A 57,671-nucleotide genomic window follows, 5' to 3' on the forward strand; every position below is an offset into this window, starting at 1 on the left:
CTGACCGAGGACGGCGCGCTGAGACCCGACCCGCACGGCCGGGTGGCGGACCACGTGTGGGCCGCGGGCGACTGCTGCGAGGTGCGGCGCCGGATCGACGACGAGTGGGTCTTCCGGCCCCTCGGCACCCACGCGGCCAAGCATGCGCGGGCGCTGGGCGACAGCCTGGCCGGCGGCGACCTGTCGTTCGACGGGATGGTCGACACCTCGATCACGCGCTTCTCGTCCAGCGGGGTCCACCTCGAGATCGCCCGCACGGGCCTGTCCCGCACGGATGCCGAGGCCGCCGGCCTCGACCCGCTGGCGCTGGTCACCGAGGGCACGACCGCGGCCGGCTACATGCCGGAGGCCGAGCCCATCGCGATCTGGGTGATGGCCGACCGCACGACGCGACGACTGCTCGGGGTGCAGGTCGTCGGCGGCCGCGGCGCGGGCAAGCGCATCGACACCGCCGCGGCCGTGCTGTGGGCGGGTGGCTCGGTCGACGACCTCGCCTGGATGGACCTGTCCTACGCTCCGCCCTTCGCGACCACGTGGGAGGTCCTGCAGATCGCGGCCCGGCGGGTCGCGGACCGCCTCTAAGGGGTGGTCCGGACCGGGCGATCGGCGCTTAGGTTGGAGGACCGCCCTCATCCGGACGGAGCACACCAGCACGCACCTCCCAAGGAGAACCCCTGTGAGCAGACACCTCCGGTGGCCCCTGGCGCTCGGCGCCGCGGTCCTCCTCCCGCTCGGATTCCTCGCCCCGGCCGCCACCGCGACCGGCGCCCCGGCCCCGAGCGCAGCACCGACGCAGTCCCGGCACACCCTCGTCGACGTGCCCGCAGAGGCGGCCCTGCGCGAGGCGGTCGCCCCCAGCGAGTGCGGCACGACGCTGCTCGACGACTACGTCGACGGCCTGTTCGCCGAGATGAGCGACGAGCAGTTCAGCTTCCTCGTCCAGCACCAGGACGCCCTGCTGTCCGTGCCGACCTACGACGCCCTCTTCTTCGGCACGGCCGGTGACCCCGCCTACGCCCTCGACTCGCACGCCCGGCAGCTGCAGAACACCTACCGCGACCTGCGGCGGTTCTGGGACATCGAGTCCGGCGACATCCAGCTGATGGCGATGCACAGCGACTCGCTGCTCGACGCCGCTCGTATCGCCCGCACCCTCGAGGCGATGGTCGACACCGGCGAGCTGGCCCCGATGACCGACGCCGCGATCGCGGCGGAGGCCCAGACGGTCGCCACGTACATGCAGGCGCAGGACGAGGCGTTCCAGGACAACCCGCTCTGGACGTTCAACGCCTTCGCGTTCTCCGGCGAGGGCGAGAGCGACCCGTTCATCGCCAGCCTGCCGGACAAGCTGATCATGGGTGACGGCATCCTCGAGGCGTACGACGCGATCGGCCTCGGCGACGTCGGGCCGCGGGCGATCCTGGCCCACGAGTTCGCCCACCACGTCCAGTACGAGCTAGGCACCTTCGACACCGGGCCGACCGACCCCGCAGCCGCCACGCGCCGCACCGAGCTGATGGCCGACGCGATGGCGTCGTACTTCGCCACCCACAAGAAGGGGCTGGCGCTGAACCGGAAGCGCGTCAGCGACGCCCTGCTGAGCTTCTACACGGTCGGCGACTGCTCCTTCGCCAGCCCCGGCCACCACGGGACGCCGTTGCAGCGCCAGCGCGCGGCGGACTGGGGCGCCGACCTCGCCGCCGCGGCCCAGCCGCGCAGCGCCGTGCTTCCGGCGGCGACCGTGATCGAGCTGTTCGACGCGGCCCTCCCGGGCATCATCTCGGGCAGCTAGCTAGCCCGCGCGGCACTCATCCACCATCACGCACCGCCCCCGGCCGACCAGGCCGGGGGCGGTGCTGCGTGGCTCGGGGCACCCGAAAATCCCGGGCGCAGGGGGTGCGGCTCGGACAGGATGGCGGCATGCACCTCGAGCTGGTCACCCTCGCCGAGCGCCCCGAGCTCATGGACACCTTCTGGGACATGGAGACGTCGTGGCCCGAGTTCATGAAGCACGACCCCATCGGCAACGGCTACTACGCCTCGCTCGACCACTTCCGGGAGTTCGTCCTCGTCGCCCTTGACGAGTCGGGGCGGATGGTCGCCAAGGCGCACTCGGTGCCGTTCCAGCTGCCCGAGGGCGAGCTGCCCGACGCCGGCTGGGACTTCGCCATCCGCAGCGGTCTGCTGACCGAGCTGTGGGGCGAGGAGCCGGACGCCGTGACCGCGGTCGAGATCGCGATCGAGCCGCGACTGCAGGGCTCCGGCCTGTCCGGGCGCCTCGTCGCCGCCCTGCGCGACAACGCGGCGCGCCTCGGCTTCCCCGAGCTGCTCGCACCCGTACGGCCCAACGGCAAGACCGACGTGCACGAGCCGATGGCCGACTACGCCTTCCGCACCCGCGACGACGGCCTGCCCGTCGACCCCTGGCTGCGCGTCCACGTCCGGGCCGGCGGGCGCATCGACCGGGTGGCGCCGCGGTCCATGGTCATCCCGGGCACGGTCGAGGAGTGGCGCGAGTGGACCGGGCTGCCGTTCGACACGACCGGCCCCGTCGTCGTACCGGGGGCCCTCGCTCCCGTCATGTGCGACGCCGAGCACGGCACGGCGACGTACGTCGAGCCCAACGTCTGGGTCAGGCACCCCACCGGCGGGTGAGGGTCAGGCGCCCGCGACCGCCTTGCGGACCTCATTGACGCACAGGGCGACGAAGGCGAGGGCGCACAGAGCCATCAGCACGTTGGAGTGCAGCTTGTTGCGCCACTCGGCCGGGGTGCGGTCGTCACGGCCGTGCGCGCGGCGGGGATCCCGCGCGCGCGTGTTGCTGGGCCACGGCCCGCCCCGGACGGCGTAGAAAGATCGGTATGTCTTCTCGGGGAACGAGGTCCTGATGCCGGCGACCGACTACGACGACTTCGCCCAGGCCTATGCGGTGAGCAACGAGTCCAACCTCTTCAACGCCTACTACGCGCGGCCGGAGATGCTGCGCCTCGCGGGCGACGTCTCGGGCCGTCGGGTCCTGGACGCGGGATGCGGGTCCGGCCCGATGGCGGCGGAGCTGCGCGCCAGCGGGGCCGACGTCGCGGGGTTCGACGCCAGCGCCGCGATGGTCGACCTGGCGCGGCGACGGCTGGGTGACGACGTGGACCTGCGCGTGGCGGACCTCCGTGAGCCGCTGCCCTACGACGACGCGGAGTTCGACGACGTCGTGGCGTCCCTCGTCCTGCACTACCTGGAGGACTGGTCGGGTCCGCTCGGCGAGCTGCGCCGGGTGCTCAAGCCGGGCGGTCGCCTGCTCGTGGCGGTGAACCATCCTGCGGCCTACGCGATCGTGTACCCCGACGCGGACTACTTCGCGCGCACCGAGTACACCGAGGACTACGTCTTCGACGGACAGACGGTGTGGCTGACGTTCTGGCACCGCCCGCTCCACGCGATGGCGGACTCCTTCGCAGCGGCCGGCTTCCGCATCGCCACCATCAGCGAGCCGCCTCCGGCCCAGGACACCCCGGCGGACGTCCTTCCTCCCGGGCTCGAGCCCGGGCAGTCGTTCATGTGCTTCCTCTTCTTCGTCCTCGAGGCCACCTGACGCGTCGGACCCCGGGGCCCGTCGAGGGCCCCGGGGTCCGATGTGGTGCGCGCCTGCAGGTCAGCCGTTGTAGGACGGCTGGGACTGCGGGTTGAAGACGTCCATCGGGTTCTTCGACGCGCGGTCGATGACCTTGTCATCGACCTTGATCACGTCGAAGCCCTTCTGGATGTCGTTGGAGTAGATGTAGCCGTTGTAGTAGTACGCCGACCACGAGCCGCCGATCTGGCCCGCGGGGAGGGGACCCCGGTCGAACCAGGCGATCTCCCGCGGCTTCTTGGAGTTGGTGAAGTCGAACACCGAGATGCCGCCCTGGTACCAGGCCTGCACCATGATGTCCTTGCCGTTCACCGGGATCAGCGAACCGTTGTGAGCCACGCAGTTCTCGGTGGACTGCTGGGTGCGCGAGATCTTGTAGTAGCTCTTGAACGCCAGCTGGCCGTCCTCGATGTCGTAGATCCCGTCGGCGCCGCGGTTGGGGCCGACCTCGGGGTTGCACGTCGCCGCACCGCCACCGCCGAGCTCGTCGGTGAACAGCACCTTGGTGCCGTGGTTGTTGAACGTGGCGGAGTGCCAGAAGGCGAAGTTGGTGGTGTCGCGCACCTGTTCGGTCACCACCGGGTTCTCCCGGTCGGCGATGTCGAGCAGGATGCCGTCACCCATGCAGGCGCCCGCCGCGATGTCCTTCGACGGGTACGCCGTGATGTCGTGGCAGCCGCTGGTCGTGCTGGACCCGTTGCCACCGGGGTTGCCTCCGTCGGCGAAGAGCACCGGCTCCGAGACCACCGCGGCGGTCTCCGGCGCGGCCACCGGGATCTTCACGACCGAGATGAAGTCGTGCGGCGGCTGGCAGTCGGGGAACGCCGCGTTGGGGCTGTAGGACGAGACGTAGGCGTAGAGGTTCGCGCCGTCCTTGCTCGGGGCGAGCGTGTGCGTGTGCGATCCGCAGTCGGTCTCGACCGCCGCGACGTACGTCGGGTTGGCCGGGTCGCTGATGTCGAAGACCCGGATGCCCTCCCACGACTCCTTGATCGTCGCGGACTGCGCGACGTTGTCGCAGGTGTTGTTGCTGCGGCTGGAGTCGACGCTCAGCACCAGCAGGTTGCCGGAGACCGAGATGTCGTTCTGCGAGCCGGGGCAGACGACCTGGCTGACGACCTTCGGCGCCTCGGGCGTCGAGATGTCGTAGACCATGAAGCCTTCGTAGTTGCCGGCGTAGGCGTAGTCGCCCTGGAACGCCAGGTCGCTGTTCAGCGCACTGGTCGTGGCGAAAGCGCCCTGCTTGGGCAGGTTGGCGACCAGCCTGGTGTTGGGACTCGAGGCGATCTCGCCGGCGGCGAGGTCGGACTCGAAGCTCTCCGTCTGCGCGAGGTCCTGGCCGGGAAGGCAGGCCTTCGCGAAGTTGTCGTCCGCCGCGTCGAGGCGGTCCTCACGGGCGTCGGTGCAGGGATCCTTGGGGCCGGCCTTCTCCTGGGTGCCGGTCGAGCTGCTGTCGTGGGTGCCGTGCGCGAGCACGGGCGCTGCGGACAGGGTGAGTCCGAGGGCGATGGCGCCGGCGGCGGCGACACCTGCCCCTCGGTGGATGGACGTGCGTCTCCGAGATGAGTGCATGAAGCCCGAGACCTTTCATGTCGACGAGCGCTCCGGGGTTTCCGAAACGGTCGACACCGTCGTACCGTGCGCAGGACGCACAAGTAAAGACTTTTCCATCGAAATGACGCGAGTGACCGGCGGAATCATCCGTGGTCACCTGAAGGAGAACCGTGCTCGGACGACTCTCCCGCCCACTGGCCGCTGTGGTCACGGGGCTGGCCCTCACCCTGTCCATGTCCGCGTGCACGTCGGACCAGCCTGACGCCGGAGCCCCCGCGAGCGCGGGCGACGACGGGTCGCCCGACGTGCTCCAGCCCGGCGGTCCCGGCGAGGAGAACGCGACGATCTCGCCCGAGGACGCCGAGAAGGCCGTGGAGCCGGAGTTCAACGAGGCCGACGTGGCCTTCATGCAGATGATGGTCCCGCACCACGCGCAGGCGATCGTGATGGCCGAGCTGGCCGACAAGCACGCCCGCAGCGACCGGGTCCGCGAGCTGGCCGCGCGCATCCGTGCGGCGCAGGGCCCGGAGATCCTGATGATGGCCGCCTGGCTCGAGGAGCGCGACATGGCCGTGCCGACCGCCGCGGAGGACCCGAGCGAGTGGGACCACAGCCAGCACGGTCACAACGGGATGGTCGGCATGCTCACCGATGCGCAGATGGAGAAGCTCGAGCGGGCTCGCGGCGCTGCGTTCGACCGGCTGTTCCTCCGCTACATGATCCAGCACCACTACGGTGCCATCGACATGGCCGACGACGTCGCCGTCGACGGCATCGACATCATGGTCAGCGAGGTCGCGGCCGACGTGGCAGTCACTCAGACGGCCGAGATCGACCGCCTGCAGGAGACGCTCGACCGCGTCTGAGCCGGCGGTCGGTCGGCTGCACGCCGACGCAGGTGACCGAGGCCCGGAGTGCTCTCCCACGAGCTGCGAGACGATCTCGGCGGAGAGTCACCCCACCCGGTTGTCGGCGAGCAAGGCAACGTTGCCGACGCGTCGCGCGGTCTTGCGCAGGAGGCCGCGCACCTCGTAGCGCTGGGCCAGGACCACGTCGGCACCGGTGTGATCGACGGCTCGCACCAGCACGGCGTCGGTGCGTCGGCCCTCGACGGTGATGTAGCCGTCCCAGGCTCCGCAGGCGCCGTCCACCTCAGGGTCCACCTCGGGGGTCCGGTCCTCGTCGTCCCCGGCCACGACGGCCTCCAGTCGCCGCTCGACCTCGGCCACGCCGTCCTCCAAGCGTTCGGCGACGAACCGGTGCAGGCTCAACCGGTCACCAGCGCGTTCGAAGCAGAACGGGATCAGTGGACCGCCGCTCACCTCGACGCTGTCGATGGCGTGGTCCAGGCCGGTGAAGGCCAGGTTCAGCAGCGGGTCGGCGTCGGGGTCGACGCTCACGGATTCCGGTGGGGCCATGCCGGTGATCCTCGCAGCGCGGCCATGGCTGCATAGCGATTCTCCGAACGCCTGATCGCGGCTACTAGGAGACTTTCCGCAGGATCGGTGTCTGGCCAGACTCTGATCTAGGTGATCGGCGGGACGCTCTCATTCGCGGCTGCCCACCCGCTCTTAGGTGTGGCTCTCATCTGGAATGCGACCCGTGGGTCACCGTGACGAGGCGTGGCTCAAGAGGGGTCTGCCCAGCTCGTAGTAGCACTGCCCACCTCGCCGTCCGAGTGGATGCCAGAACACAGATGAGGTGAGTAGATGAGCAAGACGAAGGGCGTGATCATCGGGGTCGACCCCCACAAGATGTCGGTGACGATCGAGGTCGTGGACACCCACGAACGGCTCCTCGGCAGCGGACGGTTTGAGACCACCAACGCCGGGTACGCCGCGATGCAGCGGTACGTGAAGCAGTGGCCCGACCGACTCTGGGCCGTCGAGGGAGCCAACGGCGCGGGCCGTCCACTGGCCCAACGTCTCGTCGCCGGCGGTGAGCAGGTCGTCGACGTGCCGGCCAAGCTTGCGGCCCGGGTGCGGCTGTTCGACACCGGCCACAACCGCAAGACCGACGCCCTGGACGCCCACTCGATCGCGGTCGTCGCGGTCCGCACCGAGGGCCTGCGGGTGGTGGTCGAGGACGGTGAGCTCGAGGCGTTGCGGATGCTCACCGGCCGCCGCGACGAGCTCGCCCACCAGCGAGTCCAGACGGTCAACCGGCTGCAGCGCCTCCTCAGCGAACTACTGCCTGGCCAGCGCAAACGTGACCTGTCCGCCGCCCAGGCCAAGGCGATGCTCGCGACCGTGCGGCCCCGTGACATCGCCGGCAAGACCCGCCGCCGGATGGCGGCCGAGGAGATCGCGGACCTGGTCGCAGTCGACGCCAAGCTCAAGCGAATCAAGGCCGAACTGAAGGCCGCGGTCACCGCCCGCGGGTCGCACCTGATGGACATCTACGGCGTCGGACCAGCTGGCGCGGCCCGCGTGCTGGCCGACGTCGGCGACGTGGCCCGGTTCGTCGACCGCAACCGGTTCGCGTCGTGGACCGGCACCGCGCCCCTGGACGCCTCATCCGGCGAGCAGACCCGCCACCGGTTGTCGCGGGCCGGGAACCGGCGGATGAACCACCTGCTGCACGTCGCGGCGATCGTGCAGATCCGCCACGACACCGAAGGCCGCGCCTACTACCGGCGCAAGCTCGCCGACGGCAAGACACCGGTGGAAGCACTGCGGTGTCTGAAGCGACGCCTGTCCGACGTCGTCTACCGCCAGCTCATCGCGGACGCTGGACGTGGTCAGCACGACGATGAGGCGGATCCGGGAGGGCACTGCGGGGCGACTCTTCAATCCAGCGCGGCCGACTTGCACCCGCTCATCGACACTTCGGATCAGCCACTTCCCGGACCCGCACAGCCGACGCTACGCCGAGCAGCAGTCGGCAGGAAGACCCTCGTCAGAAGCGCTCCTTGACACAGAGGGGAGCCAGATCCGGGCGAGCGTAGCCGCCCTCAACGCGGCAGATCCGGATGTCGAAAGTGCATAGGGTGGCCCCGGCCATCCCGGCAGGTAAGAGGGAGAGACGGGTTCCACCGAGAGGTGGAAGAAGTGCTGGGAAGTAGACCTCGCCTCCCCGCCAGCCATGGACTCATGGACGCTGACCTCGGTGTGGCAACGCTTCCGTAACGACCGCGGACAGACGACCACGCGACGCGGCACACTTCACCCACCACGACGCGAGGGGCTGGCGATTTGATGCGGATTCACGCAGCGGTGACGTTGCCCTCAGCACTTGCCTCTCTGGCGCTGACGCTCAGCGCGTGGGGAACCGCGACGGGAACCACCTCTGGCACCGACACCGACGAAGGTTCGCCGGTCATAGCCATGCCCGAAGAAGCCCATGACTACCCGTTGGCGCAGGTCTCGGGGCTGCTCGAACTCCGCGAAGGCTGCCTAGTTCTGGGTGGCGCCGTTGTGTTCTGGCCGTACGGAGCCGCGTGGGACGCGGAGAACAAGGCAGTGTCGTTTGAGGACTCACCGCAGTTCGAGGACGCAGCCGCAGCGCCGATAGGCGCAGTTTTCACCGGTGGCGGCGGCTGGTACCCGACCGATACTGCCTCCTTCAGGTCGTGGCGTGGAGATGAGCTCGCGGATTCCATCGAGAAGTGCCAGGAAGCGACAGGCATTAGCGGAGACGTGGTCTACGCCTATCCGTGAGGTGGCCGACGTCCGCTCATCGGCATGAGCGTGCACTCGCGTTGCGGCAGACTCGGTCTCGGTGCCCCCTACGATGCGTCCCGTGACCAGCCCGATCCAGCGCGTCGTTGGCCAAGTCTTCATCCCGGTGCGCGACATGGCTTCAGCCATCGAGTGGTACGCCGACCTGCTCGGCTTCGATCCCGGCACGAGTTCGCACGGGGGAACCATCTACGACATCCCCAGCGACGGCGAGACCAGGCTCGCCCTGGACGCCAACCGTCCCGACTTCCATGCGTCGGGGCCGCCGAGGTTCTTCCTGTGGACGCAAGACATGGCCGCCACGGTGCGGCACCTGGAAGACCTGGGAGTCAGGATCACGTCGGACATCGAGGACATCGGCAGCGTCTACTTCGTCCAGTTCGAGGATCCGGACGGCAACCCGCTGATGGTGTGTCAACGCCGCTGACGAGTGGCACCCTCGCCACGGAAGTCCGCCTGCGAGCGTCCGGATCTCGCCAGATCCGCGCGCTGACCGAGATCCGCGCGCTGACCGCGGCATGGGCGGATCCCTACGCGAACTCGGCTCCCGGGCCGTAGACGTGGTCGCGCACCACGGCGTCGTGGACAAGCACGTGATCCACGAGGGCCCAGAACTCGCCGAGAAGTGGGTGCTTCAACCCCTCCTCGCGGGACAACTTGCGCCCGAAAAAGGGCCTATCGGTGAACGCAGCCGCACCGGCGACGAGAGTCGCTCCGGGATCGGACTGCCCGGCGACGGGGCCGACCCGGCACCCGAACGTGAGGCGGTCATCCTCATCGTCGTCCCAGGTGGGGCTGAACACGCAGTCGATGAACACCTCGTGCCCGTCGTGGTGATAGCACGAGGCGATGTACACCGCGTACGCATGGCCTTCCCGATAGACGTATCCCTGGACGCGGCGGAAAGGCTGGGAGCAGTGGTCACAGGTGTGCTCCGAGATTGGCGGGCTGGCCTCGATCGCGAGCGCAGGGTCGGACACCCAAGGACCGTATCTCGTGGCAATCTGGTCGGTCGCACATCGGCACATCCGGTCGTCTTCCTTCGCAAACCCGCACCCGCCATCGTGGATGTATCCGTGCAGTCCGGCGGCTGACGTGCCTGTGGCCCCGCTACCTGGTGGGTGGCGGGGTGTGGGGCGGGGTCATGGTCTGCGCGGGCGTGGGATGCCGGGCGGGTCGGGTGGCTCGGCAGGATCGATCGGGCTGGTGCCGGTCTGGTCGCGTCGGTAGGTGTGGCCGTGGGGGCTGGTCCACTCGAACACCCCGGGCTCGGCCATCCGGTAGGTCCAGGCGGTGTGGGTCTTGAGCCGGTGGTGGAACCGGCACAGGCAGGCGAGGTTCCAGGTGGCGGTGGGTCCGGGTTGTGGTCGTCCGTCGGCTGCGGCGTCGTGGTCGTGCTCGGTGACGTGGTCGACGTCGCAACCGCGGGCGGGACGGGTGCACCACGGGAACACGCAGGTGCGGTCCCGGAGAACCACCTGCTCCCGGATCCGGTCGGGGACCTCGTAGGCCGGGGTGAACTGCTGGGCGTTGAGGTCGATGACCGGTTTGATGGTGACCTTGGTCCGCGAGTCGGCGCACCAGTCCCTGACCTGCTGCAGCAGGACCAGCCGCTGGCCCTCCTCCATCCACCCCGTCGGACCGAACACGGTCGCCTCGCCCGAGAAACCGGCGTCGAAGTGCGCGTGCAGCACGACCTCCCGTGCGGCAGGCAGGTGCTCGCGGTCCGCATCGGGGCCAGCGAGATCGAGGGCGGTCTGGGTGCGGGCCAGGGCGCCGAGGGCTGCGGAGCGGCGGGCCCCGAGCGGCGCCTGGGAGCCGAGGGCCTTCAGGGTGGCGGCGCCGTGGGCGAGTGCTCGGTCGAGGTCGACGGCGTCGGCGATGTCGAGCTCGGCCTCCAGCCGGATCGTCCCGGCGAAGTGCACGTCCTCGTCGTGGATCGTCACGTGGCGGGGGTCGACCGACAGGTAGCCGTCCTCCGGGTCCGCGGCCGGATCCGCTTCGGCGAGGTCGAAGCGTTTGATCGCCTCGGCGACGAGCCGGTCGAGCTGCGTCGGCCCGACCTTCCCGGCCACGGCGGCGACCTGTGCGTCCACGAACCCGGCCGCGTCCGGGGTCAGGGCGGGCGTCGCGTGGATGGTCCTCTCGGCCACCAGGCGGGCCCGCCAGGCAGGCACCCGCCCGGCCTGGACCAGCGCCCACAGCCGCGGGAGCCGGTGGCGCAGCTCGAGGGCGTGGCCGACGAGCTTCTTCGCCGCCGTCGTCGACACGCCCAGCACGCCACCGAGCTCGGCGAGGCAGAACTCCGCCACCAGTGGCGCACCCTCACCCGCGATGGGCTCCTCGTGCTCGGACCCTGGCACCGTGAAGGCCGCCGCGGAGTGGATCGACTCCGGGGGGTGCAGGTCCGCCCACCGAGCGGCGGTCACCAGGAGCTGCGCCGCAGCCATGTCCTCGGCGATCCTCTGGTCCCTGGCGAGCGCGAGCAGGGCCGAGGCGGTGAGGTCCTCGACCCCACCCGTCTCCAGCACTGCCGTCGCATCGATCATGTGTTCGATTGTATCCGGGACCACCGACAGTGACGGTGGTAGCGCACGGTGTGCCGGCTGACCTTCTCCGCCGGGTTTCGTGACGGGACTGCGTCCTCCTCGACCAGCGACGGCGCCCGCCTCGACCCTCACGGAGCGAGGCTGAGATAACCACGCGACGCCGGGCCGGGTGGCTTGCGAGAATCGCCTCGTGGGACACGTGGACGTCGCTGGAGTCAGGTACGAGCTGCCGGACGGGCGGGTGCTGCTCGACGACGTCAGCTTCCGGGTGGGCGACGGGCAGAAGGTCGCGCTGGTCGGCGCCAACGGTGCGGGCAAGACGACGCTGCTGCGGATCGTGACCGGGGACCTCAAGCCGCACGCCGGCGTCGTCACGCGCTCGGGGGGACTCGGGGTGATGCGCCAGTTCGTCGGCCACGGAGGAGCCGACGAGACCGTGGCCGACCTGCTGCTGTCGGTGGCACCGGCCGACGTGCGCCGGTGGTCGGAGGAGGTGGCGGCCCAGGAGCTGCGGCTCATGGACGACGACAGCGAGCCGGTGCAGATGGCGTACGCCGAGGCGCTGGGGCACTACGGCGACGTCGGCGGCTACGACCTCGAGGTGGTCTGGGACAAGGTCACCACCGCGGCGATGGGGATGCCCTACGACCGCGCCCGCTACCGCGCCCTCACCACGCTGTCGGGCGGCGAGCAGAAGCGCCTCGTGCTGGAGTACCTGCTGCAGGGACCCGACCAGGTGCTGCTGCTCGACGAGCCGGACAACTACCTCGACGTGCCGGGCAAGATGTGGCTCGAGGAGCGGATACGCGAGTCGCCCAAGACGATCCTCTTCATCAGCCACGACCGCGAGCTGCTCAACAACACCGCCACGCGGATCGTGACCGTCGAGCTCGGCAGCGCGGGCAACCTCGTGTGGACCCACCCCGGTGGCTTCGCGAGCTACCACCAGGCACGCGCCGAGCGCTTCGAGCGCTTCGAGGAGCTGCGCCGTCGCTGGGACGAGGAGTACGCCAAGCTGCGCGCGCAGATGCTGATGTACAAGCAGAAGGCCGCCTACAACTCCGACATGGCCAGCCGCTACCAGGCCGCGCAGACCCGGCTGAAGAAGTTCGAGGACGCCGGGCCGCCCACGGAGCAGCCGCGCGAGCAGCAGGTGAAGATGCGGCTCAAGGGCGGGCGCACCGGCAAGCGCGCCGTCGTGTGCACCGACCTCGAGCTGACCAACCTGATGAAGCCGTTCGACCTCGAGGTCTGGTACGGCGAGCGGGTGGCGGTGCTGGGCTCCAACGGGTCCGGCAAGTCGCACTTCCTGCGGCTCCTCGCCGCCGGCGGCAGCGACCCCGACATCGAGCACCAGCCCGTCGGCGTACCTCCGGCCCCGGTCGAGCACACCGGCAGCGCCAAGCTGGGGGCGCGGGTGCGGCCGGGGTGGTTCGTGCAGACGCACGAGCACCCCGAGCTCGTGGGCCGCACCCTGCTGGAGATCCTGCACCGTGGTGACGACCACCGCGACGGGATGGGTCGCGAGGCGGCCAGCCGGGTGCTGGACCGCTACGAGCTGGCGCACGCCGGCGAGCAGAGGTTCGAGTCCCTCAGCGGCGGGCAGCAGGCACGGTTCCAGATCCTGCTGCTCGAGCTCTCGGGCGCGACGCTGCTGCTCCTCGACGAGCCCACCGACAACCTCGACGTGCAGTCCGCCGAGGCCCTGGAGGCCGGGCTCGAGGCCTTCGACGGCACGGTGCTCGCGGTGACCCACGACCGGTGGTTCGCCCGCGGCTTCGACCGGTTCCTGGTCTACGGCGCCGACGGCGAGGTCTACGAGTCGGACGGCCCGGTCTGGGACGAGGGCCGGGTGACGCGCGCCCGATGAGTCCCGAGATCGCGCCGGTGGACCCGGCAGACGACGCCGCCTTCGCTGCCTGGCACCACGTGTACGGCGTCTCGGCGCGCCACGAGCTGGGCGAGGTGGCGAGCCCGTGGCAGCTCGAGGAGCTGCGGGCGATGATGCAGGGCGGCGGGACGCACAGCTGGTCCGGCGCGTGGTCGGCCGTCGCGGACGGGGTCACGGTGGGGGCGGGCTGGCTGCGGACGCCGCTGCTCGACAACCTCGAGCTCGCCGAGCTCGACGTCCACGTCCTGCCCGCGCACCGCCGTCGCGGCACCGGCTCTGCCGTGCTGGCCCACCTGGAGGACGAGGCCCGCTCGCGCGGGCGTCGCGTGCTGACCGGGCTCTCGGCGTGGCCGTACGACGCGGGGCCCGACGGCGAGGGCGCCGCGGGTCCCGGGTTCGCCCGCGCGCGGGGCTATGAGCTGGCCCTGCCGGAGGTGCAGCGCGAGCTCCGTCTGCCGGTGGCCGACGACCTGCTCACGGCGCTTGCCGCCGACGCGGCCGGCGCCCATCCGGCGTACACGCTGCGCTCCTGGAGCGGACCCGTGCCCGACGACCTGCTTCAGGGGTGGGCCGAGATCACCTCGACCCTCGTGACCGAGGCGCCCACCGGTGAGCTCGAGCTCGAGCCGGAGGCGGTCAGCACCGACGCGGTCCGCGAGCGCGAGGACACCCTGGCCCGGCAGGGGCGGACGAAGTACAACACCGTCGCGCTGTCGTCCTCCGGTGAGGTGGTGGCCTACTCCGACCTCGCCACGACCGTCCACGAGGCCGGACGCGCCTACCAGTGGGGCACGCTCGTGCGCCGCGAGCACCGTGGCCACCGGCTCGGCGTGGCGGTGAAGGTCGCCAACCTGCGGCTCCTGCAGGGCGAGCGTCCGGACGTGACCCGGCTGACCACGTACAACGCCGAGGTCAACAGCCACATGATCGCCGTCAACGAGGCGCTCGGATTCCAGCCCGTCGCCCGGCTGGGGGACTTCCAGAAGAAGCTGGACCCCTGACCGGACCCACGCTTTGGGGGGAGCACCGGTGTGTCCGACCTCGGCAGGATGAGCGCGTGCTCAGGCCGGCATCCCACCTCCGCGACACGCACCCCGCCGCGCCCCACCACCTCCTGCTGGGGCCGGACACGCACGGGGTGACCCGCTACGCCGGCGAGGTCGCCGGTGCTGCCCGGGCGCCCGTCGTCCGCGACGTCGCCGAGCTCGTGCCGGGCGCTGCGGTGCACCTGCACCTGACCGACCGGCTCCTGGGCCGCGAACCGCGCGACGCGGCAGCGGTGGTCGAGCAGCTCGCCCGGCGCGTGCGCCTGACGGTCACGCTGCACGACGTCCCCCAGCCGACCGACGGGCCCGTGTTCGCGGCCCGCGCGGAGGCGTACGGCCGCATCGTCCGCGCGAGCCACGCGTGGGCCACCAACTCGTGGCACGAGCACGCCCTCGTCGACCGCTGGAGCGCGTCGGGTGCCCGCGGGACCGTCATCCCGCTCCCGGTGCCCGTCCCGGAGAGCCTCGACACCCACCCCGGCCGGGCGGCGGTGGGCTCCGTCCCCACGGACCCGGTGGTCGGCGTCTTCGGCTTCGTCTACCCCGGCAAGGGCCACCGCCAGGTGGTGCGCGCGGTGGCCGCGCTGCGCCGGGCCGGGACGATGGCGTCCGTGCGGGTCCTCGGCGACGCCGCGCCCGGCCACGCCGACGAGGTCGAGACGCTGGTGCGGACGAGCCGGGCCCGCGGCGTCCCGGTGGAGGTCACCGGACGGGTGCCGGAGGGCGACCTCGTCGCCGCGCTGCGCGACGTCGCCGTCGGGGTGACGGCGCACCGCAACGTGTCCGCGTCCGGCAGCCTGAACTCCTGGATCGCCGCGGGCCGGCGCCCCCTCGTGCGCGACGGTTCGTACGCCCGGGAGATGGCCGCGCTCCGCCCCGGCACCCTCACCCTCTTCGACGACGCCACGCTGGTGCCGTGCCTCGATGCCGCGCTGCGCAGCCCCACCTCGACGTGGACCTCGCCCGCCGCCGACCTGGGGCCGCGGCTGGAGGACACGGCAGCCGCCTACCGCGCGTGGTGGGCGTCGGTCGGATGACCGCCCCGCCCTACGGCACCTCGGTGCCGGGCAACCGGTGGGACCTCGCGCCCGCAGCCGCGGAGCGACGACGCGTGTCGGTGGTCGTCACGCACTTCGAGCAGCAGGCCGAGCTCGACCGCACGCTCGCGGCGCTGCGCCGCCAGACCCGCCCGCCGGACGAGGTCGTCGTCGCCGACGACGGGTCCCGGCACGCCCCCGACGTGCCCGCCGGCGTGCGGCTGGTCCGGCAGGCCGACGACGGCTTCCGCGCCGCCGCCGCGCGCAACCTCGGCGTGGCGGCCAGCACCGGTGAGGTGCTGGTGCTGCTCGACGCCGACACCTCGCCCGAGCCGCACTTCCTGGAGCGCATGGTGGCCCTCCCCGAGGCCCTCCCGGAGGCGCTGGTGGTGGGGCGCCGACGGCACGCCGACCTCGCCGGCACCTCACCGGACGACCCGGTCGAGGACGTCGCGCCACCGCGCGAGCTGACCGAGCCCGCCTGGCTGAGCGAGGCGTACGCCGGCAGCCGGGACCTGCTCGACGCCGACGACACCAGCCACCGCTTCGTCATCAGCGCCGTCCTCGCGTGCAGCCGGTGGTGGTACGACGAGGTCGGTGGCTTCGACGAGACCTTCCGCAGCTACGGCGGGGAGGACTGGGAGTTCGCCCACCGCTCGTGGACGGCGGGCGGGCTGCTGGCGCACCGGCCCGATGCCGTCGCCTGGCACGACGGGCCCGACGCGGGAGAACGGGCCCACGACCCCGCCGCCCGCCGGGTCGAGACGACGGCGGTCGCCGACCGCACGTCGGCGCCGGGCACCACCTGGCGTGGGCTCGCGCGCGGCCCGGCCGACGTGGTCGTCACGTGCGCGCCGACCCTGGACGACACCGAGCTGCTGGTGACCGTCGACTCGCTGCTGGCCGCGCTGCCGCGCACCGTCGTACGCCTCTCCGAGCCCCAGCGCGAGCTGGTGGGCCGCGACCCGCGGGTGGTGGCCACTGACGCCTGCCTGCCCACGTCCGCGCGGGTCCACCTCGAGGTGCGGCGCGGCCTCCACGGGGACGCTGCGGCCTGGACGTCACTGCTCGAGGGCCTGGACGGCGGCACGGGGTCCCGCGAGGTCGCGGGCGGGTGCGCCGAGCTGCACGACCTGCGCCTGCAACGCCGCGCCGCGCGCTGGGGGCGCCCCGACCTGGCCCCTGCGGGACCACCGGTCGCCACGTCCCTGCACCCGTGGTCGGAGGACGTGACGCTGGCGTCGTGGCTCGGGGGCTGGGCGGGCGGATGACCCGGTCGCGTGCTCGAATGACGCCATGACCACGCGCCGGGGCCTCTTCGTCGCCCCCTTCGACGCCCTGGCCGACCCGCGGGTCGTCGGCGACCTCGCTGCGGAGGCGGAGGCGGTCGGCTGGGACGGGTTCTTCGTCTGGGACCACCTGCTCTACGGCGACCGGGTGGCCGCGATCGCCGACCCGTGGACGTGCTGCGCGGCGATCGCCATGCGCACCGAGCGGCTGCTGCTGGGGCCGATGGTGACCCCGCTGCCGCGCCGCCGCCCGCAGGTCCTGGCCCGGCAGGCCGCCAGCCTGGCCGTCCTCTCCGGTGGCCGCTTCGTGCTCGGCCTCGGGCTGGGGGACGACTGGGTGGGGGAGTTCAGCGCGTTCGGCGACGAGCCGGACCCCCGCGTGCGTGGCCGCATGCTCGACGAGGGCCTCGCGGTCCTGACCGGCCTGCTGGGCGGCGGGACCGTCGACCACGAGGGGGAGCACCAGGTCGCGCGGGGCGTGCGGTTCCGGCCGGCGCCGCGGGTGCCGGTCTGGCTTGCCGGTCGCCACGGCAACCGGGCCCCGCTGCGCCGCGCGGCGTCGTACGACGGGTTCTTCGTCATCGGCCTGGACGGGCCAGCGGACCTCGACACCGTCACCGCCGATCTCGCGGCGCACGAGCCGGGCCCCGGCTTCGACGTGGTCGTCGACCTGCAGCCCGACCAGGACCCCGGGGCGTGGGTCGACCGCGGGGCGTCGTGGGTGCTCACCCGGATCGGGCCGTACGACCTGGACCTCGACGACGTGCGACGGATCGTGCGGGCGGGCCCGGGACCGGCCTGACGGCTGGTCGAGTGCGGAGCCGCGCGGGGACCACTACCGCGTGCGCACTCGACCGCGCAGGAGGTGGCGGGCGAGGGCCCACGACAGGAGGCCCGCCACCGCGGCGAGCAGGGCGCGGAGCGCCCAGGGCCACGGGCCCCGGTCCACGTCGTCGGGGTCGACGACCTCGAGGGAGCCGGCCGCCGACGAGGCGAGCTGGAAGCGACCGACGCCGTAGGAACCCAGATCGGTCATCCGCATGAGCGTGCGCGGCCCGGCTCCGTCGAGCGGCACGGCGGACAGCGTCTGCTCGTCCACCCCGTCGACGGCGAGCACCGCCAGCACCTCCGCCGGGCCCGCCCAGCCGAGCACGCGGCCCGGGCCGGCGAGGTCGAGCGGCAGGGGGTCGGGCAGGTTGCCGCCACGGCCACCGGCGTCGACGAAGGACAGGCCGGTGGGGGTGCCGGGCGCGTCGACGCCGGCCGGGGCGCTGACCGGCTCGACGGTGGTCACGGCGAGCAGCCGGCCGTCGGGGGACCACGCGGCCGGACCGGCGAGCACGCCCTCGACCTCCAGGTCACGCTCGCCCCCGTCCCGCAGGTCCACGACGGTGACGCCGCCGGACTGCTCGACGGCGATCTCGGAGCCGTCCGGGGAGAAGGCGGCCGCGGCGACCGATCCGCCGAGGTCGAGGACCTCGGCGGAGTCGGTGAGGAGGTCCAGCACCGCGACCCGGCCGGTGATCCGCCCGCCGGAGTAGGGGCTCGTCGGCTCGTCGGACACCAGGCCGGCGAGCGACCCGCCGTCGCTCGACCACGCCAGCGGTACGACGCTGCGCCCCGCGGGGAGGGCGTGCGTCGTGGTCTCGCCGGTGGTCAGGTCGACCACCACCACGTCCGGTCGCTCGGTGTCGTGGTCACCGACCGCCACGCGGCTGCCGTCGGGGGAGAGGAGCATGGGTGCCGGGTCGCCCTGCGTCTCGGCTCCGGCCCGCCCCTCGGCGACGTCGACGCGGCGGTAGGTGTCGCCGCCGGCGCCGAGGACGACCGCCTGGGGGAAGTCGAGGAGCTCGACGCCGTAGCCGTGCTGCCACAGCGCGACGACGGGTCCGGGCGGCGACGACGACACCGACCCGGTCAGGTGGGAGTAGTCCGCCATCACCTCCGGGACCGCAGGCACCGCAGGCGCTGCGGTCGCCGTCGGGCCGCCGCCCAGCCCGGTGAGGACGAGCACGGCCACGGCGACCACGGCGCCGGCGACGGGGGGCACTGCGGCAGCCGGGCGCACGCCCGGATCCTAGGGCGTACGACGTCAGCCGAAGGCGCTGATGCCCGTCTCGGCGCGGCCGATGATGAGCTTCTGGATCTGCGAGGTGCCTTCGTAGAGCGTCATCACCCGGGCGTCCCTGAGGTACTTGGCGACCGGGAAGTCGTCCACGTAGCCCGCCCCGCCGTGCACCTGGATCGCGTTGTTGGCCGCGCGGACGGCCGCCTCCGAGGCGAACAGCTTGGCCTTGGAGGCCGCGACGCCGAAGGGCTCGCCGCGGTCGACGAGGTCGGCGCACCGCCATGCGAGGAGCCGCGCGGCGTCGGCGTCGAGGGAGATCCCGGCGATGAGGTCCTGCACCAGCTGGAACGACGCGATGGGCCTGCCGAACTGCGTGCGCTCCCGGGCGTAGGCCACCGAGGCCTCGAGGCAGCCCTGCACGATCCCGACACAGCCGGACGCGACCGCGAGCCGGCCCTTGTCGAGCGTGCCCATCGCGATCCTGAACCCCCGTCCGACCTCGCCGAGGCGCGCGGAGTCCGGGACGCGCACGCCGGACAGGAAGAGCTCGGCCGTGGCCTGGCCGCGCAGCCCGAGCTTGTTGGTGATCTCGCGGGCCTCGAAGCCGGGGGAGTCGGTCGGGACGAGGAACGCCGTGACGCCCTGCGGGCCGTCGTCGCTCGTGCGGGCGAACACGAGCGCCACGTCGGCCCAGGTGCCGTTGGTGATGAAGAGCTTCTGGCCGTCGATCACCCAGTCCGAGCCGTCGCGGACCGCCCGCGAGGTGAGGTTGCCGGCGTCGGACCCGGTGCCGGGCTCGGTCAGGCCGAAGCAGCCGAGGGCGGTGGCGGAGGCGAGGCGGGGCAGCCACTCCTGCTTCTGCTCCTCGGTCCCGTGGTCGAGGACCGACTTGCCGACGAGCCCGCTGCTCACCGACACGATGCCGCGGAGCGCGGAGTCGGCCCGGCCGAGCTCCTCCATGGCGAGGGAGTAGGTGACGTAGTCGCCGCCGACGCCGCCGTACTCCTCGGGGATGGTGAGGCCGAAGAACCCCAGCTCGGCCATCTTGGGCACGATCGCGAGGTCGACCGACTCCTCGTGGTCCCACCGCATCCGGTGCGGGACGGCCTCGCGCTCGAGGAAGTCGCGGGCGAGGTCGCGGAAGGCCTGCTGCTCCTCGGTGAGCGAGAGGTCCATCAGACGGCGTCCACCATCTCGTGGTCCGTGACGCGGGAGGCGAGCCGCGTGAGGTGGTGACCGGCGTTGCCGAGCCACTGCTCGAGCACGGTGAGGTGGGCGGTGCCGACCCCGACGGCGTACTCCGCGGTCATGCCGATGCCGCCGTGCAGCTGGATCGCCTCCTGCCCGATGTGGCGGGCCGCCCGCGCGACCTGGAGCCCGACCCGGTCGGCGGCGTCGGCCACCGCCTCGCGGTCGCCGCCCGCGATCGTCATCGTCGCCCAGTCGACGGTGCTGTGGGCGAGCTCCAGCGAGACGTACATGTCGGCGGCCCGGAACGTGAGCGCCTGGAAGGTGTTGAGGGTGACGCCGAACTGCTTGCGGCTCTTGAGGTAGTCGGTGGTGGCGCGCACCTGGCTCTGCATCACCCCGAGGGCCTGGTTGGCGCCCATGATCCGGGTCAGGTCGCTGATCGTGGCGATGCTGGGCGTCACGTCGCGGCCGGGGTCGCCCAGCGGCGTGGCGGCGCTGCCGTCGAAGCGGACCGTCGCCGCCCGGGTGAGGTCCGCGGCGGCGTAGCCCGACCGGGTCACGTCGGCGGCCTCGACGACGAAGACGCCGGTCCCGGCGTCGTCGGGCAGCGCAGCGGTCACGACGAGCACGTCGGCGGACTTGCCGGCCACGACCGGGTCGGCGACGCCGTCGAGGGTCCAGCTGCCGTCGGAGACGGAGGCGCGCACACCGTCCGCGCCGGAGGACCAGCGGCCGCCGGGTGAGGTGTCGGCCGCGGCGAGCACGACCTCGCCGGCGCTGAGGCGGCCGAGGAGGTCGCCCTTCTGCTCGGCGGTCCCGATGGCGGCCACGAGGCCGCCGGCGTGCACGACCGCCGCGAGGTAGGGCTCCGGCGCGAGCACGCGGCCGAGCTCCTGGCACACGATCCCGATCTCGACGGGACCGGCGCCGACGCCACCGTCGGCCTCGCTGAACGGCAGCCCGAGGACGCCCATCTCGGCCAGCCGGCCCCACAGGGCGCGGTCGAACCCGGGGTCGTCGGCCACCGTGCGGCGCCGTGCGTCGTGGTCGGCGTACGCCGTCGCGAGCAGCCCGCGGACGGCCTCGCGCAGCGCCTGCTGCTCGTCGTCGTAGGTGAAGTCCATGTCGTCGCCCCTCAGAGTCCCAGGATCGTGCGGCTGATGATCTGGCGCTGGATCTCGTTCGACCCGCCGTAGATCGAGGCCTTGCGCAGGTTCAGGTAGGTCGGCGCCGACCGTCGGGCCCACCCCTCCTGCGGCGAGTCGTCCCCGGCGCGGGCAGCGAGCGAGCCCGGTCCGGCCAGGTCGAGGGCGAGCTCGCTCACGGCCTGCTGGAGCTCGGTGCCGCGCAGCTTGAGCACCGACGAGGCGGGGTGCGGGGCCCCGTCGGACGAGTGCGCCACCACGCGCAGCGCCGTGAGCTCGAGGGCGAGCAGCTCGGTCTCGAGCTCGGCGACCCGGGCGCGCACCAGCGGGTCGTCCAGCAGGGCACCCGCGTTGGCCTTCACCGCGGCCAGCGCCCGCTTGGTCGCTCCCACGGGTGCGACGCCGACCCGCTCGTTGCCGAGCAGGAACTTGGCGATGGTCCATCCGCCGTTGAGCTCCCCGACCAGCAGGTCGCCCGGCACCCGCACGTCGGAGAACCACACCTCGTTGACCTCGTGGCCGCCGTCGATGAGCTCGATCGGCCGCACCTCGACCCCCGGCGTGGTCATGTCGATGAGCAGCATCGAGATGCCGGCCTGCTTCTTCACCTCGGGGTCGGTGCGCACGAGGGTGAAGATCCAGTCGCCGTGCTGGCCCAGCGTGGTCCACGTCTTCTGGCCGTTGACGACCCAGTCGTCGCCGTCGCGCACCGCGGTCGTGCGGAGGGAGGCGAGGTCGGAGCCGGCGTCGGGCTCGGAGAAGCCCTGGGACCACCAGATGTCCAGGTTGGCGGTCGCGGGGAGGAAGCGCTCCTTCTGCTCCTGGGTGCCGAAGTGGGCGATGACCGGCCCGATCATGGAGGCGTTGAAGGCCAGCGGGATGGGCACTCCGGCGCGCTGCATCTCCTCGTGCCACAGGTGCCGCTGGAGCTCGGTCCAGTCCTGGCCGCCCCACTCGACGGGCCAGTGCGGCACGGCGAGGCCCTCGGCGTTGAGGGTCCGCTGCGCCTCGACGATCTGGTCGCGGGTGAGGTGGCGCCCCTCGAGGACCGTGTCACGGATCTCCTGCGACACCTTGGTCGTGAAGAACTCGCGCATCCGCGTCCGGAACTCCGCGTCTGCGGGACTGAGCTCGAGCTGCATGTGACTCCTCGGGTCGGGGTCCGGGCGCGCACGGAAGAGGGCCGGCCGCACCATCATGGCGCGGCCGGCCCAACCCGGCGAGCGGACCCGGTCCCGGCTCAGCCCTGCGTCGCGTCGGAGTCCAGCACGAGGGTCGCCGTCTGCTCCTCGCCGCCGGTCGTCCAGGTGACGCTCACCGAGTCGCCGGGGCGGTAGGAGCGGATCGTCGCGACGAGCGAGTCGGCGCCGGTGATCCGGTGGTCGTCGACCTTGGTGATCACGCTGCCCGACTCCAGGCCCGCCTTCTCGGCCGTGGAGCCGGCCGTCACCTCGCGGACGACGGCGCCCGCGGCGTCGCCGGTCTGGGCGTCGCCGACCTGGATGCCCAGCCGGGCGTGCGTGGGGGTCTCGCCCTTGGCCATCTGGTCCACGATCGGCATGACCTCGTCGATGGGGATCGCGAACCCGAGGCCGATGGAGCCGGACTCGGACTGGCCGCCGTAGGGCGACTGCGACGCCGCGGTGCGGATCGAGGAGTTGATGCCGATCACCGCGCCGGTGAGGTCGACCAGCGGCCCGCCCGAGTTGCCGGGGTTGATGGCGGCGTCGGTCTGGATCGCGGGGTACGTCGTGGAGTTGCCCTGGTCGTCCGAGCCCACGTTGACCGGACGGTCGAGGGCGCTGACGATGCCGCTGGTGACGGTCGCGTCGAGGCCGAAGGGCGACCCGATGGCGACGACGCTCTCGCCGACGCCCAGGTTGGCCGACTTGCCGATCGTGGCCGGCGTGAGGTCCGAGACCCCCTCGGCCTTGATGACGGCGGTGTCGGTGAGCGGGTCGGTGCCGAGCACCTCGGCCTTGGCGCTCGTGCCGTCGTCGAACGACACCGTGAGGCTGCCCGCCTCGGCGCCCTCGACCACGTGGTTGTTGGTCAGGATCGTCCCGTCGGCGGTGAGGATGATGCCCGATCCCGAGGCGCCTCCCTGGGCGGTCGTGACGTCGATCTTGACGACGCTGGGCAGCACCTTCTGGGCCACCGACTCGACCGAGCCGTCCGCCGCGGGGGCCTGGGACTGCGACGACACCTGTGACGTCGACACCGGGCTCGCCTGTGCGGACCCGCCGGTCCCGTCCTGGGTGGCGTCCCACCAGGCGGCTCCGCCGATGCCGGCCCCTCCGCCGACCAGCAGGGAGGTGGCGACGACGGCGGCGGCCAGGCCCGTGCGGCTGCGCGCCTTGCGGTCGCGGGGCGGGGCGTGGGTGGGCTGCTGGACCGGGAACCCGGGCTGCGCGCCGTAGGTGGGCGGCTGGGGCTGCGTGGGGTGCGTGTCGGTGCCGGCCCACCCGGCCGAGGCGCGCTGGTACGGGTTGTCGTCGGCGGGTCGCGGGTGCTGCTGGGGGGTCTGTCCGTCGCTCATGTCATCGACGATGCGCCGTGACCCTGTGGATGCCCTGAGAACGCGTTGTGAAGGTGCGGAGACCTGGTTCAGCGAGGCAGGTCGGGCAGCGCGATCCACTCCGCCCACGTGAGGTCGCGTCCGACGTAGCGCGGGCGCTCCAGCGGCCAGTCCGTGGCGATCCAGCGCGGGACCAGCTCGTCGAGCGCGGCCTCGAGCTCGGTGCCCACGCACTCGTCGACCACCCACCACGAGATCTCCGCGTCGGCACCCGGCTTCTCCGGCGGGTCGATGTAGACGCAGCCCAGCAGCGCGGTCTCGTCGGTGTCGAGGAGCGCGTAGTTGAACGACTCGTGCGTCTCCATCTCCGCCGCGTGGCGGGCCAGGTCCGCGCGGTCGGCCTCGTGGGTCATGTCGGCGGGTGGCCACCCCCACGCCTCGCCGTAGATGCTCCACAGCCGCTCCCGCGAGCCCATGACGGCGACCATGTCGAGGTCGGTGTCCTCGGCGCGGATCGGGCGCAGGTGGTGCCCGTACGGGACCTCGACCCGGGTCGGGTGGCGGAAGTCGGCGGGCAGCCAGCCGGATGGCGAGGACTTGTCGGGCGTGGCGGTCGGGCTGGTGGGTGGTGACGACATGGGGCGTCCCTCTCGGTGGTGTGGGGTGGTGGTCGGGGTGGTCAGGGGTGCTGATGGGTGAGGCGGCGGAGCGCCGCGATGCCGCGGCTGGTGTTGGACTTGACGGTGCCGGTCGAGCAGCCGAGGACGGCCGCGGCCTCGGCGACGCTGAGCTGCTCGTAGTAGCGCAGGGCGACGGCGGCGCGCTGCTGCGGCGGGAGCTGCAGGACGAGGTCCCAGAGACGGCCCGACGGGTCGGCGAGCATGACAGGGTCGCGGTCCGGAGCGGTCTCCGGTGGGTCGGCCGAAGTGACCTCGTCGCGCCGCCACGGCTGCCGCTGCCAGCTCACGTACTGGCGGGTGATGGTGCGCCGGACGTAGGCGTCCGCGGCGGCGGCCTCGCGCAGGCCCTCCCAGCGGGGGAGGACCCGGACCAGGGAGTCCTGCACCAGGTCCTCCGCGCTGTGCGGGTCGCCGGCGACGGCGCGCGCCCAGCGGAGCAGCGCGGGGCGTCGCGCGGCGACGTACGACGCGAAGTCGGGCGCCTGCGGCGGGTCGTGCGCGACGGACGGCATGTCAGGCCCGGCGCACCGAGCGCAGCAGCGCGACGGAGACGACGACGAGCCAGACCGGTCCGGTCATGCCCGCCATGTACTGCACGGGGCTGACCAGGAACAGGGTCGTGATGCCGCCGAGGACGAGGCTGGTCCAGCCGAGCCAGCGCGCGAAGGCACCCTGCCGCAGCGCGGCGCTCGCCATGGCGAGGGCGGTCAGCCCGATGCCGCCCCAGAGCCACGGGATGGTGCCGACCCAGTGGCCGAAGAAGGCGATCGTCTCGGGGACGAACGCGTCGTCGGGTGCGGCGAACGCGAAGGCGAACTCCGTGGTCAGGCCGGCGCCCATCAGCTGGGCGACGCAGACCATCACCAGCCCGATGGCGGCGACACCCGGCACGATGCTGTCGGCGTGCGTGCGCCGCTGCAGGTGTCGGTGCAGGCCGGCGGCGAAGACCACCAGCAGGGCGCACGAGACCATCGTCGCGGTGTGGAAGGTCAGGATCTGCGGCACCAGCTCCGAGGTGGCCTCGGCGATCGCCCCGGCGTCGCCGCTGGTCGCCGGGTCGTAGACGGCGTCGACCATGCTGCTGGCGACGACGGACACGATCCCGGCGACACCGGCGCCGAGCCCGGCGAGCACCCACCCGCGGCCCGGTGGCCGGGTCGGTGCGCCGGTGCCGGCGTCGCGGTGCGGACCAGACGCGGTGGACGGGTCGAGCGTGGTGCTCATCTGCGGCTCCTCGGGTGACGGGGCACGGACGTGTGCCGGGCCACCACCCTCGGGCCGTACGACGTCGGCCGCCACGGACAGCCGCAGGTGTACGAGGGGTGTACGGGGTGCGGCCGGGTCAGCCCGCGGGCGACCCGGGGTCGCGCAGCATGGCGGCGGCCTGGATGCCGGTGAACCCGCGCCCGGTGTCGAGGGCGTCGTCGTAGCGGTCGGCCCCCAGGTGCGACCGGGCGTCGTCGGCGGCCGCGGTGATGGCGGCCGGGTCGGGGCGGTAGTAGCCGTAGCCCCGCGCGCCCTGGGCCTCGCGGATCGCCTGGGCGGCGCCGAGCAGCAGCGGCACCCGCGCGTGCTGGTCGGAGGCCGCGGCGAGCACCGCCCCGGCGTCGAGCAGGTAGGCGAGGTTGGCCTGGTCGCCGGTCTCGAGCGAGAGCCGCGTGCCCTCCGCGAGGTGGCTCCGGGCGGCGGCGTGGTCACCCCGCGCGAGCTCGACCTGGAAGAGGTTGTAGAGCGCGATGTAGGAGGTGAGCCGGTCCTCGCGACGGTGCGCGGAGCCGAGCCCCTCGGCGATCTGGCGCACGGCCTCGTCGGGATCGCCGCGGAGCAGGGCGATGGTGCCGAGCCAGATGTGGCCCAGCGCCCACGTCCACTCGACCGACGGCCCGCCGGCCTCGGCGTGGACGATCGCCTCCTCGAAGCAGCGCTGCGCCGTCGCGAGGTCGCCCTCCACGAGGGCGACGAGACCGGAGCCGGCGACGGAGTTGGACAGGATGTCCGGCTCGTCCCCGGCGTGCTCCCCGGCGACCGCCCACCAGGCGGCCGCGGCGGCCACGTCGTCCATCGCGAACGCCATCGTCGCGGCGGCCAGGGCCGCGCGGGCGTGCACCGCCGGCTCCAGCCGGTCGGCGTGCTCGAGCGCGCTCTCGGCGAAGCGCCGGCCGTGCTCGGTGTGGCCACGCAGCCACCAGTAGAGCCACAGCTCCCACGCGAGCCGGGCCGGGGTGTCGGGGTCGCCGTCGGCGAGCGAGCGCTCCGCCGCGGCGCCGAGGTTGGCGTGCTCGAGGTCGATCCGCGCGAGGGCGCCCACCTGGCCGCCGTCGCGGTAGCTGGAGCTGTTGGCCGCGGCCACCTCGAGGTAGTGGGCGGCGTGGGCGCGCGTGGCCTCGCGCCACTCGCCCGCCTCGCGCAGCAGGTCGCGGGCGTACTGGGCGACCGGCTCCAGCATCCGCACCCGGCCGGTGCCCTCGGCGAGGACCAGGGAGTGCTCGACGAGCTCCTCGAGGCTGGGCACGACCTCGTCGTCGGGGATGCCCACCCGGGCGGCGATCGCCTCGAGGTCGGCCAGGGTGGTGCCCCCGGCGAAGACGCCCATCAGCCGGAGCAGCCGGCGCGCCGGCGCGTCGAGCAGCCCCTGGCTCCAGTCGAGCGTGGCGCGCATCGTGCGCTGGCGGGGCGGGAGGTCGCGCGGACCGGCCTCGAGCGCCGTGTCGAGGCGCCGCAGCAGCGACCCCGGGTCGAGCAGCCGCGCGCGGGCGGCCGCGAGCTCGAGGGCGAGTGGCAGCCCGGCGAGGCGCTCACAGGTGGCGCCCACGGCCGCGGCGTCGGCCGGGTCGGCGCCCCAGCCGGGGTTCACCCGCTGTGCGCGGTCGAGGAGCAGTCGCGCCGCGGGCGACGGCGTCCCGTCCGGACGGTCGGCCACCTCGAGCGGCTCCACGGCGTACTCGGTCTCGCCGCGCACGCGCAGCGGCGCCCGGCTCGTCGCCAGCACGGACAGGTCGGGCACCGCCTCCACGATCGCTGCGACGTCCCGGGCGGCGTCGAGGAGGTGCTCGACGTTGTCCAGCACCAGGAGCAGGTGCTGGCCGCGCAGCCGGTCGACGATGTCGTCGGTGACGGACCGCGTGGGGTCGCGGGTGGCGTCGACGGCGTCGGCGACCGCCGGGAGCAGCTGGGACGGCTCGAGCAGCGGCGCGAGCTCGACCAGTCGTACGCCGTCGGCGTAGCGGTCGCGGACCGACGCCGCAGCCGCCAGGGAGAGGCGGGTCTTGCCGACGCCCCCGGGGCCGCTGAGGGTGACCAGGCGACTGGTGCGCAGCAGGTCGGCCACCCGCCCGACGTCGTCGTCGCGCCCGATGAGCGGCGAGACCGGGACCGGCAGGTCGCGCGGCCCAGGGGTGCCGTCGGCCGCCGCGGGGGCGGCGGTGCGGGGCGATCGGGAGGGGACGGCGGCCAGGAGGGCGGCGCGCTGGTCCTCGTCGAGGTCAAGCGCCGCCGCGAGCGAGCGCAGGGTGTGCGGGTAGGGCCGGGTGCGGGTGCCGCGCTCGAGAGCGCTGATCGCGTGCGGGCTCAGCCCGGCGCGCTCGGCGAGCTCCTCCTGCGAGAGCCCGGCGCCCTCGCGCAGTCCGCGCAGCAGCGTGCCGAGGGTGCTGTCCCCACGTGTCCCCACGTCACCTCCGTGACCGCCGCTGTCGCGCCCCACCCGAGTGGGTCGGAGTCTAGGGGCCACCGACGCCTCGGGCGAGCACCCGAAGGGCGGGACGGAGCGGGCCGCGCGGGGGAGTCGCTGCAAGATCGGCCCCGTCCCACGCGTGGGGCGATCTGAAAGATCTTGCAGGTCTTGCAAGTTCTCTCACGAGGTCCTTAGTGTGACGGCCGCCACCCCCACCCGGTCGCGGCACCCGCGGCCGGGACCTCGCACCTTCTCGGGAGCCCTCGTGCGTCGTCCGTCCCCTGCCGTCCTCGGCCTGTCCGTCCTCGCCACCCTGGTCGCGTCGCTGGCGCCCCTCGCCCCCGCGCACGCCGAGCACCGCGCCGCCCCGCCGACCTCGGTCACGCTGGTGGGCGACCTGCAGGACGAGCTCGGCTGCACCGAGGACTGGGCCCCGTCCTGCGGGCCCTCGGGCCTCGACCGCCTCCCCGACGGCTCGTGGGAGCTCGTGGCGCAGGTGCCCGCGGGCACCTACCAGTACAAGGTCGCCATCGACGGGACGTGGGCGGAGAACTACGGGGCCGGCGGCGCGGCCGACGGGCCGAACCTGCCGCTCGCGCTCGAGCACCCGGCGCGTCTGCGCTTCACCTACGACGACGCCTCCCACCGGGTCGCCGTGGCGCCGGCCGAGCAGCCGTCCGCGACCCCGACCGCGGCCGACCGCGAGCTCGCCGGCACCTCGCTCCGCGGTCCGCTGACCCGGGAGAACTTCTACTTCGTGATGGCCGACCGGTTCGCCAACGGCGACCCCGGCAACGACGCGGGCGGCCTCACCGGCGACCGGCTCGCCACGGGCCTCGACCCCACCGACAAGGGGTTCTTCCACGGGGGCGACATCCAGGGCCTGTCCGACCGGCTCGACTACATCGCCGACCTCGGCACCACCGCGATCTGGCTGACGCCCAGCTTCAAGAACCGCCCCGTCCAGGGCAGCGGCGCCGACGCGAGCGCGGGCTACCACGGCTACTGGGTCACCGACTTCACCCGCATCGACCCGCACTTCGGCACCAACGCCGAGCTCGAGGCGTTCATCGACCAGGCGCACGGGCGGGGCATCAAGGTCTTCTTCGACATCATCACCAACCACACCGCCGACGTCATCGACTACGCGGAGAAGCAGTACGGGTACGTCTCGAAGGAGGCCGAGCCCTACGTCGACGCCAGCGGCGCCGAGTTCGACGACCGCGACGTGGTGGGCTCGCCGGACTTCCCCGAGCTCGACGCGGCCACCTCGTTCCCCTACACGCCGGTCTTCCGCTCCGACGCCGACCGCACGGTCAAGGTCCCGGCCTGGCTCAACGACCCGACGTACTACCACAACCGGGGCGACTCGACCTTCGCCGGCGAGTCCTCGACGTACGGCGACTTCGTCGGCCTCGACGACCTGTTCACCGAGCAGCCCGACGTGGTGGACGGGATGACCGACATCTACGAGGAGTGGGTCGACCTCGGCATCGACGGCTTCCGCATCGACACCGCCAAGCACGTGAACATGGAGTTCTGGCAGGAGTTCGCGCCGGCCATCCGCGAGCACGCCGCGTCCATCGGCAACGACGACTTCTTCGCCTTCGGCGAGGTCTACGACGCCGACCCCGCGACCCTCTCGACGTTCAGCACGGAGGGCCGCCTCGACGCCACCCTCGACTTCGGCTTCCAGGACCGGGCGACCGGCTTCGCCAAGGGGGGCGCGACCACGCGGCTGCGCGACTTCTACGCCTCCGACGACTGGTACACCGACACCGACTCCAACGCGTACGCCTCGCCGACGTTCCTCGGCAACCACGACATGGGTCGCATCGGCACCTTCCTGAAGGGCACCGGCTCCGAGCTCGAGCGCGACCGGCTCGCGCACGCACTCATGTACCTCACGCGCGGCCAGCCGGTCGTCTACTACGGCGACGAGCAGGGCTTCGTCGGCGACGGGGGCGACAAGGACGCCCGCGAGGACATGTTCCCGAGCCGGGTCGCGTCCTACAACGACAACGACCTGCTCGGCACCGACGCGACGACCGCCACCGAGAACTACGACACCGCCCACCCGCTCTACCGGACGATCCGCGGCCTGGCGGCGCTGCGCGAGCGCTACCCGGCTCTCGCCGACGGGGCACAGCTGCACCGCTACGCCTCGGGCACGGCGGGCGTCTTCGCCTTCAGCCGCATCGACGCCCGCGAGCGACGCGAGTTCGTCGTCGCCCTCAACAACGCCACCACCGAGAAGACCGTCACCGTCGGCACCGAGATGCGCCGCGGCACCTTCACCCGCGTGTGGCCCGCCGGCCGGGAGTCGATGCGCACCGACGCCGAGGGGCGTACGACGATCACGGTGCCCCCGCTGTCGGCGGTGGTGTGGCGTGCCAACGGCACCCTCGCCGGACGCCGGCACGCCCCCGCGATCCACCTCGAGAAGCCGTCGGCCGGCGGGACCGTCGGGGGACGGGCGCCGATCACCGTCGCCGTCCCGGACGGCGGCTTCAACCAGGTCACCGTCGCCTGGCGCCGCGCCGGCGCGGCCGACTGGACGCCGCTGGGCACCGACGACAACGCGCCCTACCGGGTGGTCCACGACGTGCGGCCGCTGCGCCGGGGCACCCTCGTCGAGTACCGCGCGGTCCTGCGCGACAGCAGCGGCAACCTGTCCGTCGCGTCGTCGTACGCCACCGTCGGCGACCCCGAGCCGGAGCCCACGCCCGGTGGCGGGGGCGGCACCGGGCCGGTGACCCAGCCGGGGTCGGTGTCGGTGCCGGGCAGCCACAACTCCGAGATGGGCTGCGCCGGCGACTGGGCTCCGGCGTGTCCGCAGGCGCAGATGTCGCTCGACGCCGACGACCTCGTGTGGAAGAAGACCGTCACCCTGCCGGAGGGCGGCTACGCCTACAAGGCGGCCGTCGACGGCACGTGGGACGAGAACTACGGCGCCGGTGCGGTGCGTGGCGGCGGGGACATCCCGCTGACGGTGCCGGCCGGCGGCTCGACCGTCACCTTCTACTACGAGCACGGCTCGCACTGGATCACCAGCGACGCCGACGGCCCGATCATCACCCTCGCCGGGAGCATGCAGTCCGAGCTCGGCTGCCCGGGCGACTGGCAGCCCGCGTGCATGCGCGGCTGGCTCAAGGACCCCGACGGTGACGGCACCTACACGTTCACCGGCACCCTCCCGGCCGGCAGCTACGAGACCAAGGTCGCCCACGGGCTGGCGTGGGGCGAGGACTACGGCGTCGACGGCGTGCGCGGGGGAGCGAACATCCCCTTCGAGGTCCCCGCCGGCGGGGTCGAGGTGGTCTTCACTTACGACGTGACCACCCACCGCCTGCAGGTCTCGACCCGCAGCGCCGGCTCTGCGCCCGACCTCGGCAAGGCCCGCGCACAGTGGCTCCGAGACGACCTCGTCGCCTGGGACGTGCCCGACGCGGCGTCGCGCCGCTACCGGCTGCACTGGTCGCAGGCCGGCGACCTCGGCGTCGACGCGGAGGCGGTCACCGGCGGGCAGAGCGTGGCGCTGACCCACGACCCGGCCGGCCTCCCCGCCGACGTCCTCGCCGACTTCCCGCACCTCGCCGGCTACGAGGCCTTCCGCCTCGACCGCGCGGCGGTCCGGCGCGTGCCGGAGATCCTCACCGGCCAGGTCGCGGTCGCGTCGTACGACCGGAGCGGTGCGCTGCACGACGCCACCGGCGTCCAGCTGCCCGGCGTCCTCGACGACGTGTACGCCGACGCGGCGCGGGCCGACCTCGGCGTCACCTGGCGGGGGAGGCGGCCCACGCTGACGCTGTGGGCGCCGACCGCGCAGGACGTCTCGGCGACCGTCGCCGATCGCACGGTGCCCATGACGCGCCACTCCGACGGCACGTGGACGGCGACCGGGCCGGCCTCGTGGCGCAACGCGGCCTACACCTACGACGTCACGGTCTACGCGCCGTCGGCCGGCAAGGTCGTCACCAACCGGGTGACCGACCCCTACTCGGTGGCGCTCACGACCAACTCGCAGCAGTCGCTGGTGGCCGACCTCGCCGACCCCGCCCTGGCGCCCGCCGGCTGGTCCGCCACCCGGGCGCCGGTCGTCGCACAGCCCGAGGACCGCACGGTCTACGAGCTGCACGTGCGTGACTTCTCCATCGGCGACGAGACGGTCCCGGCCGCCGAGCGGGGGACCTACATGGCGTTCGCCCACGACGACACGGCCGGCATGCGCCACCTGCGCCGGCTCGCGGACGCGGGGCTCAACACGGTGCACCTCCTGCCCGCCTTCGACATCGCGACGATCGAGGAGCGGCGCAGCGCGCAGGCGAGTCCCGCGTGCGACCTCGCGTCACTGCCGCCGGACTCCGAGGAGCAGCAGGAATGCGTCGGCGCGGTGCGCGAGCGCGACGGCTTCAACTGGGGCTACGACCCGCTGCACTACACCGCGCCGGAGGGGTCGTACGCCACCGACCCAGAGGGCACCCGGCGCACGGTCGAGTTCCGCCGGATGGTGCAGGGCCTGAACCGCTCCGGGCTGCAGGTGGTGATGGACGTCGTCTACAACCACACCGCCGCCAGCGGGCAGGACCCGAAGTCGGTGCTCGACCGCATCGTGCCCGGCTACTACCACCGGCTCAGCGCGACGGGCGCCGTCGAGACCTCCACCTGCTGCTCCAACACCGCGACGGAGCACCGGATGATGGAGAAGCTGATGATCGACTCGGTGCTCACCTGGGCACGCGACTACAAGGTCAACGGCTTCCGCTTCGACCTGATGGGCCACCACTCGCTGGAGAACATGACGCGTCTCCGGCAGGCCCTCGACGGCCTCACCGTGCGCAAGGACGGCGTCGACGGAAAGGCGATCTACCTCTACGGCGAGGGCTGGAACTTCGGCGAGGTCGCCGACGACGCCCGCTTCGTGCAGGCCACCCAGCGCAACCTCGCCGGCACCGGCATCGGCTCGTTCAGCGACCGGCTGCGCGACGCCGTTCGCGGCGGTGGCCCCTTCGACGAGGACCCGCGCGTGCAGGGCTTCGGCTCCGGGCTCGCCACCGACCCCAACGGCGCCGAGGTCAACGGCACGGCCGAGGAGCAGCGCGCCGACCTGCTGCACCTCGAGGACCTCGTCCGGCTCGGGATGGCGGGCAACCTCGCCAACTTCCGGTTCCGGTCCTCGACGGGGGAGGAGGTGCGCGGCTCGGAGGTCGACTACAACGGCCAGCCGGCGGGCTACGCCGCCGACCCGGCGGAGACCGTGACCTACGTCGACGCCCACGACAACGAGACGCTCTTCGACTCCCTCGCCTTCAAGCTGCCGCGTGCGACGACGATGGGCGACCGGGTCCGGATGAACACCGTCTCGCTGTCGACGGTCGCGCTGTCGCAGGGCGTGGTGTTCTGGCACGCCGGCACCGACCTGCTGCGCTCGAAGAGCCTGGACCGCAACTCCTACGACTCCGGCGACTGGTTCAACCGCGTCGACTGGGAGCGCCGCGACAACACCTTCGGGTCGGGCCTCCCGCTGCGCGTCGACAACGAGGCCAAGTGGGCCTACATGCGTCCCCTGCTGGCCGACCCCGCGCTCGACCCCACCCCGGCGGCCATGGACGAGGCGCACGCCCGAGCCCTCGACCTGCTGCGGATCCGCTCGTCCTCGCGCCTGTTCCGGCTCGGCAGCCTCGAGGCGATCCAGGCCAAGGTGTCGTTCCTCGACAGCGACCCCGGCGTCGTCGCCATGCTCGTGGACGACACGCGCGGCACCGACGCCGACCCCCGGCGCGACGGCGTGCTCGTCGTCGTCAACGCCGGGTCCACCCCGACCACGGTCGCCCGCACGGGCGACGGCTGGACGCTGCACGAGGTGCAGGCCTCGGGCACCGACCCGGTCGTGAGGAGCAGCACCGTCGCCGCGGACTCCGTCACGGTCCCGGCGCGGACGACGGCGGTCTTCGAGCGCTGAACGCACGAACGCTCCCGGCCTGCCGGCCGGGAGCGTTCGTCGTACGACGTGGCGCGGGTGTCAGCTCCAGCGCTCGGACGCCGGGGTGAAGGTCAGCTCGCGGTCGCCGGTGTAGATCTGCTTCGGGCGGGCGATCTTCTGGTCCTTGTCCTGCACCAGCTCCGACCACTGCGCCAGCCAGCCCGGGGTGCGGCCGATGGCGAACAGCACGGTGAACATCTCCGGCGGGAACTGGAAGGCCTCGTAGATCAGGCCCGAGTAGAAGTCCACGTTGGGGTAGAGCTTGCGCTTGACGAAGTACTCGTCCTCCAGCGCGATCTTCTCCAGCTCGAGCGCGATGTCGAGCAGCGGGTTGGTGCCGGTGACCTCGAAGACGTCCTCGGCGGACTTCTTGATGATCTTGGCGCGCGGGTCGTAGTTCTTGTAGACCCGGTGGCCGAATCCCATGAGGCGCTCGTTGCCGTCCTTCACGCCGTCGATGAATGCGGGGATGTTCTCCTTGCTGCCGATGCGCTTGAGCATCCGCAGCACGGCCTCGTTGGCGCCGCCGTGCAGCGGGCCGTAGAGGGCGCCGATGCCGGCGGAGACGGCCGAGTAGGGGTCGACCTGCGAGGAGCCCACCGAGCGGACCGCGTTGGTCGAGCAGTTCTGCTCGTGGTCGGCGTGCAGGATGAAGAGCACGTCGAGGGCCTTGACCAGGCGCTCGTCGGCCTCGAACTTCGACTCGCTCATCTTGAACAGCATCGAGAGGAAGTTGGCGGTGTAGCCCAGGTCGTTGTCCGGGTAGACGTAGGGCTTGCCCTGCGCGTGGCGGAACGACCAGGCGCCCAGGGTCGGCATCTTCGCGATCATGCGCACGATCTGCATGTGCCGGTTGTCGGCGTCGCTGATGTTGCGGGCGTCGGGGTAGAACGTCGACAGCGCGCCGACCGAGGCCATCAGCATGCCCATCGGGTGGGCGTCGTAGCGGAAGCCCTGCATGAACGACTTGACGTTCTCGTGCACGAACGTGTGGTAGGTGATCTCGTGCACCCAGGAGTCGTACTGCTCCTTGGTGGGCAGCTCGCCGTGGACGAGGAGGTAGGCGACCTCGAGGAAGTTGGACTTCTCCGCGAGTTGCTCGATGGGGTACCCGCGGTACTCCAGGATGCCCTTGTCGCCGTCGATGTAGGTCACCGACGAGCGGCACGAGGCGGTGTTGACGAACCCGGGGTCGTAGGTCGCGAGTCCGGGCTGCTCCTCATCGAGGCGGATCTGCCCGAGGTCCTTGGCCGCGATCGTGTTGTCGGTGATCGCGATGTCGTACGTCTGACCGGTCCGGTTGTCGGTGACAGTCAGGGAATCCTTGGCCGCAACGTCGGTCACGTCGGCTCCTGTTCATACGTCTCTGTACGTCTGTGGGGTCCCCTCAACCTAGTCCGGTGTCCGCGAGGACCGCGAATCAGGTGTCCAGCAGTGGGACGTGCGCCGGTGCTCCCCGAGGTCACCGTCCGGCGACGCGGTGGGCGACCCGGGCGATGCGGCTGGTGCGTCCCAGACCGGCGTCCTCGCGGCGGTCCGCGGCGCGGTAGAGGCCGTACAGCGCGTGCACGCCGGCCCACCGCAGCGGCTCCGGCTCCCACCTCCGGACCCGGTGCCCGCTCCACGGCAGGCGGGTCAGGTCGGTGTCGTGTCCGAGCACCAGGTCGCGCAGCGTGCGGCCGGCCAGGTTGGTCGCCGTCAGCCCCGAGCCGACGTACCCGCCGGCGTGGCCGAGGCCGGTCGCGGCGTCGTACGCGACGCTGGCGCTCCAGTCGCGCGGCACCCCCAGCACGCCGCACCACGCGTGCTCGAGCCGGACGCCGGCCAGCGACGGGAACAGCGTCGTCAGGGTGGCGCGCAGCTGCTCGACCGTCCGGTCCTGGGTGCGCCCGTCGACGTCGGTGCGGGAGCCGAAGCGGTACGGGACGCCCCGCCCGCCCATCGCGATGCGGCCGTCGGCGGTGCGCTGGGCGTAGCAGTAGGCGTGCGCCTCGTCGCCGAGCAGCTCCGCGCCGTCCCACCCGATGTCGCCCCACTGCGCGTCCGTGAGCGGCGCGGTCACCACGATCGCGGAGTTCATCGGCAGCCAGTCGCGGCGGTGGCCGGCGAGCCCGGCGGTGAAGCCCTCGAGGCAGCGCAGCACCACCGGTGCCCGCACCGTGCCGCGCTCGGTCACCACCGTGCCGGGCGAGACCGACGTGACCCGGGTGCCCTCGTGGATGCGTACGCCGCGCTCCCGCACGACGCGGGCGACGCCGGACACCAGCCGCGCCGGGTGCACGCGGGCGCAGTCGGGGTCGAAGTGGCCCGACACGGCCCCGGCCACCCGGACCCGGTCGGCCACCTGCCCCGCGGTGAGCTTGCCGCCGAGCCGCTGCCGCTGGGCCTCCGAGCGGGCGACCGTCAGGACGCCGCTGCGCACGATGTCGGCCTCCACGCCCTCCCGGGCGGCCACCCCGATGACCTCGTCGACCGTGCCACGCAGGGCGTCGCGCAGGCGCTGGACGCCGTCCTCGCCCGCCACGGCGGCGTACGTCCGCGCGGAGCCGGCGAGCTCGCTGGACAGCCAACCGCCGTTGCGCCCCGAGGCGCCGAAGCCGGCGAACTCGGCCTCGAGCACGCGGATGTCGAGGGTGGGGTCGGCCTCGTGGAGGTAGTACGCCGTCCAGAGCCCGGTCAGCCCGCCGCCCACGACGGCCACGTCGCACGAGGCGTCTCCCTCGAGCCGGTCGGTGGGGACGGGCAGTCCCACCTGCTGCCACCAGAAGGACACGCCACCGTTGCGCACCCGGTCATCATGGCGCCCCGTCGTTTTGACCCTCCCGCTCGGCGCGCCGTAACCTTGCTGGTCGCGACTCCTGCCGCGTCCGCTCCCTCCCCACGGAGATCCGGAGCGGGCGCAGATCCGGACGTCATCCCCAGTCTCCGCCGAGCGGAGCCGGGGAGCGAACCGGGCCGTGTTCGTCAGAAGTCGCAGCAGCACCAGCCGGCCCTCGTCCGGGGGCCGGGACCAACGAACCAGAACGGGATACCGCCGTGCGCACGTACAGCCCCAAGCCCGCTGACATTCAGCGTGAGTGGCTCGTCATCGACGCCACCGACGTGGTCCTGGGCCGCCTCGCCGTCCAGACCGCCAACCTCCTCCGCGGCAAGCACAAGCCGACCTTCGCTCCTCACATGGACATGGGCGACTTCGTGATCATCGTGAACGCCTCCCAGGTGTCGCTGTCGGGGACCAAGAAGACCACCAAGATGGCCTACCGCCACTCCGGCTACCCGGGCGGCCTCTCGGCCACCCCGTTCGGTGAGCTCCTCGAGAAGGACGCCCGCAAGGCCATCGAGAAGGCCGTGTGGGGCATGCTCCCGAAGAACAAGCTCGGTCGCCAGATGCTGAAGAAGCTCAAGGTCTACGCCGGCCCCGACCACCCGCACGCGGCCCAGAAGGCCATCCCGTTCGAGATCTCCCAGATCTCCCAGTGACGACTGAGGACGCATACATGACTGAGAACACCACCGAGGTCGAGGAGACCTTCGAGACCGGCGCCGACGGCGTGGCCTACACCTCCGAGAGCGACGCCTCGGCCGACACCCCGGCCCGCCCGGCCACCATCGCGCCCGCCGGCGCCACCGGCCGCCGCAAGGAGGCCGTCGCCCGCGTCCGGATCGTCCCGGGCACCGGCGAGTGGACCATCAACGGTCGCTCGATGGACAGCTACTTCCCGAACAAGCTGCACCAGCAGATCGCCAACGAGCCGTTCGTCGAGCTGCAGCTCGAGGGCCGCTTCGACGTGATCGCCCGCATCCACGGCGGCGGCATCGCCGGCCAGGCCGGCGCCCTGCGCCTCGGCGTGGCCCGCGCGCTCAACGCCGTCGACGTCGAGGCCAACCGCCCGGCCCTCAAGAAGGCCGGTCTGCTCACCCGCGACGCCCGCGTCGTGGAGCGCAAGAAGGCCGGTCTCAAGAAGGCCCGCAAGGCCTCGCAGTTCAGCAAGCGCTGACCCAGCCTGCACCTCGAGGCCCGCACCGTCGTCCGACGGTGCGGGCCTCGTCGCACGTCCGGCCTCGTTTCGGCACCGGGCCCGGGCGACCCGTAGGCTCCCGGGCCATGACGCGACTCTTCGGCACCGACGGCGTCCGCGGCCTGGCCAACGCCGACCTCACCGCCGAGCTCGCCCTCGAGCTCTCCGTGTGCGCGGCCCACGTCCTCGCCGACCGCGGCGAGTTCGAGGGCCACCGCCCCCTCGCAGTGGTCGGCCGCGACACCCGCATCTCGGGACAGTTCCTCGAGGCAGCGGTCGTCGCCGGCCTCGCCTCGGCGGGCGTGGACGTGCTCCTCCTCGGCGTGCTGCCGACGCCCGGCGTCGCCTACATGACCGACCGGCTCGGGGCCGACCTCGGCGTGATGCTCTCCGCCTCGCACAACCCGATGCCCGACAACGGCATCAAGTTCCTCGCCCGTGGTGGCCACAAGCTCGACGACGCCATCGAGATCGCCATCGAGCGCCGCATGGGTGAGCCGTGGGAGCGGCCCACCGGGGGTGCCGTCGGCCGGGTCCGGGTCTACGACACCGCGGTCGAGGAGTACGCCGCCCACCTCGAGAGCACGATCAGCCACCCGCTCGTGGGGCTCACGGTCGTCCTCGACTGCGCCGCGGGCGCTGCCCACGCCGCGGGTCCGCGGGCGCTGGAGGACGCCGGCGCGACGGTGATCGCCATCCACGCCGACCCCGACGGCCTCAACATCAACGACGACTGCGGCTCCACCCACCTCGGTGACCTCCAGAAGGCCGTCGTCGAGCACGGCGCCCACGCCGGCTTCGCCCTCGACGGCGACGCCGACCGCTGCCTCGCGGTCGACGCCAAGGGCAACGTCGTCGACGGCGACCAGATCCTCGCGATCCTGTCGCTCTCGCTGCTCGAGCAGGGCCGGCTGGCGAAGGACACCGTCGTCGCCACCGTGATGAGCAACCTCGGCTTCGTGCAGGCCATGCGGGCCGGCGGTGTCGGCGTGCGCCAGACCAAGGTCGGCGACCGCTACGTCCTCGAGGCGATGAAGGTCTCCGGCTACAACCTCGGCGGCGAGCAGTCGGGCCACGTCATCCTGAGCGACCACGCCACCACCGGCGACGGCATCCTGACCGCGCTCCACGTCATGGAGCGGATGGCCACGACCGGCCGGTCGCTGGCCGACCTCGCCTCGGTGATGTCCCGGCTCCCGCAGGTCCTGCTCAACGTCTCGGGCGTCGACAAGTCGCGCGCCGACGAGGACGCCGTGCTGGCCGCGGCCGTCGCGGAGGAGGAGGCGGTGCTGGGTGACCGGGGCCGCATCCTGCTGCGCCCCTCGGGCACCGAGCCGATCGTGCGCGTGATGGTCGAGGCTCCCACCGAGGACGAGGCCCAGGGCGTCGCCTCGCGGCTCGCCGACGTCGTACGCCAGCAGCTGGCCCTCGGGTGACCACCGACCCGGCGCCGGCCGTCGAGGAGCACGACCCACCGCACCGCCCGTGGTTGTCGCCCGGCGACATCGCCCTCGGGATCGGGATGGGGCTGGTGCTCGCCGTGGTGCTGGTGGCCCTGGTGCCCGGCACGCGCACCCACCTGTTCGGCGGCACCGAGCAGACCGAGACGACGGTCGTCGCGGTGAGCGAGCGACCCCGGACCGGGGAGGACGACCGGACCGTCACCTCCTACGAGCTGCGCTGGTCCGAGGGCGACGACGTGAGGACCGCGACGTTCCGTCGGTCGGGGCCCCCGCAGCGCGAGGTCGGTGACACCTGGACGCTGTGGGTGTCGCCGGACGGCAGCTCGGTGGAGGCGAGCTCACCCCTCGCCACGTGGCTCTGGCTGGGGATCGGCATGCCCGCCTTCGTCCTCGTGATCGGCGCCCTCGTGCACTGGCGGGGACGGGTGATGGCGAGGTCGGCCGTGCGCGAGGCCGACCGGATCGAGGCGGCCCGCGAGCGCCGGCGCGCCTCGAGCTCCTAGGCCTTCCGCAGCGCTGCGAGGCGGCGCGCCGCCTCCCGGGCTGCGGCGGCGCGCTCGGGCGCCGAGCAGGCGTACGCGCGCCCGGCCTCGTCGAGGGAGGTGATCTCGGCGTCGAGGACGGCGAGCTCGTCGTCGTGCGTGAGGACGCGCCGCGCCGCCTCCGCGGCCCCGGCGCCGACGGGGGAGTCCTCGAGCGCGCCGGCGCGGGCGGCCGCGGGCACCGCCTCGGCGTTCTCGAGCGCGGCGAGCGCGGTCCGCAGCGTCGACACGGTCTCGGCGTCCCGGGCGCGGCGAGCCTCGAGGAGGGCGGTGCGCAACCGGCTGCGCAGCGGGGAGTCGGTGGTCATCCCTCGACCCTTCCGCAGCCGGGGCGTCGTACGCACCCCGTTATCCGGGTGCCGGTCGCCGTCCCGGGCCACTAGCGTCACGGCCGTGGGCGTCGACATCGAGCAGTTCAACCCGCACAACCAGGCGGCGCTGCGCGCGTGGTGGGAGGTCGGGCACGCGGCCACCGCCGACCGCCCCGGCCGGCCGTGGCCGCTGTGGGAGCAGAGCCGGGTCGCGCTGCCGACCCCCAACCCCGAGCGGGGCCTCACGCTGGTGGCCGCGATCGACGGCCGCGAGATGGTCGGCGCCGGCCTCGTCGTCCGACCGCTGAGGGAGAACCTGCACACCGCCATGGCGTTCGCCTACGTCCGGCCCGACCGCATCCGCGAGGGCATCGGCCGCCGCCTCGTGCAGGAGCTCGAGGTGGTCGCGGCGGGCGACCGTCGTACGACGGTCCAGAGCGAGGCCTACCTGCCGCCCGGCGGGTCGGGCACCGGGCCGGAGCTCTTCGCCCGCGCGATGGGCTACGACGTGGCCAGCCGCGAGTCCATGAAGGAGCTCACCCTCGCCGACTTCGTCGCCCGTCGGGACGCGCTCGCGGCGTCGGCCCCGGTCCCGGACGGCTACCGCGTCGTCACCTTCGACACCGTTTGCCCCGACGAGCACCTGGCGTCGTTCGGGCGGTTGCTCGGCCTGCTGCTCGCGGAGGTGCCGCTCGGCGAGCTCGACCTCCAGGACTCCGAGTGGACCCCGGAGCGCATCCGCGCGGCCGAGCAGCGGCAGGTGGCCGTGGGCCGGCACGTGCTGACGGCGCTGGCGATCGCCCCGGACGGCTCAGTGGCCGGCGCGTCCGACGTACGCGTCGACGACAACGACCCGGACCACGGCCTGGTCGGCATCACGATCGTCGACCCCGCCCACCGTGGCAGGCGGCTGGGGCTGGTCCTCAAGACGGCGACCCACGACCTGGCGGTCGCGGGCTGGCCCGATCTCGTCTCGGTCGACACCTCCAACGCCGAGGTGAACACCTGGATGAACGCCGTCAACGAGGCGCTGGGCTACCGCACGATCGAGACGCTGCTGGAGCTGCAGAAGAAGCTGTGAGCATCGGGCGTCGGTCCCGGCGTCGGTCCCGGCGTCGGTCCCGGCGTGGTCCCGGCGTGGTCCCGGCGTGGTCCCGGCGTGGTCCCGGCGTGGTCCCGGCGTCGTAGGTCTCGCGCGCCCAGGACCTGCGTCAGGTGGGTCTCGGCCCAGTCGGGCAGCGCCCTTGCCGCGGCTGATCGTGGAGGATCTGAGTCACCAGGTGGCCCGGATCTTCCACGCTGTCGCCGGAGTCCCCGGATATCCGGGGACTCCAGACGCGCCTCAGAGCTTGCGCAGCCGCACGTAGCGGACGGAGTGGTCGGCGTCCTTGCGGAGGACGAGGTTGGCGCGGGAGCGGGTGGGGGCGACGTTCTGGACGAGGTTCGGCTCGTTGATGGAGTCCCAGATGCGCGTGGCCTGGTCGACGGCCTCGTCGTGGGAGAGCGCGGCGTACTTGCGGAAGTACGACGCCGGGTCGCGGAACGCGGTCTCGCGCAGGCGGAGGAAGCGGTCGACGTACCAGCGCTTGATGTCGGTCAGCGCGGCGTCGACGTAGACGGAGAAGTCGAAGAAGTCGCTCACCGCGAGGCCCGTGCGGCCGTCCTCGCGCACCCGGGCCGGCTGGAGGACGTTGAGCCCCTCGATGATCACGATGTCGGGCCGCTTGACCACGACCTTCTCGTCGGGCAGCACGTCGTAGACGAGGTGGGAGTAGATCGGGGCCTCGACCTCGTCCTTGCCCGACTTGATGTCGATGACGAACTTGAGCAGTGCCTTGCGGTCGTAGGACTCGGGGAAGCCCTTGCGGTGCAGGATGCCCCGCCGCTCGAGCTCGGCGTTGGGCAGCAGGAAGCCGTCGGTCGTGACCAGCGCGACGTTGGGGTGCTCGGGCCAGTGGGCGAGCATCTGCTGCAGCACGCGGGCGGTGGTCGACTTGCCGACCGCCACGGATCCCGCGAGCCCGATCACGAACGGCGTACGGGGCGGGGTGACGCGGTGCAGGAACTCCTCCTGCTCGCGGTGGAGCCGGGAGTTCGCGGCGACGTAGAGGCTCAGCAGGCGCGACAGCGGGAGGTAGACCTGCTCGATCTCGCGCAGGTCGAGCTGGTCGCCGAGGCCGCGGAGCCGGACGACCTCCTCGCGCGTCAGGGTCGTCTCGGCCGTGCCGACCAGCTCGGCCCACGCGGCCCGCTCGAGCTCGACGTAGGGGGACGTCTCGCTCCCCGGCGAGCTGCCGGAGGTCGTGCCGTGGGAGGGCCGTGCGACCTCGGACATGGGTGCGATTGTGGCACCGCACGCGGGCGAGGCCGTGCAGCGGCCTGCCGATGGACGCCGATAGACTCCGCGGCCATGTGTGGAATCGTCGGGTACGTAGGTGCCAAGCCGGCCGAGGGCGTCGTGATCGAGGGCCTCAGGCGCCTGGAGTACCGGGGGTACGACTCGGCCGGGATCGCCCTCGTCGACGGCGGCACGATCGTGTCCGACAAGCGTGCCGGCAAGCTGGCCAACCTCGAGAAGGCCATCGTCGACTCCCCGCTGCCGCAGGTCACCACCGGCATCGGCCACACCCGCTGGGCGACCCACGGCCCGCCGACCGACCGCAACGCCCACCCGCACCTGGGTCGCGCGCGCCGCGTCGCGCTCGTCCACAACGGGATCATCGAGAACTTCGCCGAGCTGCGCCAGCGCCTCGAGTCCGAGGGCGTCGAGATGGCCTCCGACACCGACACCGAGGTGGCCGCCCACCTGCTCGAGGAGCAGCTCGAGACGGGGGTCGACCTGACCGTCGCCATGCAGAACGTCTGCCGCGACCTCGAGGGCGCCTTCACGCTCGTCGCCGTCGACTCCCAGGACCCCGACCGCGTGGTCGCGGCCCGTCGCAACAGCCCGCTCGTGGTCGGCATCGGCGAGGGCGAGAACTTCCTCGGCTCCGACGTCGCGGCGTTCATCGAGCACACCCGCGAGGCGATGGAGCTCGACCAGGACCAGGTCGTCACCATCACCCGCGAGGGCGTGAGCGTCTCCGGCTTCGACGGCACGCCCGCCGAGGGCCGTCGCTACCACGTCGACTGGGACCTCTCGGCCGCCGAGAAGGACGGCCACGACTGGTTCATGCGTAAGGAGATCTTCGAGCAGCCGCGCGCGGTCGCCGACTCGCTCCTCGGACGTCGGGGCACCGACGGCCTGCTGCAGCTCGACGAGATGCGCCTGTCCGACCAGGACCTGCGCGACATCGACAAGATCATCATCATCGCCGCCGGCACGTCGTTCTACGCCGGCATGGTCGCCAAGTACGCCATCGAGCACTGGTGCCGCATCCCGGTGGAGGTCGAGCTCGCGAGCGAGTTCCGCTACCGCGACCCGATCCTCACCGCCTCGACGCTCGTCGTCGCGATCAGCCAGTCCGGCGAGACCGCCGACACCCTGCAGGCGATCCGCCACGCGCGGGTGCAGCGCTCGAAGGTGCTGGCCATCTGCAACACCAACGGCTCGACCATCCCGCGCGAGTCCGACGGCGTGATCTACACCCACGCCGGCCCCGAGATCGGCGTCGCCTCCACCAAGGGCTTCCTCACCCAGCTCGTCGCCTGCTACCTCCTCGCGCTCTACCTCGCGCAGGTGAAGGGCACCCGCTACGGCGACGAGATCTCCCAGGTCATGGACCAGCTCGAGGAGATGCCCGGCCACATCGAGACCGTGCTGGCGAAGGCCGAGGAGGTCTACGCCCTGGCCCGCGACCACGTGGACAACCGCTCGGTGCTGTTCCTCGGCCGCCACGCCGGCTACCCCGTGGCCCTCGAGGGGGCCCTCAAGCTCAAGGAGATCGCCTACCTCCACGCCGAGGGCTTCGCCGCCGGCGAGCTCAAGCACGGCCCGATCGCGCTGGTGGAGGAGGGCCTGCCGATCCTGTGCGTGGTGCCGCCCCGGGGCCGCGACCAGCTGCACGACAAGATGATCAGCGGCATCCAGGAGGTGCGGGCGCGCGGCGCCCGCACGCTGTGCCTGGCCGAGGAGGGCGACACCGCCATCACGCCGTACGCCGACGTGCTGATCACGCTGCCCCAGGTGCCGGTGCTGCTCCAGCCGCTCGTCGCCGTCGTGCCGCTGCAGCTGTTCGCGTGCGAGCTCGCCACCCAGCTCGGCCACGACGTCGACCAGCCGCGCAACCTCGCCAAGTCCGTCACGGTCGAGTAGGGCCCGGGGACTCGCGTGCCGGTCATCGGCGTGGGCATCGACGTGGTCGACATCGACCGCTTCGTGCAGTCCCTCGAGCGCACCCCGTCGCTGCGCGGCCGGCTGTTCACCGATGCCGAGGCGTCGCGGCCGCCGGCCTCGCTGGCCGCGCGCTTCGCCGCCAAGGAGGCCATCGCCAAGGCGCTCGGGGCACCCGTCGGGATGGCGTGGCACGACGCCGAGATCGTCTCGGAGGAGACCGGGCGCCCGCGCTTCGAGATCCGCGGCACCGTCGCCGCCCGCGCCGAGGCGATGGGGGTCGTCCACGTCCACGTCTCGCTGTCCCACGACGCCGGCATCGCCTCGGCCGTCGTGGTGCTGGAGAGCTGAGGAGCGGCCGTGCTGCACGCCCACCTCGTCGAGGACGTACGCCGCGCGGAGGCGGCCGCGATGGCCCGCCTGCCCCACGGCGCCCTTATGCAGCGCGCCGCCGCCGGCCTGGCCGCCGCGGTCCTCGACCTGCTCGGTGGCGGCTACGGCCGGCGCGTGCTCCTGCTGGTCGGCCCGGGTGACAACGGTGGCGACGCGCTCTGGGCCGGTGCCCGGCTCGCGGCGCGGGGCGCGGCGGTCGAGGCGCTGCTCCTGGCCGACCACGTGCACGACGCGGGGCTCGCAGCCCTCCGCGCCGCCGGCGGCCGTGCGACCCGTGACCTCGACGCGCTCCACCCGACCCCCGACGTGCTGGTGGACGGCATCGTCGGCATCGGCGGTCGCCCCGGCCTCCGCCCCGGCGCCGTCGCGGTCCTCGAGCGCTTCGCCCCGGTGCCCGTCGTCGCCGTCGACGTGCCGTCGGGCGTCGACGTCGACGGCGGCACCCTCGACGGTCCCCACGTCCGCGCCGACCTCACCGTCACCTTCGGCACCCACAAGGTCGCCCACCTCGTCGATCCCGCCTGCCTCGCCAGCGGTGCCGTCCACCTCGTCGACCTCGGCCTCGACGCCGACGAGCTCGGGCGGCCGGCGGTCGAGGCGCTCCAGCCCGACGACGTCCGTGCCCTGCTGCCGCGCCCCGACGACGTCGCGCACAAGTACACCCGCGGCGTCGTCGGTGTCCGGGCCGGCTCGGGCACCTACCCGGGTGCCGCCCTGCTCGCCGTGTCCGGCGCCAACGCGGGGCTGGTCGGGATGGTCCGCTACGTCGGTCCGCAGGCGATCGCCGACACCGTGCGCAGCACGCACCCCGAGGTCGTCGGCGACGGCAGGGTCCAGGCCTGGGTCGTCGGCCCGGGAGGTGGTGACGACGCCGGCCGGATGCTCGCCGAGGCCCGCGCGGACGACGTACCGGTGGTGGTCGACGCCGACGCGCTGCGGCACGTGGACGGGACGGTGCCCGGCTGCGTGCTGACCCCGCACGCCGGCGAGCTGGCCGCGATGGTGGAGGTCGAGCGCGAGGACGTCGAGGCCGCACCGCTGGCGCACGCGCGCGCCGCGGCGACCCGCTTCGACTGCGTCGTGCTGCTGAAGGGGCACCACACGCTGGTGGCGCACCCCGACGGGAGGGTCCGGGTGACCACCACCGGGGTGCCGTGGCTCGCCACCGCCGGTGCCGGCGACGTGCTCGCCGGGCTGGTCGGTGCGCTGCTCGCCGCTGGACTGGAGCCGTACGACGCTGCGTCGGTCGGGTCGTGGCTGCACGGCGCCGCCGCGACCCAGGCGGCCGCCGGCGGCCCGCTGACGGCGAGCCGGGTCGCGGTCCAGATCCCGCGGCTGGTGCGCGACACGCTCGCAGGTTTGGGATGATCGTGGGCATGACCGATCCCGTGCCGTCGCGCGCCGAGATCGTCGTGGACGTCGCCGCCGTCCGGCACAACGTGCGGATCCTCAAGGACCTGGTGAGCGTCGACGGTCCCGTGCAGCTGATGGCGGTCGTCAAGGCCGACGGCTACGGCCACGGCATGGTCGAGGTGGCCGCCGCCGCTCGCGACGCCGGCGCGGACTGGCTCGGCGTGGCGACCATCGAGGAGGCGCTCGCGCTGCGCGCCGCCGGTGACCACGGCCCGCTGCTGTGCTGGCTCAGCGCCCCCGGTGACGACTTCGCCGCCGCGGTCGCGGCCGGGGTCGAGGTCACCGCCTACTCGGTCGCCGAGCTCGAGGAGGTCGCCGGCGCCGGGCCCGCGCGGGTGCAGCTCAAGGTCGACACGGGACTCTCCCGCGGCGGCGCACCCCGCTCGGAGTGGGAGCACCTCTTCTCCGTCGCCCACGACCTCGAACGGCAGGGCCGGATCACCGTCACCGGCATCTGGTCGCACCTCGCCGCCAGCGACGAGCCCGCCCACCCGGCCAACGACGCCCAGGAGGCGGCCTTCCGCGAGGCGCTCGCGCTGGCCGACGCGGCCGGGCTCGACCCGGACGTCACCCACCTCGCCAACTCCGCCGCGGCGATCCTGCGCCCCTCGGCCCACTTCGACCTCGTCCGCTGCGGCATCGCGACGTACGGCCTCGACCCGGCGCCCGGCGTCACCCCGCGCCTCGGCCTCCGGCCGGCGATGACCGTGCGTGCCCGTCTCCTGATGAGCAAGGCCGTCCGCGCCGGCGACGGCGTCTCCTACGGGCACACCTGGCACGCCGTGGAGGACACCACCGTCGGCGTCGTGCCGGCCGGCTACGGCGACGGCGTGCCGCGAGCCGCCGGCAACGCCGCCCACGTCTGGGTCGAGGACTCCCAGCGACCGGTCCGCGGGCGCGTGTGCATGGACCAGCTCGTCGTCGACCTCCACGGTGAGCTGCCGCCGAGCGGCACCGAGGTGGTCCTCTTCGGTCCCGGTGACCTCGGCGAGCCCACCGCCCAGGACTGGGCGGACGCGGTCGGCACGATCAGCTACGAGATCGTGACCCGCGTCGGCGGCCGGCTGGTCCGCCGGCACGTGGACAGCGACGCGCTGGCCGAGGACGAGCCCGAGGACACCGGAAGGACCACCCGTTGAGCATCAAGGGCCGCATCTTCGGCACCGTCGTGGGCGCAGCCGGCCTGGCCGCTGCCGCCGGAGCCGTCGGCATCGCCCGCCAGAACCGCATCATCGGCAACCGGGTCGCCGGCGAGGAGGTGGCGTTCGGTGCGCTGCACAGCCCACGGCGGGTGGTCGTCGCCGACGACGCGATCGACCTCCACGTCGAGATCGACGAGCCGGAGGACTTCGGCGGCGTGCCGGCCACCGACGACGACCTGACGGTCGTCTTCGTGCACGGCTACTCGCTCAACCTGGACTCCTGGCACTTCCAGCGTGCGGCCTACCGCGGCCAGGTGCGCACGGTCTTCTACGACCAGCGCAGCCACGGGCGGTCGGCCCGCTCCGACGAGGAGCACTGCACGATCGAGCAGCTCGGCCACGACCTGCGCCGGGTCATCGAGCACACCGTCCCGGGACGCTGCGTCGTCGTCGGCCACTCGATGGGCGGGATGAGCGTCATCTCCCTCGCCGAGCAGCACCCCGAGCTCTTCGGCGACAAGGTCGTCGGCGCCGCCCTCATCTCGACCACGGCCGGCGGCCTCGACGCCGGCCGCATCCTGTTCCCGATGCTGCCCCTGGGCCTCGGCGGCCGCTTCCTCGGCCGGGCCGTGCGCACCCTCGACCGCGGCCACAGGGTCGTCGACCTCGCGCGCTCGTGGGGCCACGCCGTCGCCGACGTGGTCACCGACCGCTACGCCTTCGGCGACGACGTACCCGCCGCGATGGTGGAGTTCGTCTACTCGATGCTCGACGCGACGCCGTTCGCCGTCGTCGCGGACTTCTACCCCGCCTTCGCGAGCCTCGACCACTTCGACCACCTCGAGCCGCTGGGCCGGGTGCCCACGGCGATCATCTGCGGCACCGAGGACAAGATCACCTCGATCGGGCACAGCCGCAAGCTGCACAGCCGGATCCCGGGCTCCAGCCTGCTGGAGTGCGAGGGTGCCGGTCACATGGTGCTGCTCGAGCGGCACAAGCAGGTCACCGCCGAGCTCGACGACCTCATCTCGCTCGCCCAGGGGCAGGGCCCGCTGTGACGGTCGTCGTACGCCGGGTGGGCCCGGAGGCGGCCGCCGACGTCCTCGCGGTCGTGAAGGAGGCCTTCGGAGCCCGCCCCGTCCTGGACCCGCCGGCCGACGCCCTCGGCGAGGACCTCGACTCGATCCGGCGCCTGCTGGCCCGGCGGGGCGGCCTGCTCGCCGTCCTCGACGGCCGTCCCGTGGGCTGCGTCGTCCTCGACCCCGGCCCGGACGGGCTGGTGCTGCGTCGCTTCGGCGTCACGCCTGCCGCGCAGGGCAGGGGAGTGGCCTCGGCGCTCGTCGACGCGGCCGTCGAGGCGGCCGTCGGTCGCTCCGCGGTGCGGGTCGTCGCGCGGGAGGAGCTGCCCGGCACCGTCGCCTTCTGGGAGGCCCACGACTTCGTCGTCACCGGCGGGACGAGCCCCTACGTCGAGCTCGCGCGGTGGCTCGGCACGAGCTTCGACGCCCCCGACGCGGAGACGATGCGCGAGCTGGGCGAGCGCGTCGGGTCCGGCCTGGTCGCCGGCGACCTCGTGGTGCTGACCGGCGAGCTGGGGGCCGGGAAGACGACCTTCACGCAGGGGCTCGGCGAGGGGCTCGGCGTGCGCGGCGGCGTCACGTCGCCGACGTTCGTGATCGCGCGCGTGCATCCCGCGCTCGGGGACGGTCCCGACCTCGTGCACGTCGACGCCTACCGGCTCGGCGGGCTCGACGAGCTCGACGACCTCGACCTCGACGCGTCGCTCGACTCGGCCGTGACCGTCGTGGAGTGGGGCGCCGGACTGGCCGAGGGCCTGGCCGACTCGCGCCTCGAGGTCGTCATCGAGCGGACCGTCGGTGACGCGCCCGTCGACGACGAGCTCGACCCCCGCCGGGTTTCGCTGCGCTGGATCGTCGGACAGTAACCTCGACGCCGTGCTCCTCGCCTTCGACACCGCGACCCCGCTGGTCTCCGTCGCCCTCCACGACGGCGAGCGGGTGGTCGTCGAGCACTCCTCCGAGCAGCCGATGAAGCACGGGGAGCACCTCGCCCCGCTCATCGCGCGCTGCATGGAGGAGGCGGGTGTGGTCCGGCAGGACCTCACGGCCGTCGCCGTCGGGGTCGGGCCCGGACCGTTCACCGGCCTGCGCGTCGGCGTCGTGACGGCGCGCACCCTCGGCTTCGTGCTCGACATCCCGGTCTACGGGGTGTGCTCCCTCGACGCCGTCGCGCTCGAGGTCGTCGGCAGCGGCGCCGCCCACGACAGCTTCCTCGTCGCCACCGACGCCCGGCGCAAGGAGGTCTACCTGGCCTCGTACGACGCCGACGGCCGGCGCATCGAGGGGCCGGTCGTCACGCGTCCCGCGGAGGTCGCCACCGATGCCCCGGTCGCGGGCGCCGGACCCGAGCTCTACCCCGACTCCTTCCCGCGCGCGATCGCCCCCGCGCGACCGAGCGCGGGCTGGCTGGCTGCCGGCGTCGTGTCCGAGCTCGTAGGATTGCTGGACCCCGAGCCCCTCTACCTGCGCCGCCCCGACGCGGTCGCCGGCGCGACCAGGAAGCCCGTCTCGTGATCCGTCCCGCCACCCTCGACGACCTGCCGGCGCTCAGCGCCCTCGAGCAGGAGCTGTTCGGGCCCGACGCGTGGAGCGAAGAGCTCATCCGCCAGGAGATCGAGGGCCTCGGTCGCCGCTTCGTCGTGGCCGACGACCTCTCCGGCTACGCCGTGACGATGACTGCCGGGGACATCGTCGACCTGCTGCGCATCGGCGTACGCCCCGACGCACGCCGCACGGGCATCGCCTCGCGCCTGCTCGACGAGCTGCTCGTCGACACCGAGGGCGCGTCCCGGATGCTGCTCGAGGTGAGCGTGACCAACGCCGACGCGCTCGGCTTCTACGTGGCGCGGCAGTTCAGCGTCATCGACGTGCGGCCGCACTACTACCGCGACGGCTCCGAGGCGCTGGTGATGTGCCGGTGGCTGCCGGGCGCCGCGCGCGAGCACACGGTGACGGCCCATGACTGACGAGCCCCTGGTCCTCGGGATCGAGACCTCCTGCGACGAGACGGGTGTCGGCATCGTCCGGGGCCACACCCTCCTGGCCGACACGGTCGCCAGCAGCGTCGAGGAGCACGCCCGTTTCGGTGGGGTGGTGCCCGAGGTCGCCAGCCGCGCCCACCTCGAGGCGATGGTGCCCACCATCGAGCGGGCCGCGGAGACCGCCGGCATCGCGCTCAGCGACATCGACGCCGTGGCCGTGACGAGCGGCCCCGGGCTCGCCGGCGCCCTGCTCGTCGGCGTGGCCAGCGCCAAGGCGCTGGCGCTCGGGCTCGGCAAGCCCATCTACGGGGTCAACCACCTCGCCGCCCACGTCGCGGTCGACCAGCTCGAGCACGGGCCGCTGCCCGAGCCCTGCCTGGCCATGCTCGTCTCCGGCGGTCACTCCAGCCTGCTCGAGGTCACCGACGTCACCGTCGGCGTCGAGCCGATGGGCTCGACCATCGACGACGCGGCGGGGGAGGCCTTCGACAAGGTCGCCCGGCTGCTCGGGCTGCCGTTCCCCGGCGGTCCCCACATCGACAAGCAGGCGCGCAGCGGCAACAGCGTCGCCATCGACTTCCCCCGCGGGCTCACCAGCCGTCGCGACCTCGAGCGGCACCGCTTCGACTTCTCCTTCTCGGGCCTCAAGACCGCCGTGGCCCGCTGGGTCGAGACCCAGCAGCGCGAGGGCGTCACCATCGACGTCGCCGACGTGGCCGCCTCCTTCCAGGAAGCGGTGTGCGACGTGCTGACCCGCAAGGCGATCGACGCGGCCACCAGCCGCGGCATCGAGGACATCCTCATCGGCGGCGGCGTGGCCGCCAACAGCCGCCTGCGGGCGATGGCCGAGGAGCGGGCGGCCGCGCAGGGCATCCGCGTGCGCGTGCCGCGCCCGGGGCTGTGCACCGACAACGGCGCCATGGTCGCCGCCCTCGGGGCCGAGCTCGTCGCCCGAGGACGTACGCCGTCCCTGCTGGACCTGCCGGCCGACTCCTCGCAGCCGATCACGACCGTCGTCGCCTGACCCCTCGGCGTCGCCCGGACATGACGAAGGTCCCCGCCCGAGAGCGGGGACCTGCATCACGAACACTCGAACGAGGCGGACCTCAGTCGAGGACTCCGGGAGCGACGTCGTCGTCGCCGAGCCAGTCCTGCTCGTAGACGAGGCTGTCGCGCTCGGCGGCCTCGTCGCGATCGCCCTTGCGGCCGCCGCGTCCGCTGGCTCCGCCTGCTGCACCGCGAGCGCCGGTCGACCCGCGTCCACCGGACCGCGATCCGGTGCCGGTGCCCGCACCGCGACCGCCCGCCGATCCGGCGCCACGGCCACCGGCCGAACCGGCACCGCGGGCGCTCGCCGAGCCCGCACCGCGGGCGGTGGACGAGCCTGCGGCGCCACGCGAGGCGGGGCTGCCGGCCGAGCCGGCACGAGCCGCGGCCGAGCCGGGGGCGCTGGCCGGGCGCGAGAGAGCGCCTGCGCTGCCGCTGCGCCCGGTCGCGCCGATCGGACGGGCGGGCGCACTGCCGGCCGACGCCGGGGCGGCGCCGGCACGGATGCCACCCGCCATGCCACTGGCACCGCCGGCCGCACCGGCGGCGCCCATCGCGGCGGCGTTCATGCCGCCGGACGACCCGCCGGCGCCCGGACCGGCCGGGGCCTGGCCCGCCGTCGGGTTGTAGGTGACGCCGCTCTGCGACGAGCCCGTCACCGTGCTGGTCTCCCCCGGCACGTGGTGGGTCGGGTGGGTGGGGGTGGTGATCGGGTTGCGCGGCTGCTGCGGGTCGACCGGGTCGGGCTTCTCCGGGTCGACCGGGTCCGGCCTGTCGGGGTCCACCGGGTCGGGCCGGTCCGGCCTGTCCGGCTTGTCCGGCTTGTCGTCGTCGTTGTCGTCGGGCCGGTCCGGGTCCCTCGGGTCCCTGGGGTCGGTCGGGTCGGGGGTGCCCGGGGTGCCGGGGGTGCGCGGTCCCGTCGGCGGCAGGGAAGGTCCGGTCGGGCTGCTCGGCACGGACGGCGGAGGCTCGGTCGGGTCGGGCTGGCCGTGGATCGCCTTCATCGGCGGGATCGCCCCGAGGAAGGCGGCGTCGAGCTTCTGCGTCCACTGCGCGGCCGCGGCCTCCTGCTGGGCCCGGGCGGTGTTGTAGGCGGCACGCTCCTGGTTGGCCGCCTGGCGCTTGTTGCCCTCGGCCTGGATCTCCTCCGGGGTGGGCGTGTAGCCGGGGTTGTAGGTGGGCGGGTTGTAGGCGGGAGGCTGGTTGAGGTCGGCCATGCCGGCCTCCGCCGCCTGGGCGTTGCTCATCACCAGCGCGGTGTCACGGAGGGTGTCGCCGGCCGTGACGAGCCGGGTGCCCTTCTCCTGCATCGACTCGGCGGAGGCCTGGAACGCCGCCAGGACGGCGTCGGCGGTGACGCCGGACAGCCCGCCGTTCTTCCCGTCGCCCTCGCGGACCTTCGTCGCGCCCTTGCGAAGGGCGTTCGCCGTCTCCTCCAGGACCTGGCCGCACAGGCGCCAGTTCTCACCGGCCGCGCCGGTGGCCTCGTGCTTGGCGCCGGTGAGGTAGGAGCGCAGCCGGGCGCGCTCGGGACCGTCGGTCATCAGGAACCCTCCTCGGTGGCCGGGGGCTCGGTGAACTGGCCGTCGCCCATGGTGCTGCTCGACGACTGGTCGCGGGCCTGGTCGAGCGTGGTGTTGACCTGCGAGAGCGCGGTCGCGCGCATGGTCATCTCGGCGTTGGTGGTGGCGTCGACGTCGCGGACCTCGTCGGCCCACTGGCGGATGGCGTCACCGTAGGCGCGCAGCGAGTCGGCGAGCTTCTGGAACTCCTGCTCGACCTCCTGGTGCGCCATCTGCGCGTTGACGCCGATGCGGTGGCCCGTCGTCGACCCGCCGAACCAGTCCGGCCCCACGGCGGTGACCGTGGTGTCGCCGAGGCCCTCGGAGTTGCTGTTGAGGAGGGCCACGATCTCCGCGATGAGGTCCTCGTCGGCATTGAGGCCCTTCAGCGCAGTGGTCACGAGTCCTACGTCTGCAGCGGTCAGCATGCGTCCCCCATTCCCGCCGCCCCGCGCGGCGAAACCCACTTGTGGCCGTCATTTTCACAGACGCGGTCGCGACGAGGCGAAACGCGATGGGCGTCGCGGGTTCCGCTACGGTCTGGGCGTGCGACGACGACTCGGGGGTACGACGATGGGCGGGCGCGGAGCCGCGGTGGCGGCGCTCTCGATGGCCGCGGTGCTGGCCCTCGGCGGCTGTGGGAGCGACGGCGCGCCCGGTGAGGACGACCCGTCCGGTGCCGAGACCTCCAGCGGGTCGACGACCGACCCGGCGCAGACGCCCACGGAGCCCGCGACGGAGACCGGGACGGAGACCCCGACCGAGTCGCCGGAGCCGGCGGTCGAACCGGCGTCAGGCCCCGAGCTCGAGGTCAGCGGCGTCCGGGTCAACGCCCCCAAGGGGTGGAAGCAGACCATCTCCTCCGTCGTCGTCGACTCGGCCCTCGGGAGCGTCGACGGCCAGACCAGCGCGCTCCTGCTGAGCGTCGCGGCCCTCGGCGGGGAGTCCCTGTCGCCCCGCCAGGCCGAGCGCTACTTCTGGAGCCCCGGCGAGAGACCGCCGAACTTCGAGCGCCAGGAGCCGGTCCTCCTGGGCGACGTCAGGGCCGGCTACTACACCTCGCGCGACCGGTTCGACGACATCCACTCCGTGACGCTCTGGGACGACAACCACGTCGTCAAGGTGGAGGTCTCCTTCGCCCACAAGGTCCCCGACGACCGTCAGCAGGAGCTCTTCCAGTCCGTGATCGCGAGCTACTCCGGGCCGCAGGGCTGAGCGTCCGACCTCCGGCGGCTCATCGCTGGAGGACGCTGGGGGCCGCGAACATGAGTGCCCGGTCGCCCGGCTGGACGTCGACCGCGTCGCCGCCGACCCGCTCGACCGTGCCGTCGAGGCCGAGGCGGACGACGTACTGGCGGTCGCCGGTCACGAGCGTGGCCACGAGGGTGTCGTCGTCCTCCCAGGCGACCTCCTGGTTGATGCCCACCACGCCGGTGCGGGCGCCGACCAGCTCGAAGTCGAGGCTGCGCTCGCCGGTCGCCGCGTCGAGGACCGCGAGCGTCGGGGAGCCGTCGGGGGTGAGGTAGTCGATGAAGCCGAGCACGTACCGTCCGTCCGGGCTGAAGCCCAGCAGGGAGTAGTCGCAGGTCCGCCAGACCTCGGCGCCACCCGCACCGGCGTCGCGCACCTGCCAGCACGAGCCGTCACCGGTGAACCTGGTCTGGACGGAGACCAGCCCGGTGACCTCGGACGACGAGCCGACCACGAGGGAGTCGGGCAGCGGTGAGGTGGTCCCGTCGGGACCGACGACGAGCGCCGACTCGCGTCCGGTGACGGGGTCGGTCGTGCCGACCAGGACCGCGTCACCCGGGAGGAAGCCCACCGGCCGCACCCGGGCGTCCTGGGGGCCGGGAGGCAGCGGCGTACGACGCTCCTCCCGCGCGCCGTCGCGGTCGCGCGCGACGACGGTCCAGCGCCGGCCGTCGTGCTCGGCCCACGCGAGGCGGGAGCCGTCAGCCGACACGGCCAGGTGGCTCGACGGCGCCACAGCGTCGCGCACCTCGAAGTCGGGGCCGAGCACCTCGACCCCCGTGGCGCCCTCGTCCTGCGGGTCGACGAAGGTGATGCCGACCCAGCCGTCGGCGTACGGCGTCAGCTGGTCGTAGCGGCGGGGGAGGTCGATCGTCTCGCCGCCGATGGTCAGGGTCTGGTCGTCGACGTTGATCAGCGGCACGGCGAGCTCGCCACCGACCGGCGCGGTGCGCGGGTCGATGCGGACGGTCCCGGTGATCCGGGGCGCGGGCGGCTCGGTCGCCGGCGGGACGTCGCTGCGCGGGGACGGGCCGACCATGCCGGCGCCGACCGGGATCGCGACCGCCAGCACGGCCGCGACCGCGGCACCGGCGACCGCGGCACGACGCCGCTGGATCCGGCGGGCGCGGGTGCGGACGTCGGTGACGGTGAACGGGGCCCGCTGCACGGGGTCGGCGGTGCGGTGCAGCGCGTCGTGCACCTGGTCCTCGAGGGGAGTGGGGCTCATCGTGCATCGTCTCCGGACTCGTGGGGGTTGAGGGAGTGCGGGGCACGGGCCCTCAGCGCGGCCAGCGCTCGGCTGGCCTGCGACTTGACGGTCCCGACGGAGATCCCGAGCACGTCGGCGATCTCGGCCTCGCTCAGCTGCTCGTAGTAGCGCAGGACGACGACCGAGCGCTGCTTCGGAGGCAGGGTCTGGACGAACGACCAGAGCGCCCCGCCCGTCCCTTCGTCGTACGTGTCGACCGCGCCCGTCTCGGGCATCGTGTCGGTCGAGTGCTCGCGTCGCTTCCACGCGCGGCGCCACAGCGAGTTGTTCTCGTTGACCATGATCCGCCGGACGTATCCGTCGAGCGCCTCGCGGTCGCGGATGCGGTCCCACGCGAGGTAGAGCTTGGCGAAGGCGACCTGGAGCAGGTCCTCGGCGCCCGCGTGGTCTCCGGCGAGGAGGTACGCCGTCCGGTAGAGCGCGGTCTGGCGCGCGGACATGTACGCCGAGAAGTCGGCGTCCTTGTCCGACTGCCGGTCGTGCGCGCCCATGTCGACGAGTGTCGCGTCCAACGTCCACCTCCTCCTTCGTCCGCGGGATTCCCGGGTGTGGCGTGTCGGGGTGAGGACGCGGCTCGTGGGCAGGGGGTTGCATCCGGTTGGTGGACGTCTGACAGGCTCGGGTCGACCGCACCCACAGGAGGCACATCGATGCAGCAGGTCCAGGCCGTCGTCGCGCTCGCGAAGGGCGAGCCGGTGCAGCTCACCACGATCAACGTCCCCGACCCCGGCCCGGGTGAGGCGGTGGTGAAGGTCAAGGCCTGCGGGGTGTGCCACACGGACCTGCACTACCGCGAGGGCGGCATCAACGACGACTTCCCCTTCCTCCTCGGGCACGAGGCCGCCGGCGTGGTCGAGTCGGTCGGCCCCGACGTCACCGGGCTCGAGCCGGGTGACTTCGTGGTCCTCAACTGGCGCGCCGTGTGCGGCGACTGCCGTGCCTGCAACCGCGGCGAGCCGTGGTACTGCTTCGCCACCCACAACGCCACCCAGAAGATGACGCTCGCCGAGGGCGACCTGGCCGGCACCGAGCTTTCGCCGGCGCTGGGCATCGGCGCCTTCGCGGAGAAGACGCTGGTCGCTGCGGGCCAGTGCACGAAGGTCGACCCGTCGGCCCGCGCGGCGGCGGTCGGCCTTCTCGGCTGCGGCGTGATGGCGGGCCTCGGCGCGGCCATCAACACCGGCAACGTGGGCCGTGGCTCCACCGTCGCCGTCATCGGGTGCGGCGGCGTCGGCGCTGCCGCGATCGCCGGGGCGGCGCTCGCCGGTGCGGCGCGGATCATCGCCGTCGACATCGACGACCGCAAGCTCGAGCTCGCGCGCTCGATGGGGGCCACCCACACGGTGAACTCGTCGGAGGTGGACCCGGTCGAGGCCATCCGGTCGCTGACGCCTCCGCCCGACGGCACGGGCCACGAGGGCGGTGCCGACGTGGTGATCGACGCCGTCGGCCGCCCGGAGACGTGGAAGCAGGCGTTCTACGCGCGCGACCTCGCCGGGACCGTCGTCCTGGTGGGCGTGCCGACGCCCGACATGAAGGTGCCCGAGATCCCGCTCATCGACGTCTTCGGCCGGGGCGGGTCGCTCAAGTCGTCCTGGTACGGCGACTGCCTGCCCTCGCGCGACTTCCCGATGCTGGTCGACCTCTACCAGCAGGGGCGTCTCGACCTCGACGCCTTCGTCACCGAGGAGATCGGCATCGGCGACGTCGAGGCCGCGTTCGAGAAGATGCACCACGGCGACGTGCTCCGCTCGGTGGTGGTGATCTGATGGCCACCTCCGCCCGTGCGCGCGTGGACCACGCGGTCGTCTCCGGCACCTTCTCGCTGGACGGGGAGACCCACCAGGTCGACAACAACGTGTGGGTGATCGGCGACGACGAGCAGTGCCTGGTCATCGACGCCCCGCACGACGTCGACGCGATCCTCGAGGTCGTCGCCGGACGCACCGTGAAGGCCATCGTCTGCACCCACGCCCACGACGACCACGTACGCGTCGC

The 57,671-nt window shown here is 73.0% G+C and carries 52 protein-coding genes (2 of these 52 running past the window's edge); 31 read left to right on the top strand and 21 right to left on the bottom strand.

From position 1 onward, the window contains the following. The 4 genes from NYO98_RS02495 to NYO98_RS02510 form a co-directional block, all read left to right on the top strand. Window positions 1-582, top strand: the final stretch of a protein-coding gene (locus NYO98_RS02495) for an FAD-dependent oxidoreductase (RefSeq protein WP_268109938.1). 807 nt of this gene lie to the left of the window's left edge; the window shows 582 of its 1,389 coding nt (coding positions 808-1,389); its start codon lies beyond the left edge, outside the window; its stop codon occupies window positions 580-582. Between the two features lie 94 nt (window positions 583-676). After that, on the top strand, window positions 677-1,792 hold the full coding sequence (locus NYO98_RS02500) for a neutral zinc metallopeptidase (RefSeq protein WP_268109939.1): 1,116 nt from the start codon (window positions 677-679) through the stop codon (window positions 1,790-1,792). Between the two features lie 128 nt (window positions 1,793-1,920). Continuing rightward, complete coding sequence (locus NYO98_RS02505) at window positions 1,921-2,655, top strand: N-acetyltransferase (RefSeq protein ID WP_268109940.1); 735 nt, start codon at window positions 1,921-1,923, stop codon at window positions 2,653-2,655. Window positions 2,656-2,887: 232 nt separating this feature from the next. Further along, entirely contained in the window at window positions 2,888-3,586 is a 699-nt protein-coding gene (locus tag NYO98_RS02510) for a class I SAM-dependent methyltransferase (RefSeq protein ID WP_268109941.1), read from the top strand. Window positions 3,587-3,646: 60 nt separating this feature from the next. Here NYO98_RS02510 and NYO98_RS02515 read toward each other — a convergent pair whose 3' ends face one another. Further along, on the bottom strand, window positions 3,647-5,197 hold the full coding sequence (locus NYO98_RS02515; RefSeq protein ID WP_268109942.1) for an LVIVD repeat-containing protein: 1,551 nt from the start codon (window positions 5,195-5,197) through the stop codon (window positions 3,647-3,649). 152 nt (window positions 5,198-5,349) lie between these two features. Between NYO98_RS02515 and NYO98_RS02520 the strand changes: the two genes are divergently transcribed. Beyond that, on the top strand, window positions 5,350-6,045 hold the full coding sequence (locus NYO98_RS02520; RefSeq protein ID WP_268109943.1) for a DUF305 domain-containing protein: 696 nt from the start codon (window positions 5,350-5,352) through the stop codon (window positions 6,043-6,045). An 87-nt stretch (window positions 6,046-6,132) separates the two neighbouring features. Here NYO98_RS02520 and NYO98_RS02525 read toward each other — a convergent pair whose 3' ends face one another. Then, the gene (locus NYO98_RS02525; RefSeq protein ID WP_268109944.1) at window positions 6,133-6,597 is read right to left on the bottom strand and encodes a hypothetical protein; all 465 of its coding nucleotides are present in this window, start codon (window positions 6,595-6,597) and stop codon (window positions 6,133-6,135) included. 291 nt (window positions 6,598-6,888) lie between these two features. Here NYO98_RS02525 and NYO98_RS02530 point away from each other — a divergent pair, with 291 nt between their 5' ends. The 3 genes from NYO98_RS02530 to NYO98_RS02540 all read left to right on the top strand — a co-directional run bounded on the left by NYO98_RS02530 (window position 6,889) and on the right by NYO98_RS02540 (window position 9,286). After that, window positions 6,889-8,094 carry an IS110 family RNA-guided transposase gene (locus NYO98_RS02530; protein WP_268109945.1) on the top strand — a complete coding sequence of 402 codons (1,206 nt, stop codon included), beginning with the start codon at window positions 6,889-6,891 and terminating at the stop codon, window positions 8,092-8,094. Between the two features lie 300 nt (window positions 8,095-8,394). Continuing rightward, window positions 8,395-8,838 carry a hypothetical protein gene (locus NYO98_RS02535; protein ID WP_268109946.1) on the top strand — a complete coding sequence of 148 codons (444 nt, stop codon included), beginning with the start codon at window positions 8,395-8,397 and terminating at the stop codon, window positions 8,836-8,838. An 82-nt stretch (window positions 8,839-8,920) separates the two neighbouring features. Continuing rightward, the gene (locus tag NYO98_RS02540) at window positions 8,921-9,286 is read left to right on the top strand and encodes a VOC family protein (protein ID WP_268109947.1); all 366 of its coding nucleotides are present in this window, start codon (window positions 8,921-8,923) and stop codon (window positions 9,284-9,286) included. Window positions 9,287-9,389: 103 nt separating this feature from the next. On the opposite strand, the gene NYO98_RS02545 is transcribed toward NYO98_RS02540, so the two are convergent. Together NYO98_RS02545 and NYO98_RS02550 are read right to left on the bottom strand one after the other, a co-directional pair. Next, entirely contained in the window at window positions 9,390-9,839 is a 450-nt protein-coding gene (locus NYO98_RS02545) for a hypothetical protein (protein ID WP_268109948.1), read from the bottom strand. A gap of 162 nt (window positions 9,840-10,001) precedes the next feature. Beyond that, complete coding sequence (locus tag NYO98_RS02550) at window positions 10,002-11,408, bottom strand: HNH endonuclease signature motif containing protein (RefSeq protein WP_268109949.1); 1,407 nt, start codon at window positions 11,406-11,408, stop codon at window positions 10,002-10,004. 190 nt (window positions 11,409-11,598) lie between these two features. On the opposite strand from NYO98_RS02550, the gene NYO98_RS02555 reads away from it, so the two are divergent. From NYO98_RS02555 to NYO98_RS02575, 5 genes are read left to right on the top strand one after another with little or no spacing between them, the layout of a single operon-like run. Further along, window positions 11,599-13,278 carry an ABC-F family ATP-binding cassette domain-containing protein gene (locus NYO98_RS02555; RefSeq protein WP_268109950.1) on the top strand — a complete coding sequence of 560 codons (1,680 nt, stop codon included), beginning with the start codon at window positions 11,599-11,601 and terminating at the stop codon, window positions 13,276-13,278. After that, the gene (locus NYO98_RS02560) at window positions 13,275-14,300 is read left to right on the top strand and encodes a GNAT family N-acetyltransferase (RefSeq protein WP_268109951.1); all 1,026 of its coding nucleotides are present in this window, start codon (window positions 13,275-13,277) and stop codon (window positions 14,298-14,300) included. Before NYO98_RS02555 ends, NYO98_RS02560 begins: the two co-directional genes overlap by 4 nt. 56 nt (window positions 14,301-14,356) lie before the next feature. Then, complete coding sequence (locus NYO98_RS02565; RefSeq protein ID WP_268109952.1) at window positions 14,357-15,382, top strand: glycosyltransferase family protein; 1,026 nt, start codon at window positions 14,357-14,359, stop codon at window positions 15,380-15,382. Further along, the gene (locus tag NYO98_RS02570) at window positions 15,379-16,653 is read left to right on the top strand and encodes a glycosyltransferase (RefSeq protein ID WP_268109953.1); all 1,275 of its coding nucleotides are present in this window, start codon (window positions 15,379-15,381) and stop codon (window positions 16,651-16,653) included. The genes NYO98_RS02565 and NYO98_RS02570 overlap by 4 nt, the downstream gene beginning before the upstream one ends. 25 nt (window positions 16,654-16,678) lie before the next feature. Further along, window positions 16,679-17,473, top strand: coding sequence for an LLM class flavin-dependent oxidoreductase (locus NYO98_RS02575; RefSeq protein WP_268109954.1), 795 nt, complete (start codon window positions 16,679-16,681; stop codon window positions 17,471-17,473). Between the two features lie 33 nt (window positions 17,474-17,506). On the opposite strand, the gene NYO98_RS02580 is transcribed toward NYO98_RS02575, so the two are convergent. From NYO98_RS02580 to NYO98_RS02620, 9 genes are all read right to left on the bottom strand, one after another. Beyond that, a complete protein-coding gene (locus tag NYO98_RS02580) occupies window positions 17,507-18,739 on the bottom strand; it encodes a WD40 repeat domain-containing protein (protein ID WP_268109955.1) in 1,233 nt (410 codons plus the stop codon). 24 nt (window positions 18,740-18,763) lie between these two features. Further along, window positions 18,764-19,915, bottom strand: a complete 1,152-nt coding sequence (locus tag NYO98_RS02585) for an acyl-CoA dehydrogenase family protein (RefSeq protein ID WP_268109956.1) — start codon at window positions 19,913-19,915, stop codon at window positions 18,764-18,766. Further along, complete coding sequence (locus NYO98_RS02590; RefSeq protein WP_268109957.1) at window positions 19,915-21,054, bottom strand: acyl-CoA dehydrogenase family protein; 1,140 nt, start codon at window positions 21,052-21,054, stop codon at window positions 19,915-19,917. The genes NYO98_RS02585 and NYO98_RS02590 overlap by 1 nt, the downstream gene beginning before the upstream one ends. 11 nt (window positions 21,055-21,065) lie before the next feature. Further along, a complete protein-coding gene (locus NYO98_RS02595) occupies window positions 21,066-22,217 on the bottom strand; it encodes an acyl-CoA dehydrogenase family protein (protein WP_268109958.1) in 1,152 nt (383 codons plus the stop codon). A gap of 98 nt (window positions 22,218-22,315) precedes the next feature. Continuing rightward, entirely contained in the window at window positions 22,316-23,614 is a 1,299-nt protein-coding gene (locus NYO98_RS02600) for a S1C family serine protease (protein WP_268109959.1), read from the bottom strand. 68 nt (window positions 23,615-23,682) lie between these two features. After that, a complete protein-coding gene (locus NYO98_RS02605) occupies window positions 23,683-24,231 on the bottom strand; it encodes a GNAT family N-acetyltransferase (protein ID WP_268109960.1) in 549 nt (182 codons plus the stop codon). Between the two features lie 41 nt (window positions 24,232-24,272). Continuing rightward, window positions 24,273-24,785, bottom strand: coding sequence for a SigE family RNA polymerase sigma factor (locus NYO98_RS02610; protein WP_268109961.1), 513 nt, complete (start codon window positions 24,783-24,785; stop codon window positions 24,273-24,275). Between the two features lies 1 nt (window position 24,786). Then, window positions 24,787-25,497: a hypothetical protein gene (locus NYO98_RS02615; protein WP_268109962.1), complete on the bottom strand. Its 711-nt coding sequence runs from the start codon at window positions 25,495-25,497 to the stop codon at window positions 24,787-24,789. A 118-nt stretch (window positions 25,498-25,615) separates the two neighbouring features. Beyond that, window positions 25,616-27,940: an ATP-binding protein gene (locus tag NYO98_RS02620; protein ID WP_268109963.1), complete on the bottom strand. Its 2,325-nt coding sequence runs from the start codon at window positions 27,938-27,940 to the stop codon at window positions 25,616-25,618. A 268-nt stretch (window positions 27,941-28,208) separates the two neighbouring features. Between NYO98_RS02620 and pulA the strand changes: the two genes are divergently transcribed. Beyond that, a complete protein-coding gene (gene pulA / locus NYO98_RS02625; RefSeq protein WP_268109964.1) occupies window positions 28,209-33,905 on the top strand; it encodes a pullulanase-type alpha-1,6-glucosidase in 5,697 nt (1,898 codons plus the stop codon). 60 nt (window positions 33,906-33,965) lie between these two features. Here the strand turns inward: pulA and NYO98_RS02630 are convergent, their stop codons facing one another. Continuing rightward, window positions 33,966-35,270 carry a citrate synthase gene (locus tag NYO98_RS02630; protein ID WP_268109965.1) on the bottom strand — a complete coding sequence of 435 codons (1,305 nt, stop codon included), beginning with the start codon at window positions 35,268-35,270 and terminating at the stop codon, window positions 33,966-33,968. Between the two features lie 118 nt (window positions 35,271-35,388). Further along, window positions 35,389-36,714, bottom strand: coding sequence for an NAD(P)/FAD-dependent oxidoreductase (locus tag NYO98_RS02635; RefSeq protein ID WP_268109966.1), 1,326 nt, complete (start codon window positions 36,712-36,714; stop codon window positions 35,389-35,391). Between the two features lie 248 nt (window positions 36,715-36,962). Between NYO98_RS02635 and rplM the strand changes: the two genes are divergently transcribed. The 4 genes from rplM (at window position 36,963) to NYO98_RS02655 (ending at window position 39,911) form a co-directional block, all read left to right on the top strand. Next, window positions 36,963-37,406: a 50S ribosomal protein L13 gene (rplM, locus tag NYO98_RS02640; protein WP_172258237.1), complete on the top strand. Its 444-nt coding sequence runs from the start codon at window positions 36,963-36,965 to the stop codon at window positions 37,404-37,406. A 17-nt stretch (window positions 37,407-37,423) separates the two neighbouring features. Next, window positions 37,424-37,924: a 30S ribosomal protein S9 gene (gene rpsI, locus NYO98_RS02645; protein ID WP_268109967.1), complete on the top strand. Its 501-nt coding sequence runs from the start codon at window positions 37,424-37,426 to the stop codon at window positions 37,922-37,924. 107 nt (window positions 37,925-38,031) lie between these two features. After that, the gene (glmM, locus tag NYO98_RS02650; RefSeq protein ID WP_268109968.1) at window positions 38,032-39,381 is read left to right on the top strand and encodes a phosphoglucosamine mutase; all 1,350 of its coding nucleotides are present in this window, start codon (window positions 38,032-38,034) and stop codon (window positions 39,379-39,381) included. Next, window positions 39,378-39,911: a hypothetical protein gene (locus NYO98_RS02655; RefSeq protein ID WP_268109969.1), complete on the top strand. Its 534-nt coding sequence runs from the start codon at window positions 39,378-39,380 to the stop codon at window positions 39,909-39,911. Before glmM ends, NYO98_RS02655 begins: the two co-directional genes overlap by 4 nt. On the opposite strand, the gene NYO98_RS02660 is transcribed toward NYO98_RS02655, so the two are convergent. Then, entirely contained in the window at window positions 39,908-40,258 is a 351-nt protein-coding gene (locus tag NYO98_RS02660) for a hypothetical protein (RefSeq protein ID WP_268109970.1), read from the bottom strand. The genes NYO98_RS02655 and NYO98_RS02660 overlap by 4 nt on opposite strands. Window positions 40,259-40,343: 85 nt before the next feature. Here NYO98_RS02660 and NYO98_RS02665 point away from each other — a divergent pair, with 85 nt between their 5' ends. Continuing rightward, a complete protein-coding gene (locus NYO98_RS02665; protein WP_268109971.1) occupies window positions 40,344-41,342 on the top strand; it encodes a GNAT family N-acetyltransferase in 999 nt (332 codons plus the stop codon). 261 nt (window positions 41,343-41,603) lie between these two features. Here NYO98_RS02665 and coaA read toward each other — a convergent pair whose 3' ends face one another. Further along, a complete protein-coding gene (coaA, locus tag NYO98_RS02670) occupies window positions 41,604-42,596 on the bottom strand; it encodes a type I pantothenate kinase (RefSeq protein WP_268109972.1) in 993 nt (330 codons plus the stop codon). Between the two features lie 75 nt (window positions 42,597-42,671). Between coaA and glmS the strand changes: the two genes are divergently transcribed. The 9 genes from glmS to tsaD are packed head-to-tail and all read left to right on the top strand — an operon-like array spanning window position 42,672 to window position 51,567. Then, window positions 42,672-44,516: a glutamine--fructose-6-phosphate transaminase (isomerizing) gene (gene glmS, locus NYO98_RS02675; protein ID WP_268109973.1), complete on the top strand. Its 1,845-nt coding sequence runs from the start codon at window positions 42,672-42,674 to the stop codon at window positions 44,514-44,516. A 15-nt stretch (window positions 44,517-44,531) separates the two neighbouring features. Then, the gene (locus tag NYO98_RS02680) at window positions 44,532-44,885 is read left to right on the top strand and encodes a holo-ACP synthase (RefSeq protein ID WP_268109974.1); all 354 of its coding nucleotides are present in this window, start codon (window positions 44,532-44,534) and stop codon (window positions 44,883-44,885) included. A gap of 9 nt (window positions 44,886-44,894) precedes the next feature. Continuing rightward, window positions 44,895-46,295 carry an NAD(P)H-hydrate dehydratase gene (locus tag NYO98_RS02685; protein ID WP_268109975.1) on the top strand — a complete coding sequence of 467 codons (1,401 nt, stop codon included), beginning with the start codon at window positions 44,895-44,897 and terminating at the stop codon, window positions 46,293-46,295. 8 nt (window positions 46,296-46,303) lie between these two features. Continuing rightward, complete coding sequence (gene alr / locus NYO98_RS02690) at window positions 46,304-47,479, top strand: alanine racemase (protein ID WP_268109976.1); 1,176 nt, start codon at window positions 46,304-46,306, stop codon at window positions 47,477-47,479. Beyond that, complete coding sequence (locus NYO98_RS02695; protein WP_268109977.1) at window positions 47,476-48,540, top strand: alpha/beta fold hydrolase; 1,065 nt, start codon at window positions 47,476-47,478, stop codon at window positions 48,538-48,540. The genes alr and NYO98_RS02695 overlap by 4 nt, the downstream gene beginning before the upstream one ends. Then, window positions 48,537-49,427 (top strand): tRNA (adenosine(37)-N6)-threonylcarbamoyltransferase complex ATPase subunit type 1 TsaE, encoded by an 891-nt coding sequence (tsaE, locus tag NYO98_RS02700; RefSeq protein ID WP_268109978.1) that lies wholly within the window; start codon window positions 48,537-48,539, stop codon window positions 49,425-49,427. Before NYO98_RS02695 ends, tsaE begins: the two co-directional genes overlap by 4 nt. Window positions 49,428-49,437: 10 nt before the next feature. After that, window positions 49,438-50,076 (top strand): tRNA (adenosine(37)-N6)-threonylcarbamoyltransferase complex dimerization subunit type 1 TsaB, encoded by a 639-nt coding sequence (gene tsaB / locus NYO98_RS02705; RefSeq protein ID WP_268109979.1) that lies wholly within the window; start codon window positions 49,438-49,440, stop codon window positions 50,074-50,076. After that, window positions 50,073-50,528, top strand: coding sequence for a GNAT family N-acetyltransferase (locus tag NYO98_RS02710; RefSeq protein ID WP_268109980.1), 456 nt, complete (start codon window positions 50,073-50,075; stop codon window positions 50,526-50,528). Before tsaB ends, NYO98_RS02710 begins: the two co-directional genes overlap by 4 nt. After that, entirely contained in the window at window positions 50,521-51,567 is a 1,047-nt protein-coding gene (gene tsaD / locus NYO98_RS02715; protein WP_268109981.1) for a tRNA (adenosine(37)-N6)-threonylcarbamoyltransferase complex transferase subunit TsaD, read from the top strand. The genes NYO98_RS02710 and tsaD overlap by 8 nt, the downstream gene beginning before the upstream one ends. A gap of 82 nt (window positions 51,568-51,649) precedes the next feature. On the opposite strand, the gene NYO98_RS02720 is transcribed toward tsaD, so the two are convergent. Continuing rightward, window positions 51,650-53,134, bottom strand: coding sequence for a hypothetical protein (locus NYO98_RS02720; protein ID WP_268109982.1), 1,485 nt, complete (start codon window positions 53,132-53,134; stop codon window positions 51,650-51,652). Then, a complete protein-coding gene (locus NYO98_RS02725) occupies window positions 53,134-53,580 on the bottom strand; it encodes a hypothetical protein (protein WP_268109983.1) in 447 nt (148 codons plus the stop codon). Before NYO98_RS02725 ends, NYO98_RS02720 begins: the two co-directional genes overlap by 1 nt. 118 nt (window positions 53,581-53,698) lie before the next feature. On the opposite strand from NYO98_RS02725, the gene NYO98_RS02730 reads away from it, so the two are divergent. After that, window positions 53,699-54,367, top strand: a complete 669-nt coding sequence (locus NYO98_RS02730) for a hypothetical protein (RefSeq protein WP_268109984.1) — start codon at window positions 53,699-53,701, stop codon at window positions 54,365-54,367. A 19-nt stretch (window positions 54,368-54,386) separates the two neighbouring features. Here the strand turns inward: NYO98_RS02730 and NYO98_RS02735 are convergent, their stop codons facing one another. Both NYO98_RS02735 and NYO98_RS02740 read right to left on the bottom strand, forming a co-directional pair. After that, window positions 54,387-55,631 carry a hypothetical protein gene (locus NYO98_RS02735; protein ID WP_268109985.1) on the bottom strand — a complete coding sequence of 415 codons (1,245 nt, stop codon included), beginning with the start codon at window positions 55,629-55,631 and terminating at the stop codon, window positions 54,387-54,389. Then, window positions 55,628-56,185: a SigE family RNA polymerase sigma factor gene (locus tag NYO98_RS02740; RefSeq protein WP_268109986.1), complete on the bottom strand. Its 558-nt coding sequence runs from the start codon at window positions 56,183-56,185 to the stop codon at window positions 55,628-55,630. The genes NYO98_RS02735 and NYO98_RS02740 overlap by 4 nt, the downstream gene beginning before the upstream one ends. A gap of 138 nt (window positions 56,186-56,323) precedes the next feature. Between NYO98_RS02740 and NYO98_RS02745 the strand changes: the two genes are divergently transcribed. Then, a complete protein-coding gene (locus NYO98_RS02745) occupies window positions 56,324-57,442 on the top strand; it encodes an S-(hydroxymethyl)mycothiol dehydrogenase (protein ID WP_268109987.1) in 1,119 nt (372 codons plus the stop codon). Beyond that, window positions 57,442-57,671, top strand: the 5' portion of a protein-coding gene (locus NYO98_RS02750) for an MBL fold metallo-hydrolase (RefSeq protein ID WP_268109988.1). It continues 409 nt past the right edge of the window; only the first 230 of its 639 coding nucleotides appear in the window; its start codon is at window positions 57,442-57,444; its stop codon lies off the right edge, out of view. The genes NYO98_RS02745 and NYO98_RS02750 overlap by 1 nt, the downstream gene beginning before the upstream one ends.

Origin of the sequence: Nocardioides pini (assembly GCF_026712185.1) — a bacterium.
Classification (GTDB): Bacteria; Actinomycetota; Actinomycetes; order Propionibacteriales; family Nocardioidaceae; genus Nocardioides; species Nocardioides pini.

Bases quoted from the DNA above. Each gene is read 5' to 3' on its own strand.
- NYO98_RS02505 (WP_268109940.1), top strand. From the start codon at position 1,921: ATGCACCTCGAGCTGGTCACCCTCGCCGAGCGCCCCGAGCTCATGGAC.
- NYO98_RS02510 (WP_268109941.1), top strand. From the start codon at position 2,888: ATGCCGGCGACCGACTACGACGACTTCGCCCAGGCCTATGCGGTGAGC.
- NYO98_RS02515 (WP_268109942.1), bottom strand. From the start codon at position 5,197: ATGCACTCATCTCGGAGACGCACGTCCATCCACCGAGGGGCAGGTGTC.
- NYO98_RS02525 (WP_268109944.1), bottom strand. From the start codon at position 6,597: ATGGCCCCACCGGAATCCGTGAGCGTCGACCCCGACGCCGACCCGCTG.
- NYO98_RS02530 (WP_268109945.1), top strand. From the start codon at position 6,889: ATGAGCAAGACGAAGGGCGTGATCATCGGGGTCGACCCCCACAAGATG.
- NYO98_RS02550 (WP_268109949.1), bottom strand. From the start codon at position 11,408: ATGATCGATGCGACGGCAGTGCTGGAGACGGGTGGGGTCGAGGACCTC.
- NYO98_RS02560 (WP_268109951.1), top strand. From the start codon at position 13,275: ATGAGTCCCGAGATCGCGCCGGTGGACCCGGCAGACGACGCCGCCTTC.
- NYO98_RS02570 (WP_268109953.1), top strand. From the start codon at position 15,379: ATGACCGCCCCGCCCTACGGCACCTCGGTGCCGGGCAACCGGTGGGAC.
- NYO98_RS02575 (WP_268109954.1), top strand. From the start codon at position 16,679: ATGACCACGCGCCGGGGCCTCTTCGTCGCCCCCTTCGACGCCCTGGCC.
- NYO98_RS02585 (WP_268109956.1), bottom strand. From the start codon at position 19,915: ATGGACCTCTCGCTCACCGAGGAGCAGCAGGCCTTCCGCGACCTCGCC.
- NYO98_RS02590 (WP_268109957.1), bottom strand. From the start codon at position 21,054: ATGGACTTCACCTACGACGACGAGCAGCAGGCGCTGCGCGAGGCCGTC.
- NYO98_RS02595 (WP_268109958.1), bottom strand. From the start codon at position 22,217: ATGCAGCTCGAGCTCAGTCCCGCAGACGCGGAGTTCCGGACGCGGATG.
- NYO98_RS02600 (WP_268109959.1), bottom strand. From the start codon at position 23,614: ATGAGCGACGGACAGACCCCCCAGCAGCACCCGCGACCCGCCGACGAC.
- NYO98_RS02605 (WP_268109960.1), bottom strand. From the start codon at position 24,231: ATGTCGTCACCACCCACCAGCCCGACCGCCACGCCCGACAAGTCCTCG.
- NYO98_RS02610 (WP_268109961.1), bottom strand. From the start codon at position 24,785: ATGCCGTCCGTCGCGCACGACCCGCCGCAGGCGCCCGACTTCGCGTCG.
- NYO98_RS02615 (WP_268109962.1), bottom strand. From the start codon at position 25,497: ATGAGCACCACGCTCGACCCGTCCACCGCGTCTGGTCCGCACCGCGAC.
- rpsI (WP_268109967.1), top strand. From the start codon at position 37,424: ATGACTGAGAACACCACCGAGGTCGAGGAGACCTTCGAGACCGGCGCC.
- glmM (WP_268109968.1), top strand. From the start codon at position 38,032: ATGACGCGACTCTTCGGCACCGACGGCGTCCGCGGCCTGGCCAACGCC.
- NYO98_RS02660 (WP_268109970.1), bottom strand. From the start codon at position 40,258: ATGACCACCGACTCCCCGCTGCGCAGCCGGTTGCGCACCGCCCTCCTC.
- coaA (WP_268109972.1), bottom strand. From the start codon at position 42,596: ATGTCCGAGGTCGCACGGCCCTCCCACGGCACGACCTCCGGCAGCTCG.
- glmS (WP_268109973.1), top strand. From the start codon at position 42,672: ATGTGTGGAATCGTCGGGTACGTAGGTGCCAAGCCGGCCGAGGGCGTC.
- alr (WP_268109976.1), top strand. From the start codon at position 46,304: ATGACCGATCCCGTGCCGTCGCGCGCCGAGATCGTCGTGGACGTCGCC.
- tsaD (WP_268109981.1), top strand. From the start codon at position 50,521: ATGACTGACGAGCCCCTGGTCCTCGGGATCGAGACCTCCTGCGACGAG.
- NYO98_RS02720 (WP_268109982.1), bottom strand. From the start codon at position 53,134: ATGACCGACGGTCCCGAGCGCGCCCGGCTGCGCTCCTACCTCACCGGC.
- NYO98_RS02725 (WP_268109983.1), bottom strand. From the start codon at position 53,580: ATGCTGACCGCTGCAGACGTAGGACTCGTGACCACTGCGCTGAAGGGC.
- NYO98_RS02735 (WP_268109985.1), bottom strand. From the start codon at position 55,631: ATGAGCCCCACTCCCCTCGAGGACCAGGTGCACGACGCGCTGCACCGC.
- NYO98_RS02745 (WP_268109987.1), top strand. From the start codon at position 56,324: ATGCAGCAGGTCCAGGCCGTCGTCGCGCTCGCGAAGGGCGAGCCGGTG.